This is a genomic window from Paenirhizobium cremeum (assembly GCF_047553425.1).
Taxonomy (GTDB): domain Bacteria; phylum Pseudomonadota; class Alphaproteobacteria; order Rhizobiales; family Rhizobiaceae; genus Allorhizobium; species Allorhizobium cremeum.
On the sequence record NZ_CP180217.1, the window covers coordinates 3,385,001 to 3,441,592 of the forward strand.

53 protein-coding genes and 1 tRNA gene (1 of these 54 running past the window's edge) are annotated in these 56,592 nt (G+C 61.2%); 24 read left to right on the top strand and 30 right to left on the bottom strand.

The genetic code is table 11. From position 1 onward, the window contains the following. The first annotated feature begins 49 nt into the window (after positions 1–49). Positions 50–1,993 carry a M23 family metallopeptidase gene (locus ACLBKR_RS16420; protein ID WP_113338265.1) on the top strand — a complete coding sequence of 648 codons (1,944 nt, stop codon included), beginning with the start codon at positions 50–52 and terminating at the stop codon, positions 1,991–1,993. 131 nt (positions 1,994–2,124) lie between these two features. Here ACLBKR_RS16420 and clpB read toward each other — a convergent pair whose 3' ends face one another. The 6 genes from clpB to ACLBKR_RS16450 all read right to left on the bottom strand — a co-directional run bounded on the left by clpB (position 2,125) and on the right by ACLBKR_RS16450 (position 11,548). Continuing rightward, the gene (gene clpB, locus ACLBKR_RS16425) at positions 2,125–4,725 is read right to left on the bottom strand and encodes an ATP-dependent chaperone ClpB (RefSeq protein ID WP_113338264.1); all 2,601 of its coding nucleotides are present in this window, start codon (positions 4,723–4,725) and stop codon (positions 2,125–2,127) included. A 214-nt stretch (positions 4,726–4,939) separates the two neighbouring features. Next, positions 4,940–5,593, bottom strand: a complete 654-nt coding sequence (locus ACLBKR_RS16430) for a DUF4167 domain-containing protein (RefSeq protein WP_113338263.1) — start codon at positions 5,591–5,593, stop codon at positions 4,940–4,942. A 333-nt stretch (positions 5,594–5,926) separates the two neighbouring features. Continuing rightward, a complete protein-coding gene (prmC, locus tag ACLBKR_RS16435; protein WP_113447372.1) occupies positions 5,927–6,814 on the bottom strand; it encodes a peptide chain release factor N(5)-glutamine methyltransferase in 888 nt (295 codons plus the stop codon). Then, positions 6,811–7,890, bottom strand: coding sequence for a peptide chain release factor 1 (gene prfA / locus ACLBKR_RS16440; protein ID WP_113338261.1), 1,080 nt, complete (start codon positions 7,888–7,890; stop codon positions 6,811–6,813). Before prfA ends, prmC begins: the two co-directional genes overlap by 4 nt. 24 nt (positions 7,891–7,914) lie before the next feature. Then, positions 7,915–10,182 carry a phosphoenolpyruvate--protein phosphotransferase gene (gene ptsP, locus ACLBKR_RS16445; RefSeq protein WP_112830311.1) on the bottom strand — a complete coding sequence of 756 codons (2,268 nt, stop codon included), beginning with the start codon at positions 10,180–10,182 and terminating at the stop codon, positions 7,915–7,917. A 91-nt stretch (positions 10,183–10,273) separates the two neighbouring features. Beyond that, on the bottom strand, positions 10,274–11,548 hold the full coding sequence (locus tag ACLBKR_RS16450) for an aspartate kinase (RefSeq protein WP_113443059.1): 1,275 nt from the start codon (positions 11,546–11,548) through the stop codon (positions 10,274–10,276). Between the two features lie 290 nt (positions 11,549–11,838). Here ACLBKR_RS16450 and mprF point away from each other — a divergent pair, with 290 nt between their 5' ends. Then, positions 11,839–14,460 (top strand): bifunctional lysylphosphatidylglycerol flippase/synthetase MprF, encoded by a 2,622-nt coding sequence (mprF, locus tag ACLBKR_RS16455; protein WP_113447373.1) that lies wholly within the window; start codon positions 11,839–11,841, stop codon positions 14,458–14,460. Further along, positions 14,457–15,821 (top strand): virulence factor family protein, encoded by a 1,365-nt coding sequence (locus ACLBKR_RS16460; protein ID WP_113447374.1) that lies wholly within the window; start codon positions 14,457–14,459, stop codon positions 15,819–15,821. Before mprF ends, ACLBKR_RS16460 begins: the two co-directional genes overlap by 4 nt. A 235-nt stretch (positions 15,822–16,056) precedes the next feature. Here ACLBKR_RS16460 and ACLBKR_RS16465 read toward each other — a convergent pair whose 3' ends face one another. Next, the gene (locus ACLBKR_RS16465; protein WP_113447375.1) at positions 16,057–16,776 is read right to left on the bottom strand and encodes an SH3 domain-containing protein; all 720 of its coding nucleotides are present in this window, start codon (positions 16,774–16,776) and stop codon (positions 16,057–16,059) included. Between the two features lie 313 nt (positions 16,777–17,089). On the opposite strand from ACLBKR_RS16465, the gene ubiG reads away from it, so the two are divergent. Then, the gene (ubiG, locus tag ACLBKR_RS16470) at positions 17,090–17,860 is read left to right on the top strand and encodes a bifunctional 2-polyprenyl-6-hydroxyphenol methylase/3-demethylubiquinol 3-O-methyltransferase UbiG (protein ID WP_113447376.1); all 771 of its coding nucleotides are present in this window, start codon (positions 17,090–17,092) and stop codon (positions 17,858–17,860) included. Continuing rightward, positions 17,857–18,408: a DUF924 family protein gene (locus ACLBKR_RS16475; RefSeq protein ID WP_113447377.1), complete on the top strand. Its 552-nt coding sequence runs from the start codon at positions 17,857–17,859 to the stop codon at positions 18,406–18,408. Before ubiG ends, ACLBKR_RS16475 begins: the two co-directional genes overlap by 4 nt. 31 nt (positions 18,409–18,439) lie before the next feature. Here ACLBKR_RS16475 and ACLBKR_RS16480 read toward each other — a convergent pair whose 3' ends face one another. From ACLBKR_RS16480 to ACLBKR_RS16495, 4 genes are read right to left on the bottom strand one after another with little or no spacing between them, the layout of a single operon-like run. Next, a complete protein-coding gene (locus tag ACLBKR_RS16480; protein ID WP_112830318.1) occupies positions 18,440–18,868 on the bottom strand; it encodes a DUF1178 family protein in 429 nt (142 codons plus the stop codon). Further along, positions 18,865–19,725, bottom strand: coding sequence for a carbon-nitrogen hydrolase family protein (locus ACLBKR_RS16485; RefSeq protein WP_113447378.1), 861 nt, complete (start codon positions 19,723–19,725; stop codon positions 18,865–18,867). The genes ACLBKR_RS16480 and ACLBKR_RS16485 overlap by 4 nt, the downstream gene beginning before the upstream one ends. A 12-nt stretch (positions 19,726–19,737) precedes the next feature. After that, positions 19,738–19,995, bottom strand: coding sequence for a glutaredoxin 3 (gene grxC / locus ACLBKR_RS16490; protein ID WP_112830319.1), 258 nt, complete (start codon positions 19,993–19,995; stop codon positions 19,738–19,740). Between the two features lie 52 nt (positions 19,996–20,047). Continuing rightward, positions 20,048–20,797, bottom strand: coding sequence for a ComF family protein (locus tag ACLBKR_RS16495; RefSeq protein WP_414899700.1), 750 nt, complete (start codon positions 20,795–20,797; stop codon positions 20,048–20,050). A gap of 92 nt (positions 20,798–20,889) precedes the next feature. Between ACLBKR_RS16495 and ACLBKR_RS16500 the strand changes: the two genes are divergently transcribed. Then, on the top strand, positions 20,890–21,771 hold the full coding sequence (locus ACLBKR_RS16500) for a class I SAM-dependent methyltransferase (protein ID WP_113447380.1): 882 nt from the start codon (positions 20,890–20,892) through the stop codon (positions 21,769–21,771). 9 nt (positions 21,772–21,780) lie between these two features. Here ACLBKR_RS16500 and ACLBKR_RS16505 read toward each other — a convergent pair whose 3' ends face one another. From ACLBKR_RS16505 to ACLBKR_RS16530, 6 genes are all read right to left on the bottom strand, one after another. Then, a complete protein-coding gene (locus tag ACLBKR_RS16505) occupies positions 21,781–21,954 on the bottom strand; it encodes a Flp family type IVb pilin (protein WP_112830322.1) in 174 nt (57 codons plus the stop codon). A gap of 60 nt (positions 21,955–22,014) precedes the next feature. After that, a complete protein-coding gene (locus ACLBKR_RS16510; RefSeq protein ID WP_112830323.1) occupies positions 22,015–22,332 on the bottom strand; it encodes a hypothetical protein in 318 nt (105 codons plus the stop codon). A 108-nt stretch (positions 22,333–22,440) separates the two neighbouring features. Next, the gene (gene mutT / locus ACLBKR_RS16515; RefSeq protein ID WP_113447381.1) at positions 22,441–22,854 is read right to left on the bottom strand and encodes an 8-oxo-dGTP diphosphatase MutT; all 414 of its coding nucleotides are present in this window, start codon (positions 22,852–22,854) and stop codon (positions 22,441–22,443) included. Beyond that, positions 22,851–23,630: a GNAT family N-acetyltransferase gene (locus tag ACLBKR_RS16520; protein WP_112830325.1), complete on the bottom strand. Its 780-nt coding sequence runs from the start codon at positions 23,628–23,630 to the stop codon at positions 22,851–22,853. The genes mutT and ACLBKR_RS16520 overlap by 4 nt, the downstream gene beginning before the upstream one ends. Before the next feature lie 8 nt (positions 23,631–23,638). Next, positions 23,639–24,880, bottom strand: coding sequence for a bifunctional glutamate N-acetyltransferase/amino-acid acetyltransferase ArgJ (argJ, locus tag ACLBKR_RS16525; protein WP_112830326.1), 1,242 nt, complete (start codon positions 24,878–24,880; stop codon positions 23,639–23,641). Positions 24,881–24,943: 63 nt separating this feature from the next. Then, complete coding sequence (locus ACLBKR_RS16530; protein WP_113338296.1) at positions 24,944–25,804, bottom strand: peptidylprolyl isomerase; 861 nt, start codon at positions 25,802–25,804, stop codon at positions 24,944–24,946. A 244-nt stretch (positions 25,805–26,048) separates the two neighbouring features. Here ACLBKR_RS16530 and secA point away from each other — a divergent pair, with 244 nt between their 5' ends. The 3 genes from secA (at position 26,049) to ACLBKR_RS16545 (ending at position 31,673) form a co-directional block, all read left to right on the top strand. Further along, positions 26,049–28,754 carry a preprotein translocase subunit SecA gene (gene secA, locus ACLBKR_RS16535; protein ID WP_113447527.1) on the top strand — a complete coding sequence of 902 codons (2,706 nt, stop codon included), beginning with the start codon at positions 26,049–26,051 and terminating at the stop codon, positions 28,752–28,754. A gap of 235 nt (positions 28,755–28,989) precedes the next feature. Next, entirely contained in the window at positions 28,990–30,393 is a 1,404-nt protein-coding gene (locus ACLBKR_RS16540) for a lipopolysaccharide biosynthesis protein (RefSeq protein ID WP_112830327.1), read from the top strand. A gap of 2 nt (positions 30,394–30,395) precedes the next feature. Then, positions 30,396–31,673 carry a GNAT family N-acetyltransferase gene (locus ACLBKR_RS16545; protein ID WP_113425551.1) on the top strand — a complete coding sequence of 426 codons (1,278 nt, stop codon included), beginning with the start codon at positions 30,396–30,398 and terminating at the stop codon, positions 31,671–31,673. Positions 31,674–31,722: 49 nt separating this feature from the next. On the opposite strand, the gene ACLBKR_RS16550 is transcribed toward ACLBKR_RS16545, so the two are convergent. Both ACLBKR_RS16550 and ACLBKR_RS16555 read right to left on the bottom strand, forming a co-directional pair. After that, positions 31,723–33,360 (bottom strand): AMP-binding protein, encoded by a 1,638-nt coding sequence (locus ACLBKR_RS16550; RefSeq protein ID WP_113425550.1) that lies wholly within the window; start codon positions 33,358–33,360, stop codon positions 31,723–31,725. Between the two features lie 169 nt (positions 33,361–33,529). Beyond that, positions 33,530–33,614 (bottom strand) — tRNA-Leu (locus ACLBKR_RS16555). A gap of 217 nt (positions 33,615–33,831) precedes the next feature. Between ACLBKR_RS16555 and ACLBKR_RS16560 the strand changes: the two genes are divergently transcribed. Both ACLBKR_RS16560 and ACLBKR_RS16565 read left to right on the top strand, forming a co-directional pair. Beyond that, on the top strand, positions 33,832–34,422 hold the full coding sequence (locus ACLBKR_RS16560; RefSeq protein ID WP_113338246.1) for a YqaA family protein: 591 nt from the start codon (positions 33,832–33,834) through the stop codon (positions 34,420–34,422). A gap of 15 nt (positions 34,423–34,437) precedes the next feature. After that, on the top strand, positions 34,438–34,950 hold the full coding sequence (locus ACLBKR_RS16565; RefSeq protein ID WP_113447382.1) for a disulfide bond formation protein B: 513 nt from the start codon (positions 34,438–34,440) through the stop codon (positions 34,948–34,950). 13 nt (positions 34,951–34,963) lie between these two features. On the opposite strand, the gene ACLBKR_RS16570 is transcribed toward ACLBKR_RS16565, so the two are convergent. Continuing rightward, positions 34,964–35,521: an HNH endonuclease gene (locus ACLBKR_RS16570; RefSeq protein WP_414899707.1), complete on the bottom strand. Its 558-nt coding sequence runs from the start codon at positions 35,519–35,521 to the stop codon at positions 34,964–34,966. A gap of 80 nt (positions 35,522–35,601) precedes the next feature. Then, positions 35,602–36,261 carry a DNA-3-methyladenine glycosylase family protein gene (locus ACLBKR_RS16575; protein WP_112830335.1) on the bottom strand — a complete coding sequence of 220 codons (660 nt, stop codon included), beginning with the start codon at positions 36,259–36,261 and terminating at the stop codon, positions 35,602–35,604. A 77-nt stretch (positions 36,262–36,338) separates the two neighbouring features. Between ACLBKR_RS16575 and gluQRS the strand changes: the two genes are divergently transcribed. Then, a complete protein-coding gene (gene gluQRS, locus ACLBKR_RS16580) occupies positions 36,339–37,220 on the top strand; it encodes a tRNA glutamyl-Q(34) synthetase GluQRS (RefSeq protein WP_113447383.1) in 882 nt (293 codons plus the stop codon). Here the strand turns inward: gluQRS and ACLBKR_RS16585 are convergent. Then, positions 37,188–38,072: a YihY/virulence factor BrkB family protein gene (locus tag ACLBKR_RS16585; RefSeq protein ID WP_113338242.1), complete on the bottom strand. Its 885-nt coding sequence runs from the start codon at positions 38,070–38,072 to the stop codon at positions 37,188–37,190. The genes gluQRS and ACLBKR_RS16585 overlap by 33 nt on opposite strands. A gap of 83 nt (positions 38,073–38,155) precedes the next feature. Here ACLBKR_RS16585 and ACLBKR_RS16590 point away from each other — a divergent pair, with 83 nt between their 5' ends. The 8 genes from ACLBKR_RS16590 (at position 38,156) to ACLBKR_RS16625 (ending at position 44,874) form a co-directional block, all read left to right on the top strand. Then, positions 38,156–38,989 (top strand): SDR family oxidoreductase, encoded by an 834-nt coding sequence (locus tag ACLBKR_RS16590; protein ID WP_113425547.1) that lies wholly within the window; start codon positions 38,156–38,158, stop codon positions 38,987–38,989. A gap of 28 nt (positions 38,990–39,017) precedes the next feature. Further along, entirely contained in the window at positions 39,018–39,215 is a 198-nt protein-coding gene (locus tag ACLBKR_RS16595; protein WP_113338240.1) for a twin transmembrane helix small protein, read from the top strand. 11 nt (positions 39,216–39,226) lie between these two features. Next, entirely contained in the window at positions 39,227–39,805 is a 579-nt protein-coding gene (locus ACLBKR_RS16600) for a cob(I)yrinic acid a,c-diamide adenosyltransferase (RefSeq protein ID WP_113425546.1), read from the top strand. Positions 39,806–39,824: 19 nt separating this feature from the next. After that, positions 39,825–40,610, top strand: a complete 786-nt coding sequence (locus ACLBKR_RS16605) for a rhomboid family intramembrane serine protease (RefSeq protein WP_113447384.1) — start codon at positions 39,825–39,827, stop codon at positions 40,608–40,610. A gap of 177 nt (positions 40,611–40,787) precedes the next feature. Beyond that, positions 40,788–41,537: an electron transfer flavoprotein subunit beta/FixA family protein gene (locus ACLBKR_RS16610; protein ID WP_112830342.1), complete on the top strand. Its 750-nt coding sequence runs from the start codon at positions 40,788–40,790 to the stop codon at positions 41,535–41,537. 27 nt (positions 41,538–41,564) lie between these two features. After that, positions 41,565–42,494, top strand: coding sequence for an electron transfer flavoprotein subunit alpha/FixB family protein (locus ACLBKR_RS16615; RefSeq protein WP_112830343.1), 930 nt, complete (start codon positions 41,565–41,567; stop codon positions 42,492–42,494). Positions 42,495–42,624: 130 nt separating this feature from the next. Next, positions 42,625–43,506 (top strand): 3-hydroxybutyryl-CoA dehydrogenase, encoded by an 882-nt coding sequence (locus ACLBKR_RS16620; RefSeq protein ID WP_112830344.1) that lies wholly within the window; start codon positions 42,625–42,627, stop codon positions 43,504–43,506. Between the two features lie 84 nt (positions 43,507–43,590). Further along, a complete protein-coding gene (locus ACLBKR_RS16625) occupies positions 43,591–44,874 on the top strand; it encodes an EAL domain-containing protein (protein WP_414899713.1) in 1,284 nt (427 codons plus the stop codon). A gap of 88 nt (positions 44,875–44,962) precedes the next feature. On the opposite strand, the gene ACLBKR_RS16630 is transcribed toward ACLBKR_RS16625, so the two are convergent. The 4 genes from ACLBKR_RS16630 to argH form a co-directional block, all read right to left on the bottom strand. Continuing rightward, positions 44,963–47,620 carry a TIGR02302 family protein gene (locus ACLBKR_RS16630; RefSeq protein WP_414899715.1) on the bottom strand — a complete coding sequence of 886 codons (2,658 nt, stop codon included), beginning with the start codon at positions 47,618–47,620 and terminating at the stop codon, positions 44,963–44,965. A 154-nt stretch (positions 47,621–47,774) separates the two neighbouring features. Beyond that, the gene (lysA, locus tag ACLBKR_RS16635; RefSeq protein WP_414899717.1) at positions 47,775–49,043 is read right to left on the bottom strand and encodes a diaminopimelate decarboxylase; all 1,269 of its coding nucleotides are present in this window, start codon (positions 49,041–49,043) and stop codon (positions 47,775–47,777) included. A gap of 13 nt (positions 49,044–49,056) precedes the next feature. Next, positions 49,057–49,263: an LPS translocon maturation chaperone LptM gene (gene lptM / locus ACLBKR_RS16640; protein WP_244710691.1), complete on the bottom strand. Its 207-nt coding sequence runs from the start codon at positions 49,261–49,263 to the stop codon at positions 49,057–49,059. A 92-nt stretch (positions 49,264–49,355) separates the two neighbouring features. Then, complete coding sequence (argH, locus tag ACLBKR_RS16645; protein WP_113486153.1) at positions 49,356–50,759, bottom strand: argininosuccinate lyase; 1,404 nt, start codon at positions 50,757–50,759, stop codon at positions 49,356–49,358. 24 nt (positions 50,760–50,783) lie between these two features. Between argH and tlpA the strand changes: the two genes are divergently transcribed. Next, positions 50,784–51,446 (top strand): thiol:disulfide interchange protein TlpA, encoded by a 663-nt coding sequence (gene tlpA, locus ACLBKR_RS16650; RefSeq protein WP_113486307.1) that lies wholly within the window; start codon positions 50,784–50,786, stop codon positions 51,444–51,446. 33 nt (positions 51,447–51,479) lie between these two features. On the opposite strand, the gene ACLBKR_RS16655 is transcribed toward tlpA, so the two are convergent. The 4 genes from ACLBKR_RS16655 to ftsE all read right to left on the bottom strand — a co-directional run bounded on the left by ACLBKR_RS16655 (position 51,480) and on the right by ftsE (position 54,818). Then, complete coding sequence (locus ACLBKR_RS16655; protein WP_113486155.1) at positions 51,480–52,268, bottom strand: lysophospholipid acyltransferase family protein; 789 nt, start codon at positions 52,266–52,268, stop codon at positions 51,480–51,482. Between the two features lie 84 nt (positions 52,269–52,352). Next, on the bottom strand, positions 52,353–53,060 hold the full coding sequence (locus ACLBKR_RS16660; protein WP_414899720.1) for a YdcF family protein: 708 nt from the start codon (positions 53,058–53,060) through the stop codon (positions 52,353–52,355). 92 nt (positions 53,061–53,152) lie between these two features. Next, entirely contained in the window at positions 53,153–54,103 is a 951-nt protein-coding gene (locus ACLBKR_RS16665; RefSeq protein WP_414901809.1) for a cell division protein FtsX, read from the bottom strand. A 55-nt stretch (positions 54,104–54,158) separates the two neighbouring features. After that, positions 54,159–54,818, bottom strand: a complete 660-nt coding sequence (ftsE, locus tag ACLBKR_RS16670) for a cell division ATP-binding protein FtsE (protein ID WP_162708311.1) — start codon at positions 54,816–54,818, stop codon at positions 54,159–54,161. Between the two features lie 228 nt (positions 54,819–55,046). Between ftsE and ACLBKR_RS16675 the strand changes: the two genes are divergently transcribed. From ACLBKR_RS16675 to ACLBKR_RS16685, 3 genes are all read left to right on the top strand, one after another. After that, positions 55,047–55,730, top strand: a complete 684-nt coding sequence (locus ACLBKR_RS16675; protein ID WP_113447390.1) for a hypothetical protein — start codon at positions 55,047–55,049, stop codon at positions 55,728–55,730. A gap of 68 nt (positions 55,731–55,798) precedes the next feature. Further along, entirely contained in the window at positions 55,799–56,341 is a 543-nt protein-coding gene (gene hpt / locus ACLBKR_RS16680; RefSeq protein ID WP_112830352.1) for a hypoxanthine phosphoribosyltransferase, read from the top strand. A gap of 169 nt (positions 56,342–56,510) precedes the next feature. After that, on the top strand, positions 56,511–56,592 hold the start of the coding sequence (locus tag ACLBKR_RS16685; RefSeq protein ID WP_112830353.1) for a response regulator. It continues 278 nt past the right edge of the window; only the first 82 of its 360 coding nucleotides appear in the window; its start codon is at positions 56,511–56,513; the stop codon falls past the right edge of the window.

The following is a 56,592-nucleotide window of genomic DNA, read 5'->3' on the forward strand; positions in this document are numbered from 1 at the left end:
CAAATGGACAAACGGGACCTCGCCCCTTGAACGGACGGATGCCGACCGCATGACGACGGACCGCAACATGCTGCGATCGCTGGGCAGCGAACCGCCCATCCTGGCCGACGGACATCGTGCCCCGGATCGGCGCGAAATCTCCCTGCGCTGGCTCTCCGGCACATTCCTGACCGGCATTACCTCCTGTATCCTGATGGGGGTCGCCCTCTTTGCCGCGCTCGACGGGCGTCAGCAACTTGCAATCCCGGCGGAAGCCTTCGCGGTAACCGGTGGCAGCGACGCCCAGGCGGAAGCGGTGACGCGCGGCGCCCGCCTTTTCGGACCGAAGATTGCCGCCCGCCCGGTCGACAAGGCGATCATCGAGGTATCGACGGTCATCAATGACGGCGAACGCGAGGTCGTTCGCCGGCAACCCTTCGCCCATGTGAAGATGGGGCTCGCGGCCGACTATCAGGTGCAGGAGAACTACCCCCCTTTCGATCCGCTGGCGATTTTCGCGACAAACGAAAAGTCGGCGGCCCCTGCCAGCCGGACCGGCACTCTCTATGGCTCGGATGTGGATTCGGAGGTGAGCCTCAAGACGGTCCCGTTCCCCGCCGGATCGAGCACCCATCCCTTCGCGGGTGAAATGTCCTTCGATGAGGTCGAGGAAAATGTGCGCTCGAACGGTTCGGTGCTGACGGACGGATCGAGCCAGGTGGCGGCACTCTACTATATCGACCCGAGACGCTTCGACGCTGACGAAGATGACGCGATGGACATTGCTTCAGGCCTGACGGCGCGCGTCGTGGAACAGAACATGTCGGTTGCCGCGCCCGAAATGCTGACACCGGAGACGCCGGAATATGCCGATGACGTCCTGCCGGTGCGCCGCAGCCAGGGTATCGACGCCGTGATGACCTCTGCCGGCTATCCGAAGTCGAAGGCAGAGGATGTCGCCCGGGTGCTCGCACCTTTTGCGGGCTCGACGGATCTTCTCGAGGGAGATGTGCTGCGCATCGGCATCATTCAGCGCGGCGAGGAAGCCCGCGTCGTACGCATCAGCCTGTATCGCCAGGGCGGGCACATCGTGACGCTTGCCGTCAACGATGCCGGCCGCCTGGTCCGAGGCGAGGAGCCACCCAAACTCGACGCGGTCGCGACTGCCTTCGATGAACAGGCGCCGGTCGCGCTGACCGGCCGCGATCTGCCGCGGGTCTATGACGGTATCTACCGTGCCGCGCTCTCCTACGGCATGAGCCGTGACATGACCGCGCTGATTATTCGCCTGCTCGCCGCGAACGTCGATTTCCAGGCACAGCTGAAACCGACCGACACCATGGAAGCCTGTTTCTCGGTGGAGGACGACAGCGGCCGTGCGACCGACGAGAGCGAACTTCTCTACGTCCGCGCGCGCTTCGGGGATACGGTCACCTCGTTTTACCGCTTCCAGAACCCGGACGACAATTCCGTCGACTACTACGACGAGAGCGGCAAGAGCATCCGGCAGTTCCTGTTGCGCAACCCGGTCCCGAACGGGCGCCTGACATCGGGTTTCGGCATGCGCCGGCATCCTATCCTCGGCTATTCGCGCATGCACACCGGTACCGACTGGGCCGCTCCCCGCGGCACACCGATCATCGCGTCCGGCAATGGCGTGGTTGAAAAGGCCGGATGGGCATCCGGTTACGGCAACCAGACGATCATCCGCCACGCCAACGGATATGAATCCTCCTACAACCACCAGAGCGCCATCGCCAAGGGCATAACTCCCGGCGCCAAGGTCACACAGGGGCAGGTCATCGGCTGGGTGGGTTCGACCGGATCGTCCACCGGTTCGCACCTGCATTACGAACTGATCGTCAATGGCACCAAGGTCGATGCGATGAAGGTCCGTCTGCCCGGCGGCAAGTCGCTGGAGGGCGAGGCGCTTGCCCGCTTCCAGGACGAACGCAAACGCATCGACACCATGCTCGTCCAGGGCGGCAAGCCGGCCGAAGTCGCAAGCAACTGATCTCCTCTCCCTCCGAAACGCCCCTCCAAAACGCCTGCGGCGAACCACTCGACCGGCAGGATTGCATGCGAGCATAAACGAAAATGGCGGCCGACAGGCCGCCATCGTCAGGTCATGCATCGCTCAGGAATTCAGGCCGCTTCGCTGACCTTTCCCGTCGTAGAGAACAGCAGGCGGTCGGACCCGGCGGCGACCTTGACGGTGGAACCGTCGGCAATCGTGCCCGAAAGGATCTGTTCGGCCATCGGATCCTGGACGAACTTCTGGATCACGCGCTTTAACGGGCGTGCGCCATAGACCGGGTCATAGCCCTTTTCCGCCAGCCACTCGCGCGCATCCGGCTGCAGGTCGATTGTGATCTTCCGCTCAGCCAGAAGCGAGGTCAGGCGCTTCAGCTGGATATCGACGATCGCACCCATTTCGCTCCGGCGCAGCCGGTGGAACAGGATGATTTCATCAACGCGATTGAGGAATTCCGGCCGGAAGGACGCCTTCACCACATTCATGACCTGATCGCGAACCGCTTCGCTGTCCTGGTCGTCTCGCAGACCGGTCAGATATTCCGCGCCGAGGTTCGAGGTCATGATGATGATCGTGTTCTTGAAGTCCACGGTGCGACCCTGGCCATCGGTCAGTCGGCCGTCATCAAGCACCTGCAGGAGCACATTGAAGACGTCCGGATGGGCCTTCTCGATCTCGTCGAACAGGACAACCTGATAGGGCTTGCGACGAACCGATTCCGTCAGCGCGCCGCCCTCTTCGTATCCGACATAGCCCGGAGGCGCCCCGATCAGACGGGCCACGGAGTGTTTCTCCATGTATTCCGACATATCGATCCGAACCATCGCGGTCTCATCGTCGAACAGGAAGCGTGCAAGCGACTTGGTCAGTTCGGTCTTGCCGACGCCCGTGGGGCCGAGGAAGATGAACGAGCCGATCGGCCGGTTAGGATCCTGCAGTCCGGCGCGCGAGCGGCGGACTGCCCTTGAAACCGCCTGTACCGCGTCCCCCTGCCCGACGACCGACTTGGCCAGTTCGTCCTCCATCCTGAGCAGCTTTTCGCGCTCGCCTTCCAGCATCTTGTCGACCGGAATGCCGGTCCAGCGGGAAACGACATGCGCGATACCGTCGGGCGTCACGACTTCCTGAACCATGGAGGACGCGTTGCTATCGCTTGCTTCCGCCTCGGCCAATTCCTTTTCGAGCTTCGGGATCTCGCCATAGGCAAGCTCGCCGGCGCGCTGGAACTCACCCTTGCGCTGTGCAATCGCCAGTTCGTTTCGCGCTTCGTCGAGCCGCTTCTTCAGATCGGCCGCCAGCCCGAGCTTCTGCTTTTCAGACTGCCAGCGGGCCGTCAGCGCATCTGCCTGCTCTTCCAGCGAGGCCAGTTCCGTTTCCAGCCGCTTCAGCCGATCAGCGGAGGCCGGATCGGTTTCCTTTTTCAACGCCTCCCGCTCGATCTTGAGCTGGATGATACGGCGATCGAGTTCATCCAGTTCCTCCGGCTTCGAGTCGACCTGCATCCTGAGCCGCGATGCGGCCTCGTCCATCAGGTCGATGGCCTTATCCGGCAGGAAACGGTCGGTGATATAGCGGTTCGACAGGGTTGCAGCAGCAACGATCGCCGAGTCGGAAATCCGCACCTTGTGGTGCTGCTCGTATTTCTCCTTCAGCCCGCGCAGGATCGAGATCGTGTCCTCGACCGTCGGTTCGTCGACCATGACGGGCTGGAAGCGCCGAGCCAAGGCCGGGTCCTTCTCGACGTGCTTGCGATATTCGTCGAGCGTGGTCGCACCGACGCAATGCAGTTCGCCACGCGCCAGCGCGGGCTTCAACAGGTTGGAGGCATCCATCGCCCCATCGGCCTTACCGGCACCGACCAGCGTATGCATCTCGTCGATGAACAGGATGACATTGCCGTTCTCCGCCTGAATTTCGTTGAGAACGGCTTTCAGTCGTTCTTCGAACTCACCGCGATACTTGGCGCCGGCGATCAGTGCGCCCATGTCGAGCGCCATCAGTTGCTTGTCCTTCAGGCTTTCCGGCACGTCGCCATTGACGATACGCAATGCCAGCCCCTCGGCGATCGCCGTCTTGCCGACGCCCGGTTCACCAATCAGGACGGGATTGTTCTTGGTGCGACGCGACAAAACCTGGATCGTCCGACGAATTTCGTCGTCGCGACCGATGACCGGGTCGAGTTTGCCTTCCCGGGCTTCTGCCGTCAGGTCGCGCGCATATTTCTTCAATGCGTCGAAGCCCTGCTCGGCATTCGCCGTATCAGCAGTGCGGCCCTTGCGCACTTCGTTGATGACCTGATTGAGCCCCTGCGCGGTCACGCCGGCCTTTTTCAGGGTAGCGGAGGTCGAGGCCGAGGATTCGATTGCCAGGGCCAGAAGCAGCCGCTCGACAGTGACGAAACTGTCGCCGGCCTTCTTTGCGGCGTCCTCGGCCGTCGAGAAAACCTTCGCCAGAGGCTGAGATAGGTAAACTTGGCCATTGCCGCCCGAAACCTTCGGCAGTTTGGCGAGTGCGGCGTCATTGGCAATGCGTGCCTCCTTGGGATCGCCGCCGGCGCGTGCGATCAGCGAGGACGCCATGCCCTGATCGTCATCGAGCAGGACCTTCAGGACATGCTCCGGCGCAAATTGCTGATGCCCCTCGGAAAGCGCATGGGTTTGCGCCGACTGCAAGAACCCGCGAACGCGCTCGGAATATTTTTCGATGTTCATAACCGGTCTCCGTTTTCCGCCCTGCCCGGAAAGGCACAGAACGGCGATTGAGGATAGCCCCCTTGAAGGCGGGCTGTGGGGACGATGAATGATCCCTTCGAGCGAGATATGGTAAGCGGTTTTTGCCGTTTAAAGAGGCATTTAAACGAAAAAACTCCGGTCGATGACCGGAGTTTCACAATCGTCAAAACTACAGAACCGAACCTTCCGGTCGTTACTCCGAAGCCGCTTCCGCAAGCACCGGCGCTGCTTCTGTCGACGCAGCGCCGTCTGCGCCTTCGGAAGCTTCCCCTGCGGCGTTGCCGCGGCGCGGCTGGCGGCGCGGACGATTCGAAGCGTTACGTCGGCGCGGCTGGCGCTCACCTGCTCCCTCTGCACCGCTTTCCTCGACGACAGCGGCAACTTCGGCCGGCATCTCCTCGATGACCGGCTGCGGACCGCTTCCGGCGATTTCAACAGGCCGCTGCTGTTGCGGCTGAACCTGAGGCTGATGCTGCGGCTGGGAAACAGCCATGGGCTCGTCCATGCCGTCCATGTCGTCAGCGAAATCGCTGCGATCGTCCCGATCGTCGCGCTGGAACCGTTCCTGCATTTGGGCCTGGGCCGCAGCGATGATCCGATTGTAGTGTTCTGCATGCTGCAGGTAGTTTTCGGCCATGACCCGATCGCCGGCGCCTTGGGCATCGCGTGCGAGAGCGGCATATTTCTCGGCGATGTGCTGGGCCGTACCGCGGATCTTCACGTCCGGACCCGAGCTGTCATAGGTCCTTGTCAGGGGATTGGCGCCCTTGCGGTTGAAATTGTTTCCACCGCCTCCGCCGCCGTTGTTACGCCCCCGACCACGCTTGTTCTGCTGTCCTGGCCTCATCGATGATTCACCTGAATTCTTCTGTTGTGCTGATAAAAGGCAACGCTTCTGGTTCTGGTTGGACCGGACCAAGGCTGCGCCTGCCGCGGGCATACTGCGCCATCGCTTCTTGCCGCTGGTGAAAGTCAAGTTTACTGAGTTACGCACCGGGATTGCTCGCCCCGCGAAGCTCTGTGACGAGCGAAAATCGAAGCAGACCCAGACCCGAACGAATCTTCGTTCATTCCCCGCTGCCCGTTGCGTGCCCGCAAACTATTACGCTTCATTCCGAAAACCAAGCCTTTTCTTTCAAAAGGCAAAATATCCTTAGCACACGCAGCAAAATCGTCACGTCTACCTTGGATAGAACAACAGAACACGGTCGTTGCCACCATAGTCCTGTCGTGCGTCGAGAAGGAAAAAACCTTTTGCCTCAAATATTTGGATGACCGATTGCTTCTGATCGTAACCGATTTCCAGCCCCACTACGCCTCCTTCCGCAAGATGCGACGCCGCGTTTTCCGCGATCGCGCGATAGGCGAAAAGGCCATCCTGGCCGCCGTCGAGCGCCCGTACAGGATCGAATTTCCTGACTTCGGGCTCAAGCGCTTCGACCACTTTTGTGGGTATATAAGGCGGATTTGACACGATGATGTCGAAGGATTGTCCCTCGATCTTCTCGAACCAAGCGCTTTCCCGCGCCTCAAATCTCTCGCCGACATGGTTGAGATAGGCATTGTTTGCGGCGATTGTAAGGGCGCCAGCGGAAATATCTGTCCCGATTGCGCGAGCGGTCTCGCATTCCTTCAAAAGCGCAAGCGCGATTGCGCCGCTGCCGGTGCCCAGATCGAGTATGCTTGCTGCGCCCTTGGCTGCGGCAATTCGCCTCAGGTGCGGCAGCACGGCATCGACCAGTATTTCGGTATCCGGACGCGGCTCCAGCGTCTCGGGTGAAAGCTTGAGGGTGAGTCCGTAAAAATCCCGTTCGCCAAGAATGCGATGCACCGGTTCACGCGCTTCACGCCGGCCGATCGCAGAACGGATGATAGCCGCATGCGCGGCATCCACCGACTGATTGGCTGCGAGCACGAGAGCGGTCGCCGAAAGCCTCAGCAACCCGCTCACCAGTACACGTGCGTCGGTCGCCGGATCAGGAAGATCTGCCTGCGAAAAACGTTTTCTCGCCTCGGCAATCAAACCGCCGACAGTATCCGCAGCCGCGCTTTCGGTCTTTCCGTTCACGGGGCGTCGCCGAGTTGGGCAAGCTGGCCTGCCTGATAGTCTGCGATCAGGGCATCGACCATTTCATCGATCTCGCCCTCCATCATGCGGTCGAGCTTGTAGAGCGTCAGGTTGATGCGGTGATCCGTCACCCGGCCCTGGGGGAAGTTATAGGTGCGGATGCGTTCGGAACGATCGCCGGAACCGACCTGGCTCTTTCGATCGGCCGAACGTTCGCTATCCGCCTTTTGCCGCTCCATATCGTAAAGCCGCGAGCGCAGAACCTGCAGCGCCTTGGCCCGGTTCTGGTGCTGTGACTTCTCCGAGGATGTCACGACGAGGCCCGTCGGCAGATGCGTGATCCGGACCGCGGAATCCGTCGTGTTGACGTGCTGGCCGCCGGCCCCGGAAGACCGCATCGTGTCGATACGGATGTCCTCCGGACGGATTTCGATGTCGATTTCCTCCGCCTCGGGCAGCACGGCAACCGTCGCGGCGGACGTATGAATTCGCCCGCTTGCCTCGGTCTCGGGCACACGCTGCACCCTGTGCACACCAGATTCGAACTTGAGCTTCGAAAAGACGCCACGCCCGGTAATCGTGGCAATAATTTCCTTGTAGCCGCCGGCTTCCCCTTCGCTCGCGGAGAGAACCTCGACCTTCCATCCTTTGGAACCCGCAAAACGCTCGTACATACGGAAGAGATCACCGGCAAAAAGAGCCGCCTCCGAACCGCCCGTGCCGGCGCGGATTTCCAGAATGGCGCTCTTCTCGTCTGCCGCATCCCTCGGCAGGAGCAGGATTTGAATGTCCTTCTCCAACGCTTCGATACGTTCTTCGACCTCCGGCAGTTCCATTTCGGCCAGATCGCGCATGTCGCGTTCGGTGCCCTTGTCCGACAGCATCGCCTTCAGCCCCGCCACTTCGGCAAGGGCGCTCTCATAGTCGCGGATCTTTCGGACCACCGGCTGCAATTCCGCATATTCCGAGGCAAGCTTCACATAGACGTCCGCGGCCGGCCCTGCGGACATGCGTGCCTCTATCTCGCCGAAACGGCGTTCGAGTTCGCGCATTTTCTCGACAGGAAGCTTCGCCACCCTTCGTCACTCCACATTTATCGTTCAAAGAGGAATATTGTTATCCGCTGCAAATTTTGCGAGCAGATCGCGCATCGGCTGATTCGAATGATGGTCGTCGAGAGCGGTTTCGAGCAGTTCCGCCAGCTTGGACACATCAAGCCCGAGCAACATCGCCTTGATCGGGCCGATCGCTGTCGGCGACATCGAAATCGACCGGAAGCCGATCCCGAGCAGCGCCATCGCCGAGAGTGGCTTGCCCGCCATCTCGCCACACAGCGTCACCGGCGTCTGGTAGCGTTCGCCCGCCCGCACGATATCCCGGAGAATCCTGAGGAAGGGCCGGCCGAGCACATCGAAACGATCGGATACCCGGGCATTGCCGCGATCGACAGCCATCGAGAACTGGAACAGGTCGTTCGACCCGACGGAAACGAAATCGACCTCCTCCATCAACTCGTCGAGCTGCCACATCAGTGCTGGAACCTCCAGCATCGCTCCGAACTGCAGCTTCTTGGGCAACGTATGGCCGAATTTGGAGAGGTGCTGCACCTCTTTCTGCATCAGTTCGCGCACCGCCCGGATTTCCGCTACCTCTGTCACCATCGGCAGCATCATCTTGAGTTCGGCGCCTGCCGCAGCCTTGAGCAGCGCCCGCAACTGGGTGCGCAGGAGGCCGGGCCGGTCGAGCGACAGGCGGATCGCCCGCCAACCCAGCGCCGGGTTTTCCTCCTCGTGGCCACGGAAATAGGAAACCACCTTGTCGCCGCCGATATCGAGCGTACGAAAGGTGACCGGCCGGCCGGCAGCCTGTTTCAGGACGCTGCGGTAGAAGCTCTCCTGCTCCTCCCCCTTCGGCATGGTGGAAGCGATCATGAACTGAAGTTCGGTTCGGAAAAGACCGATGCCCTCGGCGCCGGAATCGACAAGCTGCGGCAGATCGACCAGAAGTCCCGCGTTCATCTGCAGCTTGATCCGCTTGCCGTCCTTGGTGACGGGTTCGACATCCCGCAACGCGCGGAACTGCTCCTGCCGCTTGGCACGCAGCCTGACCTTCTCCTCATAGGCCTTCTGCAGGTCGGCCATGGGGCGCACATGCACCTTGCCGTCATCACCGTCGATGATGACCGGATCGCCGTTTTCGGCAAGCGCCACGGCGCCTGCCGCCTGGCCCACCACCGCGATGCCCATGGCGCGAGCCACGATGACCACATGGCTCGTGACCGCGCCCTCTTCCAAGACCAGCCCCCGCAGATTGGCGCGCGGGTAATCCAGCAGTTCCGCAGCCCCCATGGCGCGCGCGAAGATGATCGCGTCCGCCGGGAATCCGTCAGCCACAGTGCGGGGAGAAAAGCCGGTCAACTGACGCAGCAGCCGGTTCGCCAGATCGTCGAAATCGTGCATGCGCTCGCGCAGATAAGGGTCCGTCAGGCGGATCATCCGCGCCTTGGTATCGCTCTGCACCTTCTCGACGGCCGCCTCTGCCGTCAGGCCGTTGTGGATCGCCTCCTCCATGCGGCGCACCCAGCCCTGGTCATGCGCGAACATGCGATAGGTTTCGAGCACCTCGCGATGCTCGCCCTCCATGGAAACCTCGCGGCGAGACAGCATGTCGTCGATGGAAATCCGAAGCGAACCGATCGCATCGGCAAGACGGCGGATTTCCTTCTCGCTGTCTTCGTTGAGGAGATTGGTGACGACGATGCGCGGCTCGTGCAGCACGACATAACCGAGACCGATGCCTTCCGAATAGCTGTCGCCATCGATCGTGACGGCGCGCGTCAGATCGAGTTCGAGACCCGGACGGGTGATCTTTTTCAGTTCGCCGGTCGCAATCATCTCGGCCAGCACCATTGCGGTGGTTTCGAGCGCTTCAAGCTCGTCCTCCCGATAGTTGCGTTGCGCCTTGTTCTGAACGACGAGAACGCCCAAACTGCGGCCGGCGCGAAGAATCGGCACACCGAGGAAGGAGTGATAGATTTCCTCGCCCGTCTCCGGCAGGTATCGGAAAGCGGGATGCGCCTGGGCGTCGGAGAGGTTGAGCGGCTGCGCCGAAGCGGCAATCGTGCCGACAAGACCCTGGCCCATCTTGAGCTGGGCCAAGTGAACGGCCTGCTTGTTGAGGCCTTCGGTTGCGTAGAGCTCCAGAACACCGTCCGCTCTGAGCACGTAGACCGAACAAACTTCCGCAACCATATTGCTCGCGATCTGGCGAACGATCTGGTCAAGCCGCTCCTGCGGCTCAAGCGGTTCCGCCATCAGTTCGCGCAACCGCTTGAGGAGGACGCGTGGACCCGCGGAAAGGTCTCTCATCGCCGGCATGCTCCCGAATACATCGTTGGTCGGGCGGTCTCGCCGCCCGCGGGATCAGACCGGCGAGGATGGCGAATTCCGCTTTATGGAATCAATTCTTATCGAGGCCGTAGCAGGAATGCAAAGTCCGAACTGCGAGTTCGGCATAAGGACCATCGATCAGGATCGAAATCTTGATTTCGGAGGTAGTGATGGCCTTGATGTTGATGCCCTTTTCGGCGAGTGCGCGGAAGGCCGTTGCAGCAACGCCGGCATGGCTGCGCATACCGATGCCGATCACCGAAACCTTGACCAGACCCTTTTCGCTCTGGGCAACGTCGAAGCCGATCTTCTCCTTGTTTTCGGAGAGAACGGCCAGCGCCTTGTCCACATCGCCGGAGGGTACAGTAAAGGTCATGTCGGTCTTCGAACCGTCCTCGGAGATATTCTGGACGATCATGTCGACGTTGATATGCGCCTCGGCCAGCGGTCCGAAGATGGCTGCGGAAACACCCGGTCGATCGGAGAGCCGACGCAGCGAGATCTGCGCTTCATCCTTGGCGTAGGCAATACCGGTGACGACTTCCTGTTCCACGATCTCATCCTCATCGCAAATCAATGTGCCGGGCGGATTCAAAAGATCGCCCATGCCCGGCGCATCGGGATCTTCGAAGCTCGAGCGCACAAAGGTGCGCACCTTGTGGACCATCGCAAGCTCGACCGAGCGCACCTGCAGGACCTTTGCACCAAGCGAGGCCATTTCGAGCATTTCCTCGAACGCCACCTTCTTCAGGCGGCGCGCCTTCGGCTCGATGCGGGGGTCTGTCGTGTAGACGCCATCCACATCGGTGTAGATGTCGCAACGGTCCGCCTTGACGGCCGCCGCAATCGCCACGGCCGAGGTATCGGAACCGCCACGGCCGAGCGTCGCGATGCGATTGTCCGGACCGATGCCCTGGAAGCCGGCGATCACGGCAACCTGACCTTCGCCCATTCGCCGGATGATCTCGGACCCGTCTATCTCCTGGATGCGTGCGGCGCCATGGGCATTGTCGGTCTTGATGGCGATCTGCCAACCCTGCCAGGAGCGTGCATTGATATCCATGGACTGCAGCGCGATCGCCAGCAGACCTGCCGTGACCTGCTCGCCCGAGGCGACAACGGCATCGTATTCACGCGCGTCATAGAAGGGGGAGTTCGCACCGGTGACTTTCGGCATGTTCTGCACCCAGTCGACGAGCTCATTGGTCTTGCCGGACATGGCCGAGACGACGACCGCCACCTCGTGGCCGGCATCGACCTCGCGTTTGACATGTCGGGCAACGTTATAGATGCGTTCGAGATTGGCGACGGATGTTCCGCCGAATTTCATCACGATGCGTGCCATTGCCTTGACCGTATGCCCTTGCCATGCGCCGGAAGTCCGGCAAAAGATGTTGCGCCCCGAAAGGCTCTTGGTTGCGGGGCTTTTAGCGAATAAGCGAAGCTGGCGCAACGCCCCTTTCGAACTGGACGGTACGCCCGCGGCGAACCTCTGGCGAACTTAGGAAGCCTTGCGGCCGCCGCCATAATTTGGCGCAAATTGCAGTGACAAGCATGCGACCCGCAGCCTGTGAACCGGATGAAGAGGGTGGCAGCCGGTTCCAGGGACAACGCCACCGGCCGGAACGAGGACCCATGAGTTCGAGCGCAAGAGACGATAATACAGCCTTCGGACCGGACGAAACCGAGGATGCACTCGACCGGCGCCACGGCCGGCTGGCCCGATATGCGAAGCCTCTGACGGCGGTCCTGACGGTTTTCGTCTTCGCACTGGTCGGCTTCGCCATATACCGGTTGACCGAAGAGGTGAGTTACGACGACGTCGTCCGCGGGCTGGCCGCGACCAGCCCGTCCTCGATCCTTCTTGCCGTGTTCTTCACGGTTCTGAGCTTTGCCACGCTCTGTCTCTACGACTGGAATGCCCTGTCCTTCATTGGCAGGAAGCGTCCTCTCGGCGAAGTGGCCCTTACAGCTTTCAGCGCCTATGCCGTCGGCAACGTCGCAGGCTTTGGCGCGCTCTCGGGCGGCGCGATCCGTTATCGCGCCTATGCACGCGCAGGCCTTGCCCCGGACGAGATCGCCCGCATCATCGCTTTCGTGACGCTGTCGTTTTCGCTCGGTCTGACGATCATCACCGCGGTCGCCCTGATCCCCATGTCACCGGAAATAGCGCCGCTCGTCGGGCTCGATCCGGTCTGGCTCCAGACATTGGCCATTATCATCCTTGCAGGATTGGGACTGGCCTTTGTGATCGCACGCATCGCCCGCAATTCGGCCTTCGGCTCCGTCTTCCGCTTCGTCGATTCCCGTACCCTGTCGCGTCAATTCCTTGTCACCGTCGTCGACATCGCCTTCTCGGCCTCGGTGGTCTATGCATTGCTGCCGGCCGGCGCAGCCATTTCCTGGCCCGCCTTCTTCGCCATCTACGCCGTCGCCATCGGTCTCGGCATTGTCAGCCATGTGCCGGCCGGCATCGGCGTCTTCGAAACCGTGATGGTTGCGGCGCTCGGCGGCCAGGTCGGCACCGACCAGATCCTCGCGGCTCTCATTGCCTACCGGCTGATCTACTATGTCCTGCCGCTGCTGATCGCCATCGTTCTCGTCACCATCACGGAACTGCGTCATGTCGCCGACAAGCAACTTCCCGCCGGCATGGTGCGCACCGCCTCCAGGATCGCTCCTCTGCTTTTGGCTACGCTGACCTTCATTCTGGGGGCCATGCTGATCGTGTCGAGCGTCACGCCGACACCAAGCGACAACCTCGAATTCCTCGCCGGCTTCCTGCCGCTCCCGATCGTGGAAGGAGCGCATTTCCTTGCAAGCCTCACCGGCCTCCTGCTGGTCATCGCAGCCCGCGGTCTATCCCAACGCCTCGATGGAGCCTGGTGGACGACCCTCATTGCAGCCGGCGCGGCACTGGTGCTTTCTCTCCTGAAGGCCGTGGCGATCGTCGAGGCATCCATGCTGGCCGTTCTGATCCTTGGCCTTTTGGCCAGTCGCCGGCTGTTTGTAAGGCCGGCGTCGCTCTTCCGTCAGGCGCTGACCTCTTCATGGCTGCTGGCCATTGCAGTGCTCTGCATCGGCGCCGTGGTGGTCATGCTGTTCGTCTATCGCGATGTAGAATACAGCCATAATCTCTGGTGGCAGTTCGAATTCGAGGCGGATGCACCTCGCTCGTTGCGCGCCATGCTGGGTCTTGCGATCCTGTCTTCCACCCTTGCCCTTTTCGGCCTTCTGCGCCCCGCCTCCCTGCCGGTTGCGCCATCGGACCCGGACGCCATTGCGAAGGCCATCGCCATCGTCGCCACTCAGGATATCGCAGACGCAAATCTTGTGCGCACCGGCGACAAGTCGGTCATGTTCTCCCCGGACGGCGATGCCTTCATCATGTATGGAAAGCAGGGACGCTCTTTCATCGCCTTTCTCGATCCGGTCGGACCGCGCAAGTCCCGCGCGGAGCTCGTCTGGCAGTTCGTGGAAACGGCACGCGCCGCCGGCTGCCGCGCCGTTTTCTATCAGGCTTCTCCTGCCCTTCTGCCCGCCATCGCCGATGCCGGCATGCAGGCTTACAAGCTGGGCGAAAGCGCCCTGGTCGATCTAGAGCGTTTCGACCTGAAAGGCGGACGCTGGGCCACCCTGCGCCAGACAGCGGCGCGCGCTGAACGCGACGGACTGACCTTCGAGATTGTTCCGGTTGAACAGGTATCTGCGATTTTACAGGATCTGCGGACAGTTTCCGACGCCTGGCTGGACGAGCACAACGCGAAGGAGAAGGGATTTTCGCTCGGCACTTTCACCGACGACTACATGCTGATGCAGCCGGTTGCCCTGCTGCGTTTCGAAGGCCGCATCGTCGCCTTCGCCAATATGTTGCTCACCGATACGAAGGAAGAGGCTTCCATCGATCTCATGCGCTTCGCCCCCGATGCACCGAAGGGTGCGATGGACCTGCTTTTCGTAAAACTGCTTACCGAGCTTAGAAACGAGGGGTATCGGCACTTCAACCTCGGCATGGCACCGCTGGCCGGCCTCTCCCGACGCGAGGTGGCGCCCGCATGGGATCGCATTGCCAACACCTTCTTCGAACACGGCGAGCGCTACTACAACTTCAAGGGACTGCGTGCCTTCAAGTCGAAGTTCCATCCCGAATGGCAACCGCGCTATCTTGCAGTGTCTGGCGGACTGAGCCCGATCATCGCGCTGCTTGATGCGACTCTCCTGATCGGCGGCGGATTTAAAGGCGTGGTGAAGAGATGAAGACGAAGCTGATAAAAACCGTTGTCGCGCTTTCGCTCGCGCTCACCCTCTCCGCTCCGGTGTTCGCCGAGGGCTCCCGGTTCGATACCGGCATGATCCCTTCGCCTTTGATCCTGATGCCGGACGACAAGCCCCAGGCTATTGTCTTCCTCCTTTCCGACGCTTCCGGCTGGCAGGACCAGGACCGGCAGGAGGCCGAACGACTGAAAGGTAACGGTGCGATCGTCATCGGCATAGACACGCCGAGATATCTCGCGTCGCTCGCCAAGGACACCGACGACTGTATATACACGGTTTCGGACATTGAATCGCTCAGCCATCAGGTTCAGCGCGAGGCAGGCAACGCTTCCGTCCTGCAGCCGATTGTCGCCGGCCGCGGACTCGGCGGCACCGTGGCGCTGGCCATCCTCGCGCAGACGCCGCAGGCCACGATCGGGCAGACCCTCGCCGTCGATCCCGAGGCCGGCATCCCCCTCACCAAGGAACTCTGCACACCGGCCGAGAAGACGGTGCAGGGCGATCATATGATCTATGGCCTGACGGACGGCGAACTGCCAGACCCGGCGACCGTGATATTCACCCCGGCAGGCCCCTCCGATGGACGCGACCATGTGAGCGCGTTGGTGAGCAAACACCCCGACATCGATGTGAGAGATGGCAAGGACGATGCCATCACGGCCTTGAGCGCGACGCTGGACGAACTCATCGCCGCCGAGAGCCAAACCGAATCGCCGCTCGGCCTGCCGCTCTCGATCCTTGATGCCACGCCGGCACGCGATACCATGGCCATCATCTATTCCGGCGACGGCGGCTGGCGCGACATCGATAGCGAGATCGCGGGCTTTCTGCAGAAAGGCGGCGTTCCGGTCGTTGGCGTCGATTCACTACGCTATTTCTGGTCGGCGCGCACCGCTGTCGAAACATCCGCCGACCTCGAGCGCATCATTCACGCCTACAAGAAGCGCTGGAACGTCCGTCATGTTCTCCTGATCGGCTATTCCTTCGGAGCGGACATCCTGCCCGCAAGCTACAACGGCCTCAGCGACAAGGCGAAGAGCAGCATCATCCAGCTAAGCCTGCTCGGACTTTCCCACGAGATCGACTGGGAAATCTCCGTATCCGGCTGGCTTGGCGCCAGCGGCGGCTCGGGAGCCGGCGATCCGGTGGATGACATCCGTAAGATCGATCCGAAGATCGTTCAGTGCCTTTACGGCGCAGACGACGATGAAGATGCCTGCCCGGCTCTCCAGGGAACCCCTGTCGAGGTTATCCGGCTGGAAGGCGGTCATCATTTCGATGGGGATTACGAGGCTTTGACGAAACTGATCGTCGATGGGCTCGCGCGGCGCCTCGGAGGTTGAAGGCCTTCCCCATTCGCTCTCAAAGGTCCGGCCTCTGAGATTGTAGCCGGACGGCCATCCTCAGGTTCCTGGGGCCGTTATTAAGGAACTCGAAGAGCATGCGATCCCCGTTCTCCCGCAACTGCCGGCCGATGCCGCGTATAAACCTTCCGCACCACGCGCGCTGCGCTGACAGCACATGTACAAAAATGGCGGCCTTGCGGCCGCCATCTGTATAGTTTTTCGAAGACTGATGTCAATCGCTGCCTTCGCGTCCACAGTCCGGTGAACCCGGGATGAGGCATTTGTTCCGGCTCACGCCACGCTGCTCACGGGGCGGACGGGGCTCCTCGGCGCGAGGCGGCTGATTGTCGCGCGCGCCGTCATGCCGCGCCGGTGGCGGGCGATTCCGGTTCTCTTCCTCCCGCCGCGGCGGCCGATTCCAGTTGTTGTCATCATTCCTGTCATAACGCGGTGGCGGACGATCCCAGCGATCAGCGTTGTAATCGGGGTCGTAGCGCGGCGGACGAGGGCGGTTCCAGTCGCCGTCGTCATAACGCGGCGGACGAGGACGATAATCGTCGCGCCACCGGTCCCGATCGCGATAAAAGTCGCGACTGCGATAGTAGCGGTCCCAATAGTTGTCTATCGAGAAGGTGATGATCGGAATACCGAGCGGACGATAGTATTCCGGACCGACATAAACCCGTCGCTGCGAGTAGAGCGCCTGCAGATAGGTACCTGATACCCAGCCCCGGTATCCCGCATAGGAAACGTCGCACCAATTGGCGGTCTGCATGCAGCCCTTGATATCCACGCGGGCGCCGTAGGGGATAACGATGACGGCCGGATAGCGCGTGCTCGGCCCGGACCGCATGTTCACATTGGCGGTCGAATAGGCCGGCGCAGCCTCGGCAACCGCCGGAGCAACGAGTGCCGCCAGCAATCCCGCCGCCAGAATTGACAGTTTTTTCATTCAGGTGACTCCTCGGGTCCCCTTTTCGGGGCTTTTATTTCCTGACGCATCAACGCTCGGACAGTTCACCATGTTCCGCCTTTTCGGCGGCATTGCGGCAAATTGCTCGTGCTTTCAGCCAGCTGCAACTTATGCGGCACCTGTGCCTTTCGGCCCAACAAAGCGTCGCAACCTTGATCTAGGAAATCCCGCATGAATGAATCTTGAACGACTGCCTATAGCGTTGGCGTTTCCCTCGGATGAGTTCGCGGCCCTTGACTTTGCCATCCGATCGTCCGACTTGAAACGCCAGAAATCTGAGGGAGATCCGGTTATGAGCGCTGAGGCCCGCACCACCATCGACCAGTCTGAAGTCGACCGCTTTTCCGCCATGGCGGCGGAATGGTGGGACCCGACGGGCAAGTTCAAGCCGCTGCACAAGATCAATCCGGTGCGCCTCGCCTATATTCGTGACCAGGTATCGGCCCATTTCGGCCGCGACCCAAAGACGCATCGGCCGCTGGAAGGTCTGCGCATTCTCGATATCGGCTGCGGCGGCGGCCTGCTTTCAGAGCCGGTTGCCCGCATGGGCGCTGACGTGCTCGGCGCAGACGCTTCGGAAAAGAACATCAAGATCGCCATGACCCATGCGGGTCAGACCGGCGTCAACGTTGACTATCGCGCGGTAACCGCCGAAGCGCTGGCCGAGGCCGGCGAAACCTTCGATGTCGTGCTCAACATGGAAGTCGTCGAACACGTCGCCGATGTCGACTTCTTCCTGACGACCTGCGCTTCCATGGTCCGTCCCGGCGGTCTCATGCTCGTCTCCACCATAAACCGCACCTTAAAGGCCGCAGCGCTCGCCATCGTGGGAGCCGAATACGTGTTGCAATGGCTGCCGCGCGGCACCCACCAGTATGAGAAACTGGTGCGGCCGGAAGAGATCGAAGCGCCGCTAACGAAAGACGGCATGCAGATCGTGGAAATGAAAGGTGTGTTCTTCAATCCGTTGCAGAACCGATGGAACCTCTCCGCCGACACCGACGTCAACTACATGGTGCTGGCAAGGCGTCCGCCCCCGAACGGCCAGACAGGAGCGCCATGACGAAACCGGACGACATTCTAGCTTTCTGGACCGCGGCCGGACCGGACAAATGGTTCGCCAAGGATGACGCTTTCGATGCTTTCATCAGGAGTGACTATCTGGCCGCGCATTTCGCCGCCTCGCGGGGAGAATACGCCTCCTGGGAGGAAACCGCGGAAGGAGCACTCGCTCTCCTGGTCCTGCTCGATCAGTTTCCGCGCAACCTCTTTCGCGGTAGCGCCCATGCCTTCGCAACAGATGGTTTGGCCCGCGCCGTCGCCCGCCGCGCTCTAGACAAAGGATTCGACGAGATCGTCGATCAATCGCTGGCTATCTTTTTCTATCTGCCATTTGAACATTCCGAAAACCCGTCTGACCAGGAAATCAGCGTTTCGCTGTTCACCCAGCATTTCGAACGGACCGCAGATCGGGTTTCTCTCGACTATGCGATAGAACATCGCGATATCATTGCCCGCTTCCGCCGCTTCCCGCACCGGAACGCAGCCTTGGGCCGAGAGACCACGCCCGAGGAAAAGGTCTATCTCGAAAGCGGCGGCTTCAGCGGCTGACAAGGGCTAGCCAACGGCATGGCGAAACCGCTCAATTGGCGTCCTCCGGAAGCATTGGCAACGGTGCGATTTCGATACCCTCATCCATCAGCGACTTAACCTCGGTTAGTGAAGCCTGCCCGATAATGCCTCTGGCTTCCGCCTCGCCGTAGTGGATCTTGCGGGCCTCCTCGGGAAACCGTTCGCCGACATCCTCACTGTTTGCCCGAATGGAGGCTATGACCTCTTTCAGTTTCGCAACGGCTTCCTTCTGCGCCTCGTGGACCGCCAGTGCGCTGATCTTGTCCTTCTGCCGCGCGGTCGAGACCGAAGGCGCCATCAGCACTTTCGATACATCGAGCGAACCGCAGACGGGACAAGTGAGGAAACCGCTCGCCTTCTGACGATCGAAATCGGCACTCTCCGAAAACCAGCCCTCGAAGTCGTGCGCATTTTCACAGATAAGGGAGTAGCGGATCAAACTGTGACACCCCCTTTCGCAAGCATGGGGGAGAGAACATCGAGTTCGAACTCCCTGGCGTTCTTGAGATTCGGAATCTTTGCCCGCGCTGCTTTCACCGCGGCGGTGTCAATGTCGGCGATGACGACGGCTTCACCCGCGCCGCCGGCCAAGGCAAGCACTTTGCCCCAGGGATCGACGATCATCGAATGGCCGAAGGTCTCGCGTCCATCCTCGTGTAGCCCGGCCTGGGCCGCCGAAATCACGAATGCGCCGTTCTCGATGGCTCGCGCCCGAAGCAGCACTTCCCAATGCGCCTCACCCGTCTGCCGGGTGAATGCGGCTGGCGTCGTCAGAATTTCCGCGCCGGCAAGAGCTTCCGCTCGGAAGAGTTGTGGAAACCGCACATCGTAGCAGACGCCGAAACCGAGCCGCGCAAACGGCAGATCTGCCACCACGGCGCGCGTACCCGGCCGATAGACGGCACTCTCGCGCCAACTCTCGCCATTGTCGAGATCGACGTCGAACATGTGGATCTTGTCATAGCTTGTAATCTTGCGGCCATCCGGCCCGAACAGGAATGCACGATTGGCAATCTTCCCGTCGGCAAGCAGGATCGCGGTCGAACCGACGTGCAGGTGAATTGACAGTTCCCGGGCAAGCTCCGAAGCGGTCCTGACGATGAGGTCGCTATCCTCGTCCCGCAGGATAGTCTGCAGTTCCTTGCGATCCTTCTGCACCGCCCCGGTCATTTCCGGCGTCTGTATGTAGATGGCGCCCAGCCCCGCGGCGTCGCGGACGAGGCGAACCATTGCGGCGGCATTCTTTTCCGGATTGACACCGGAGCACATCTGAATGGCGGCAGCCTTAAAACTCATATCCTTCATTCCTCAACTGGCGAGCAAAGGGTCGAGCTTGCCGGCTCGGTCCAATGCGTAAAGATCGTCGCAACCGCCGACATGGACGTCGCCGATGAAAATCTGCGGAAAAGTCATCCGGCCGTTGGCGCGGGAGATCATTTCCTGCCGCAGTTCCGGCTTGTCTGTCGCGTCATGCTCGACATAGCCAACGCCCTTGGATTCCAACAGGCTTTTTGCGCGGGCGCAATAGCCGCAAAACTGTCGAGTGTAGATGGTCACCGATGCCATGAAATACTCCGGCCGGAAGATACGGGAAGATGCGAGGCTGTCATGATTACGCTCATATAGGACCGGAAAATGCCCTTGCAAAGGTTAAAACTGTGACATCCGTGGCCCCTGCTTTCTTGAGTGCCCGTGTCGCCGAACTGACGGTTGCACCGGTGGTATAGACATCGTCGATGAGCACGATGCGTCGCCCGAAGACGGCTGACGCCCTGCTCTCCGGCACGACGAAAGCCCCCCTGACATTGAGCTCGCGGGCATTGGCGGTCAGCCCGACCTGCTGGCTGGTCCGCTTTCTCCGGACGAGCGCCAACGGTTCGAACGCCTTGCCGGAAAGCCGCGCCGCGTGACGGGCCAGTTCCGCCGACTGGTTGAACATTCGTCCAAACAACCGGCTGCGGTGAAGAGGAACGGGAACGATACAGTCGCAGGCGGAAAGCGCCTCCCCACCTGCACGCACCATCCATTCGGCCATCATCGGTGCAAGATCGGTCCGGTCGCGATATTTGAGATTGTGCACAAGATCGCGGGCAATCCCTTCATGCACAGCGACGGATCGCAAACGGTCGAATACCGGCGGATTGGCGATTGCCTCTGCAGACAGCATGCCGGCACCGGGATCGTATCCGAACGGCGTGCCCAGTATCTCGCAGAAGGGTCGCTCAATGAACCGCAGCTTCGACCAGCAGGCTGGGCATAACGCACCATGCAACTCCGTCCGCACATGGCAATGGGCACAGCCAGGCGGAAAGACGATGTCACGCAGGCCGGTCGCCATCCGCAGCGACAGGCCGGCGATGACCCTCATGGATTTTTGCTCCGTCCGACCCGACATAAGGTTGACATTAGGCGCTCGCGGGCGCCTTTGCCAGACCGTGAATCTCAAGAGGATGTCTTCTGATGGAAAGGCTTTTCGACGACCGGCTGATCGCCGCCAACCGCAGGCGGGCTCTTGCCGCCGGAAATCCCGGCGCCGATTTTCTGCTGGACATCGCAGCCCGCGAGATCGCAGAACGTCTTGCGCTCGTCGAGCGCCATTTCGATGACGCGGTTGAGCTGCATGGCGGGACCGGTATTGCCGCCCGTACCGCCCTCGCGACCGGCAAGATCGGCACGATGGAGCGCGTCGAGGTCGTAAGGGGATTTGCCGGCAGCGACGGGACCGTTCGGGAGGCGGCATGGGAAACGGTGCCGCTGGAGCCCCAATCCGTCAACCTCGTGCTCTCCCCCTTGGCGCTTCATCTCACCAATGATACGCCCGGCATGTTGGTGCAGATCCGCCGTGCCCTCAAGCCCGACGGGCTGTTCCTCGCGGCGATCCCCGGTGCGGGCACACTTGCCGAACTGCGCGACGTGCTCCTCACGGCAGAAGTGGAGCTCTACGGCGGCGCAAGCCCTCGTGTCGTGCCTTTTGCCGATATTCGCGACATCGGTAGCCTGATGCAGCGAGCCGGCTTCACCCTGCCGGTGATCGACGAGGAAAATTACCCAGTCCGCTATGATTCGATCTTTCCGCTGATGCGGGACCTGAAGGCCATGGGTATGGCCAATCCATTGCTTGGTCGCAGCCGCAGGCCGGTGGGAAGATCATTCTTCCTGCGGGCAGCCGAACTCTATGCCGAACGCCATGCCGACCCGGACGGGAGAATTCGCGCTACCTTCTCGTTCATCTATGTGTCCGGATGGGCGGCGCATGAAAGCCAGCAGAAGCCGCTGAAGCCGGGCTCGGCGAAGATGCGCCTTGCGGATGCGCTCGATCCAAACCGCGCAGCAAAAGATTGAGCAAGGAGCTCAGTCGCCGGCTGCGGTGATTTCCTTCTCAATCGTGGATAACACGTCGCCGAGTGCGCCGGTGAACGCGCCATAGCCGCCGATCAGAGCCGCCGCCATGATCGCGACGATCAGCCCATATTCGACAGCGGTCGCCGCTTGCCGATCAGCAAAGAGTTTCCGGACGAGATGCATCTTGTCTCCCATGAACGTCGGCTGGATTGGCGGCGAACCAAGCTTTGAACTGTAGTCTTTTCAGCAGCCGTCGGCGCCGTAGCCGTCGACGATGCACACTGATCCCGGTGTTTCCTGAAGCACGCTGCGGCGGATGGTGTAGCGCTTGCCACTGTCCGACCTGTTGATCGATCCCGTGCTGAGCATGTCGTATTCGTCGGGCTGGAAAGCGAGGCTCTTCTTTTCCGATTTTCCGGCGAGCATCGGGGTCAGCACAAGCGAAAGGGCAATCGCCGCCGTGCCGAACAGCAAGGCGATGTTCAAAACCCCTGTCTTTCCCGACTTTTGCGAAGACCGTTCTCTCGACCGCACGGTCTTCCAGAAATCCTCGTTTGCCATGACACGCTCCACGCACGCTCTAACGCATGAACAGAAGCGAGCTTTGCCTGACGGTGATAAACTTTGCGTTAAGAACGTCCTTAAAGCGTTCGTAAACTGTAGAATATCCTAAAGCAGATCCTGCAAAAAGGGAATGAGGGGCTCATCCGCCGGCGGCATGGGATAGTCCCGCAAGGCTTGCGGGCGTACCCACTTCACCGCCTGGCCCTCGCGGCCCCGGGCGATACCCTCATAGCGGCGGCAGACGTAAAGCGGCATCAAGAGGTGAAATGTCTCGTAAGTATGGCTGGCGAATGTTAGCGGAGCAAGGCACGGGGCCTTGGTCGTGACGCCGATTTCCTCTTCCAGTTCGCGGATAAGGGTTTCCTCGGGTGTCTCGCCCGCTTCAACCTTGCCACCTGGAAATTCCCACAGACCTGCCAGCGACTTGCCCTCCGGCCGCTGGGCCAGCAGGATGCGACCGTCGGCATCGATCAGCGCACAGGCGGCGACGAGCAGGATCGGTTTGCCCTGTGCATTCATGCTCCGGCTTCCTTGCGCCAGTAATGATAATGATAGGCCTCGGTAAAACCGAGCTTCCGGTAGAGAGAAAGCGCCGGCTCGTTGTCCGCGACAACCTGCAGCCATGCGCGCTTGGCGCCGCGCATGCGCGCCCAGCGCAGCGCCGCCGTCAGCACCTCAAGCCCCAGCCCCTTGCGCCGCTGGTCCCCGGCGACGGCCAGCGACATGATGCCGGCGAGATCGTTGTCCTGAACGCAGAGTGTCGCCGCCACCGGCCCGCGCTCCGGGGTCTCTATAAGGAAGAGGCCCGTCGGCGGCTTGATCGCTCCGATGATTTCGGCAAGCGCCGGCTTCAGTGCCGCATCCTCACCCTGCAATTCGAGGCTTGCATCGACGTATCGGCCGACATCATGGGTCGGCAGATGATCGAGCGTATCAGGCAATGTGATTTCCGCCAGGTCACAGGTCATGGTGACCACGTCCTCGAAACATTCCCAGCCTTCTGCGCGCAGATGTCCGATGAGCGGCTTCGGTGCGAGCGGCGTCTGTCGAACGATCAGCGGCCGGCCATAGGCGGCGAACTTTCGGCCGGCCTTCTCCAGTCGGATCGCAATGTCGCGACTATCGGACGGATCGAGCGCGACAACGCAATTCAGCCGCTTGGACGGATGACCGCCGGTCAGCCGGATTTGCCAGCTGCCGTCATACTGCACATTTGCCGCCGGCCAGGCGCGGAAACCCACGGCTTCCAGCCGACGCACCAGCGGCAGATTGTCTTCGGAGGGCACTGCGAGCATTCTGGTCGTCAACTCCGGTAGTCGCCGTTGATCGCGACATATTCCTTCGTGAGGTCGCATGTCCACACGGTCGCCCGGCCATTGCCGAGGCCGATATCGACTTTCACGGCGATATCCTGCTCCTTCATCACCGCTGTCGTCGCGGCTTCCGAATAGGCTGGGTCCCGCTCGCCGTTGACGGCAACGCGGATATCGCCGAACCAGATCGCCAGACGATCCCTGTCGGCCATCTCGCCGGACTTGCCAACCGCCATGACGATGCGGCCCCAATTCGCATCCTCACCTGCAACGGCCGTCTTGACCAGCGGCGAATTGGCGATGGAAAGCGCGATCTTCTTGGCTGCCTGATCCGTCTCAGCGCCGACAACGGTCACCTCGACCATCTTGCGGGCGCCCTCGCCGTCGCGCACCACCTGAAGAGCGAGATCCTTCAGGAGATCGTTCAAGGCTGCCTTGAACCCGAACAGCGCCGGATCATCCGCATTTTCAATCTTCGTCTGACCATCTGCAGCGGCGGCACCGGTGGCAAACAGTAGAAGCGTGTCCGATGTAGAAGTATCGCTATCGACCGTAATCGAATTGAAACTCGGCTCGACGCCGGCGGAAAGAAGAGACTGTAGCGCTGGCGCGGCAATATCGGCATCCGTCACAACGAAGGACAGCATGGTCGCCATGTCAGGCGCGATCATGCCGGCCCCCTTGGCGATGCCGTTGATCGTCACCCTGACGCCGCCGATCTCCGCCGAACGGGTCGCAACCTTCGGATAGGTATCGGTCGTCATGATTGCGCGTGCCGCTTCCAGCCAGAAGTCGCCGGTCGCGCTCTTTGCCATGTCACCCAGTACGCCGGAAAACTTCGTCGCATCGAGCGGCTCGCCGATCACGCCGGTGGAGGCGAGATAGACTTCGTTTTCGGCGCAACCGAGTGCGGCCGCCGCTGACCTCGCGGTAAGCTCCGTTGCCGCCTTGCCCTTGAGGCCGGTGAAGGCGTTCGCATTCCCGGAATTGACGACGACACCTCGCGCCACGCCATGACCGAGGTTGGAACGGCAGAAATCGACCGGTGCCGAGGGGCATTTCGACTTCGTGAAAACGCCGGCGACAGCGGCCGGACGTTCAAAGGCCATCAGCAGCACGTCGGTACGGTTCTTGTACTTGATGCCGGCTGCGGCGGTCGCCATGGAGACGCCACGGATCACCGGCATTTCGACAAAGGATTTCGGAGCAAGGGGAGAAACGTTTGCGGACATCGGCACGACCTGTCACAGGAAGGCCCGCAAAATGCGGGCCTGAGGGTTGAACGGAGGCAGCGATTACTGCTGCGGCTGCTGTTCCTGCTGCTTGTTCACATCCTCGTAGCCCTTGCGCAAGGCCTCGTCGACGATCTCGACCTTCTTTTCGGCCTTCGCCTTTTCGATGATCTCGAGATACTTGTCGCGCATGACAAGCTGACGGACCTGCGGGCCGACCTCTTCCAGGCTCGGCGGAGCAGCGTCGCGCTTGTCCTCGACTTTGATCACATGGAAACCGAACTGCGTCTTGACCGGGGTCTTGGAGTAGGTGCCCTTCTCCATGGCAAAGGCGGCTTCCTCGAATTCCGGAACCATGCGACCCTTGGTGAAATAGCCGAGATCGCCACCTTCCGACTTGTTCGGGTCGGTCGATTTTTCCTTGGCAAGCTCGATGAAATCCTTGCCAGCGTCGAGTTCCTTGATGATCTCCTTGGCCTCTTCCTCGGTCTTGACCAGGATGTGACGGGCGCGAACTTCCTCCTGCTTCGGAAGAGCGGCGATTTCCTTGTCGTAGCGGGCCTTCACGTCGGCGTCGGTGACGGCATCGACGACATGTTTCTTGAAATAGAGATTATGCAGTTCGCGGTCGGCGATGAAGGCCATGCGGCGCTGGTATTCGGGATCGTCCTTCAGGCCTTCGCCCATGGCGTTACCGGCAAGCAGCTTGACATCGATGGCACCGGAAAGCGCGGCCACCTTCTTCTGTTCGTCGGGAAGCTGCGAAAGCTGCGGATCGAGGTTGGCAACGGCCAGATCGAGTTCCGACTGGGTGATCGTCAGGTCGCCGACCTTGGCCACGACGGCATCTTCGGCCAGAACCTGGTTCTGAAAACCGATCAGTGCGACGCAGGCGGCAAGGGCGAGTTTATGAAAGCGAAGCATGTGAAACCTTTCGGATGGGGGAACCGTTTCTTGACCGTTCGAATCGGGCGAAAAATTGTCCAAAGCACGGTAGGCCAAGCGTTTGCGGTCCGTCTGCGCCGTTGACATCATTCGACCCCCCTCTTATCTGTCACGCAACCGCGCGTCCAGAGCCGTTTCCGGGCCCAACCGTGCCTGCGTGCCGATTTTCGGCCGGCGACAAGGATACGCAACGAATATGACGCAGGTCAGAAAGGACCATCGAATGGTCAGTCTCGGTGGGCTCGCCCGCAAACTCTTCGGATCGGCCAATGAGCGCCGTGTTCGCTCCTATCAGCCGAAGGTGGCGGCCATTGCCGCTCTCGAAGACCAGATGAAAGCCCTCTCCGACGAGGCGCTTGCCGGCAAGACGCAGGAATTCCGCAGGCAGCTCGCCGAAGGAAAAAAGCTCGATGATATTCTCGTGCCCGCTTTTGCCGTTGCCCGCGAGGCGTCCCGCCGCGCCCTCGGCATGCGTCCTTTCGACGTGCAGCTGATCGGCGGCATGATCCTCAACGACAATTCCATCGCCGAAATGAAGACCGGTGAAGGCAAGACGCTCGTTGCGACCTTGGCCGTCTACCTGAACGCCCTCGCCGGCAAGGGTGTCCATGTCGTCACGGTCAACGACTATCTCGCCAAGCGCGACGCCACCACCATGGGCAGGCTTTACGGTTTCCTCGGCCTCACCACCGGCGTCATCGTCCATGGCCTGACCGACGAGGAACGCCGCGCGGCCTACGCCTGCGACATCACCTATGCGACCAACAACGAGCTCGGCTTCGACTATCTGCGCGACAACATGAAGTACGAGCGCAGCCAGATGGTTCAGCGCGGCCATGCCTTCGCAATCGTCGACGAAGTGGACTCGATCCTCGTCGATGAAGCCCGCACGCCGCTTATCATCTCCGGCCCGCTAGACGACCGCTCCGATCTCTATAACACCATCGACGCCTTCATTCCGATGCTGTCGGAAGAAGACTACGAGATCGACGAGAAGCAGCGCTCGGCCAACTTCTCCGAAGTCGGTACCGAAAAGCTCGAAAACCTGCTGCGTCAGGCGGGTCTCCTGAAAGGTGAATCGCTCTATGACGTGGAAAACGTCTCGATCGTCCACCACATCAACAACGCGCTGAAGGCTCACAAGCTTTTCCAGCGCGACAAGGACTACATCGTCCGCAACGGCGAAATCGTCATCATCGACGAGTTCACCGGCCGCATGATGCCGGGCCGCCGCTATTCGGAAGGTCAGCACCAAGCGCTGGAAGCCAAGGAAAAGGTGCAGATCCAGCCCGAGAACCAGACGCTCGCCTCGATCACCTTTCAGAATTACTTCCGCATGTACGACAAGCTGGCCGGCATGACCGGCACGGCAGCGACCGAAGCGGAAGAATTCGCCAACATCTACGGCCTCGACGTCATCGAGGTTCCGACCAACCTGCCGATCCAGCGTATCGACGAGGATGACGAGGTCTACCGGACCTTCGACGAAAAGTTCAAGGCGATCATCGCCGAGATCAAGGCCGCGCACGAGCGTAAGCAGCCGGTTCTCGTTGGCACGACGTCCATCGAGAAATCCGAACTGCTGGCCAACCTCTTGAAGAAGTCCGGCTTCGACAAGTTCCAGGTTCTGAACGCCCGCTATCATGAGCAGGAAGCCTATATCGTTTCACAGGCCGGTGTGCCCGGCGCTGTAACCATCGCCACCAACATGGCCGGTCGCGGTACCGATATTCAGCTTGGCGGCAACATCGACATGCGCCTGGAACGTGAACTCGAGGGCATGGAACCGGGTCCCGAACGAGACGCCAGGGAGCAGGCTATCCGCGAGGAAGTGAAAAAGCTCAAGGAAGAGGCGCTCGCTGCCGGCGGTCTCTACGTCATCGCCACCGAGCGTCATGAAAGCCGGCGCATCGACAACCAGTTGCGTGGCCGTTCCGGCCGTCAGGGCGACCCCGGCCGTTCGAAGTTCTACCTGTCGCTCCAGGACGACCTGATGCGCATCTTCGGCTCCGACCGCATGGACGGCATGCTGCAGAAGCTCGGCCTCAAGGAGGGCGAGGCCATCGTCCATCCCTGGATCAACAAGGCACTGGAACGCGCCCAGAAGAAGGTCGAGGCCCGCAACTTCGACATCCGCAAGAACCTGCTGAGATATGACGACGTGCTAAACGACCAGCGCAAGGTCATCTTCGAACAGCGCATCGAGCTGATGGACGCAACCGACGTCTCCGGCACGATCGCCGACATGCGCCACGAAGTCATCGAGACCATGGTCCGTGTCCATATCCCCGAACGGGCCTATGCCGAGCAGTGGGATGTCGAAGGGCTCAAGCAGAAGGTCGCGGCAACCCTCAACCTCGACCTGCCGATCGAGCAGTGGGCAACCGAAGAAGGCATTGCGGAAGACGACATCGTCACCCGCATCACCGAGGCCGCGGATAAGGCTGCTGCGGAAAAGGCGGAGCGTTTCGGCCCGGAGATCACTGCCTATGTCGAGCGTTCGATCGTGCTGCAGACCATCGACAATCTCTGGCGCGAGCACATCGTCAACCTCGACCACCTGCGTTCCGTGGTCGGCTTCCGCGGTTATGCCCAGCGTGACCCCTTGCAGGAATACAAGGCGGAGGCCTTCGAACTTTTCCAGGCCCTGCTCGCAAACCTGCGGGATGCCGTGACCATGCAGATGTCGCGCGTCGAGATCGTTCGCGAAGCGCCGCCGGCGCCGACCCTGCCCGTCATGGAAGGTCATCACCTCGATGCCACCACCGGCGAAGACGATTTCGACGAAAGTGCCGCAAATTACGTCGCTCCGGAAGAGCGTAATCCGCAAGACCCCTCCACCTGGGGACGCATCGGCCGCAACGAACCTTGCCCTTGCGGGTCCGGCAAGAAGTACAAGCATTGCCACGGCGCCTTTGAAAGCGCCTGAAGACCGGAAAAGCGGAATGACGATCAGGGCGGCCTTCGGGCCGCCCTTTTTGTTTCGACCGAAAGGGTAAAGCCGGCGGCACAACCAAGAACTCGCCGAAATCTGGTCTTTTGCGAAGAACACGGCCTGTCAATACAGGTAAACTGACGGCCCGAGGCAAACCGTTTCTTAACCCTGATCTGACAACAGTGCGGCATTGTTGTTTTGCGTTTCCAATAGGCCGTGCGTGTCGATAATGGCGGTTGTCCAGACAGCGGAGAAGATACTGCCGACCGGCCTGCATCCGGTGATGCACAAACTCGTCGCCACCTTCACGAGAACCGACGAAACCGCCCGCGCCCAAAGGATGGCGTTGATCGCCTTCGCCATAAGGGTCGTTTCAGCCGCCATCGCCTTCATCTCACAGATCATCCAGGCCCGGATCATGGGCGAATTCGAATATGGCATCTTCGTCTTCGTCTGGGTGCTGGTCGTTCTTTTCGGCAATCTCTCCTGCCTGGGGTTCCACACGACGGTCATCCGCTTCCTGCCGCAATATGACGCCCGTGACGAACACGACGAAATCCGCGGATTGACCATGACCGCGCGGGTCTTTGCCATGAGTTCGGCAAGCCTGCTTGCCGTCATCGGCTTCGCCGCATTGGCGCTCCTCGGCGACAGGATCGAGAGCTACTACATTCTGCCGCTGTTTCTCGGCCTTTTCGCCCTGCCGATGATCGCGCTCGGCGATGTGCTCGACGGCACTGCGCGCGCCAATAGCTGGCCTGTGGCGGCGCTTAGCCCCACTTATATTATCCGGCCTGTGCTGATCCTCGGTTTCATGGTTGCGGCAGTCCGGGCTGGCGCTCCCCATACCGCGACGACAGCCATGCAGGCGGCATTGGCAGCGACCTATGTCACCACGCTCACACAGTTCCTGACGATCGACCGACGCCTGCAGAAGCGCTTTGTCGCGGGTCCACGCAGGATCGATTTCCTCGCCTGGTTCAAGGTGGCCCTGCCGATCTTCCTGATCGAGGGCTTCGGCTTCCTTCTGACCAATTCGGATGTCGTCGTCGTCGGCCTCTACCTCGATCCCGATCAGGTGGCGATCTATTTCGCTGCGGCAAAGACCATGGCGCTGGTGCAATTCGTCTATTTTGCCGTGAAGGCCGCCGCGGCCCCACGCTTTTCCGCCATGGTCGCCGCCAGCGACCTCCGCCAGCTTGCAGCCTTCGCGGGCCAGACGACCCGCTGGAGCTTCTGGCCGTCGCTTCTCGTCGGGCTTGCGGTGCTGGCCGTCGGTGAATTCCTGCTGGCGCTGTTCGGTCCTGCCTTCACTGCCGGCTACATGCTGATGGCAATCCTGTTTGCCGGCAGCCTCTCCAAGGCGCTCGTCGGTCCGGGCGAGGTGCTGCTGACCATGACGGGCCATCAGAAGCTCTGCGTTTTCCTCTATATCGGCGCGCTCGCCGTCAACATCGGCCTCAACATCACCCTGATACCCCTCTTCGGTTTGACCGGAGCGGCAGCGGCGACGGCCGCCGCCATGATGGCCGAGGCCCTGCTCCTGCATGTGGCGGTCCGCCGCGCGCTGGGCATCGTCCTCTTCGCTTTTGCCGACCCGTTGTCGATTCTGAACAAGACGAAGGCATCCTGACCATGGCGGAACCTCCGGTCCATCGTGAGAGCAACAGCAACGGCGCCCATCGCGCCGCAGGCAGCCTGGCAGGCCTGCAGAACAGCCGTCCCGCCGCCGACCAGACGATAGAGGTTGGCCGCCCCGGGCGCCATCTCACCTTTTATCCGGGCAGGGCCGGTTATGATCTGCAGGAGGAACTCGATTACCTCACCTATCGGGTGATGGAGGCGAACGTCTTCTTCGCGCCCCGTTTCCTTGCACCCGCCATGCCTCGGCTGGAAGATAGGCATATCCATCTTGCCGTTATTCGCGACGAGGACGGGCGTCGCAGCCGTGTTCGCCTGCTGATGCCCTATTCCATCGAAAAGCCGGGCTTCTCCGTCGGTCCGTCGATTCTGCGGGTCTGGTCGAACCCCTTTGGTCCGCTTGGAACGCTGCTGGTGGATGCAGAGGAAGCGGCCGAGACACTGGATAATCTGCTGGAGGCGCTGGCCCGTCCCGACGCGCGCCTGCCGGGCGTCTTCGTATTGCCCGATCTCAGGCTGAACGGCCGTTTCGCTCAGCTCATGAAGGCCATCGCCATCAGCCGCGACCTGCCGCTGACAGTCACCAACACCTTCACGCGGCCGATGCTGGAAAGCCCGGAGGACGGCGAAACCTATCTGCGGCAGGCGGTCTCGAAATCCCACCTGCGCGAGATGCGCCGACAGTTTCGCATGCTCAGCGAACAGGGGGAGGTGACCTACAACGTCGCCCGCCAGCCGCAGGAGATCCGTCTCAGAATGGAGGAGTTCCTGGCGCTCGAAGCCAGCGGCTGGAAAGGCCAGAAACGGTCCGCCATGGTCATGGACCGCCTGCGCTCAGCCTTTGCCCGCGAGGCCATCACCAATCTCGCCGAGGTGGATGCCGTGCGCATCCACACGCTCGACCTCGACGGCAGGGCCATCGCTTCGATGGTGGTCTTCATCATGGCCGGCGAGGCCTATACGTGGAAGACGGCCTATGACGAACGCTACGCCCGCTTTTCACCGGGCAAGCTCTTGATGGCCGACCTCACCGAATGGCATCTCGACGACGCCAATATCCAGCGCACCGACAGTTGCGCCGTACCGGATCACCCGATCATGAGCCGGTTCTGGAGGGAACGCGAGGAGATGGGCACGCTGGTCATCGGTCTTCGGCCCAATGCCGACCGCGACGTACGCCAAGCCGCCGCCCAGCTTCACATGTACCGCAACACGCGCAATATCGCCCGCATCCTGCGCGACAAGATCATATCCCGCCGCCTTAACGACTGACGGAGGGTTTATTCCGGCTAAAGGAAGGCCGAGACCCACGATTGGGTGCCTATTCCGCCGCATGGGCCAGTTCACGGTCACGCAAGAGACGGCGGATAACCTTGCCGCTGGTGGTGAGCGGCAGTTCGTCGATGAATGCCACCTCCCTCGGATATTCGTGCATCGAGAGGCGATGCTTCACCCAGTCGCGGATATCGATGGCAAGCGCGTCACTTGGAGAGAAGCCGTCGGCAAGCACGACGAAAGCCTTGACGATTTCCGTGCGCAAAGGATCGGGCTTGCCGATTACGGCGGCAAGACGCACCGCGGGATGACCGCCAAGGCAGTCCTCTATTTCCGCGGGCCCGATACGATAACCGGAGGATGTGATGACGTCGTCGTCCCGTCCGAAAAACTCCACGTAGCCTTCCCGATCCTGCCGACCGAGATCGCCCGTTTTCATCCAGTCACCGACGAATTTTGCAGCAGTCGGCCGCTCGTCCTGCCAGTAGCCAAGGAACATCACCGGATCGGGTCGGGCAATTGCGATCTGCCCGGTACTGCCTGGAGGAAGCTCCCTGCCTTCGTCATCGATGATCGCGACGCGATGACCCGGCACCGGCCGGCCAATGGCGCCTGCCCGGCTGACGCCTATATGAGCCGCCGACGACAGCACGAAATTGCACTCCGTCTGTCCGTAGAACTCGTTGGGAACAATGCCGAGCGCGGATTTCACCCACTCATAGGTCTCCCGACCCAGAGCCTCCCCCGCCGAACCGATCGATCGCAGCACGAGATCGTATTTCTCCCGCGGACGCTCCACCGACTTCAGCAGTCTCAATGCCGTCGGCGGAATGAAGGCGTTGCGCACCCTCATTTCCGCCATGATCCGGAAGGCCGTATCCGCATCGAATTTCTGCGCCGGCGAGGAAACGACGGGAACACCGAGCAGGAGCGACGGCAGGAGCGCGTTGAGCAGGCCTCCCGCCCAGGCCCAGTCCGACGGCGTCCACATCCTGTCGCCGTCGCGCGGAATGAAATCATGCGCCATCTGGAAGCCGGGCAGATGGCCGGGCAGAACCCGGTGTCCATGCAGCGCACCCTTCGGCGGACCGGTGGTGCCCGAGGTAAAGATCATCAGTGCCGGCGTGTCGGGTCCGGTTTCCGCCACCTCGAAGACGGGGGGGTGCCCCGCCTCAACATCCGAAAAGGCACGCACGCCGGGTGTCGCGGCTCCGATCGTCACGACATCCTGCAGATCGGGCAGGCGCGAGCGGATCTCGTTGAGCCGGGATAGACCGAAATCATTGGTAATGACAATCTTTGCACCGGCGGCGGCAAGGCGGTATTCCAGCGCTTCCGCACCGAACAGCAGCGCCAGCGGCAAAGCGATCGCGCCCATTTTGTAGATCGCCACATGGGCGACGACCGTCTCGAAACACTGCGGCAGGAGAAGCGCGACACGGTCGCCCGGCTCGACCCCGAGCGCCCGCAGCCCATGGGCGAAGGCCGCCGAACGCCGCGAAAGCTCGCCATAGGTCATCGACAGATGATCGCCATCCGGACTGAAATGCTGCAGGCAGATGCGCTCGGGCGAATGAGACGCCCAGTCGTCGCTGACCGCACGGCCGATGTTGAAATCGTCAGGAATAGACCACGAGAAATCGCGGCAAAGCATCTCGTAAGTGCCCCGTTCAGGCAGAAACATGGCGAAAAACCCATATCACATTGGGCTTTTTGCTATCATTCCTCTCGCAGGTGCACAATAGCGGCAAGGGAGCCCCGCTGGACGCATCTCCATTCGCAGATCCCGACCAACAGGATATAGGCATCCTACGATCAGGGTGGAAACGCTGCGGGGACGTGAAAAGAAGAAGTGGTGCCCCATGCCGGAATCGAACCAGCACTCCTTTCGGAACTCGATTTTGAGTCGAGCGCGTCTACCAGTTCCGCCAATGGGGCACGCGGGGTAGTGGAAGGGGCTCTACCATGGGCCTGAGCACCCATGCAAGGGTGAACTTGGGGTGCATGAGGCCTGCAAGCCGACAGCCGGGAAGGCTTTTTGGTGTTCGACTTCACGCAAATGTTTGTTTCGTGCATGCTGCGCCGCAAAAGGGCCCATTTACAGTGAAGGTTGGCTTGCATAAAACCGAGCAACCGAAAGACCGGGAAAGACTGGATGCTGCGTCGCCTCTACGATTGGACCATGTCGCTCGCCGCGCGCAAGTCGGCCGAACGCTGGCTCGCCGTCATTGCCTTCATTGAAAGTTCGATATTTCTGGTGCCGGCCGATGTGCTCTACCTGCCGATGGCGCTCGCCAAGCCGCAGAAGGCCTGGCGCTATGCCATCATAGCGACGGTCGCTTCGGTGCTTGGCGGCATCGCTGGCTGGCTCCTCGGCTACTACGCCTTCGAGGCGGTTGCCCGGCCGATTCTCGAATTCTACGGCAAATACGAAGCCTTCGAACAACTGCGCACTTCGGTTGATTACCAGACTGTTCTGTTGCTGCTGGTCACATCTGGCCTCGCCCACCTGCCGCCGATCAAGGTGGTGACCATCCTTTCGGGCGTCGCCCAAATCAACATCTGGCTCTTCATCGTTTCGGCCATCGTTGCCCGCGGCGCGCGCTTCCTGCTTCTCGCCTGGCTTTTGCAGCGCTATGGCGAGCCGATCCGCGACTTCATCGAAAAGCGGTTGGGTCAGATTGCCTCGGTCGGGGCGGCCGCACTCATCGTGCTATATGTCGCCTATCGCTACTTCATGCACTGAGAACTGGAAGACGTTATGGGCGCATCTGCCTCGTATCTTAAGAACGACACGGCGATAGCCGCGGTCCTGACCCTTGCAATGGCCGTAGTGGTCGGCTCGGCGCTCGGGTTTGAACATATCGGCGGGTATGTTCCCTGCGCACTCTGCCTCATGCAGCGCAATCCCTATTACATCGGCATCGGCGTCGGCATACTCGCGACACTCTCCTCGGTCTTCCGTCTGCCTGTCGCCATCACCCGCGGGCTGATCGCGATCATCGCCATCCTGATGATCGTCAGCATCGGACTTGGCGCCTATCACGCCGGGGTCGAATGGAAGTTCTGGGAAGGACCGACGACCTGTGCCGTGGGAGCAACCGGCGGCGAGGCTCCGGTCAATGTTCTGGAAGCCTTGAACGAGACCAAGGGACCGTCCTGCACGGAAGCGGCGCTCCGCGTGCTCGGTCTCTCCTTTGCGGGCTGGAACGTCATTACCAGCACGGTCCTTGCCGCGGTCGCCGTCTGGGCCGTGTTCCGCAGGCGGAGCTGAGCGAAAACCTGGCTTACGGCTGCAGTTCGGAATCCCAGTAGAGATAGTCGACCCAGCTTTCATGCAGGTAATTTGGCGGGAAAAGCCGGCCGTTGTTGTGCAGGTCCTGCACTGTCGGACAATAGGGCTTCTGGGCAGGAAACATCGATGCCTGCTTCGGAAGCTTGCTGCCCTTCCTGAGATTGCAGGGCGAACAGGCCGCAACGACATTCTCCCACGTGGTTTCGCCGCCATGAGCGCGCGGGATCACGTGATCGAAGGTTAGATCGTCCGCCGAGCCGCAATACTGGCATTCGAACTTGTCACGCAGAAACACGTTGAAGCGGGTAAAAGCCGGGTTGCGGGTGGGCTGAACATAGGTCTTGAGGCTGACGACGCTCGGCAGCCTCATCGAGAAACTCGGCGAGCAGACCGAGTGATCGTATTCGGCGATGATGTTCACACGGTCGAGAAAGACCGCCTTGATCGCGTCCTGCCAGGACCAGAGCGACAAGGGGTAGTAACTTAGAGGCCTGTAGTCGGCATTCAGGACGAGTGCCGGCAAGGACTGGGGTGAGACTGCAATCGTCAAGGCATTCTCCTGAGCGATTCGGCATCTGCCCATGTATATTAGGTCCGTTGTTACAGCATTGTGAAGCCCCTTCTTGCAGTTCAGGGAAGAGCTTGAACATCCACCGGAATCGCCTGCCGGCCGGTGCGCCTTGCATAGTGCGCCCAGAGCAGCCGGGCAGCCACGGAACGCCACGGTTTCCAGGCTTCCGCTATCCGCCTCACCTCCCGGAAATCAGGCCTTTCCCGATAGCCGAACACATCTCCGACGGCGACCCTCAGCGCCACGTCGCCGGCCGGAAAGATATCGGGATGGCCACCGCAGAACATCAGGTACACCTCGGCCGTCCAAAGGCCGATTCCCTTGTAAAAGGTAAGTTCGTCGATGGCCCGTGAGGCCTCGAACCGCGCGGTTCCCGCAAGGTCGAGATGTCCGGAGGCGACGGCTTGGGCGATGGCGAGCAGGGTATCCGCCTTGGCGCGCGAAAGGCCAAATGTGGCGACGACCGTCGGATGAAGCGCTAGATAGGCCTTCGCCGTCGGCGGCTCTCCGGTAGCCGCGACGATCCTCCGCCAGATGGCGTCGGCGCTCGCTTTCGACACCATCTGCGACACGACGATATGGCCGAGGCCGGCGAAGCCCGGCTCCGACAGCCTCAGCGGCAATGGGCCGCAGGCTTCCGCCACGACGACAAGGCGAGGATCGGCAGCCAGAAGCCGGTCGAGGCCGGCATCCAGATCAGCCCGTGTTGCGATCGTCATCCGATGTTCGGCTCCATTGCCGGCTCTTTGTCCAAGACCCCGTTCCCCGCGGCCATTTTCCATGCGAGATAGAGAGCATGATCCCGCCTGCCCGTCAAAAGCCCGTCTTCCGTTTCGCTCCGAGCCCCAACGGACGCCTGCATCTCGGCCACGCCTTGTCGGCCCTGCTCAATGCCGACATGGCGAAGGCGACGGGCGGGCGGCTTCTGTTGCGGATGGAAGACATCGACATTGGCCGCTGCACGCCCGAATTCGAGAGGGCGATCTACGACGATCTTGCCTGGCTCGGCCTGACATGGGAGGAACCGGTGCGCCGGCAGTCGGAACATCTCGATGACTATCGTAGAGCGCTCGACAGGCTGATTGCCGATGGCCTGGCCTACCCGGCCTTCATGACCCGCGGCGAGGTCAAGGCGCGCGCGGCGCAATCGGAAGCCGCTGGCAAAGCATGGCCGCGGGATCCGGATGGAGCCCCGCATTATCCAAACGACGAGCGATACCTTGCCGCTTCGATCCGTCAACAACGCATCGCCGCGGGCGAGCGGCATGTCTGGCGATTGGACATGGAGAGGGCTGTCGCCTCCGTCAATACGGCACTGACCTGGGTCGAGACGGGTGATGGACAAACCGGCGAAATCGTCGCTGATCCCCGAGCGTGGGGCGATGTCGTGCTGTGGCGTTCGGATGCGCCGTCGAGCTACCATCTTTCGGTGACCGTCGACGACGCCGTTCAGGGCATTACCCATGTCGTGCGCGGCCTTGACCTCTTTCATGCAACCTCGGTCCACCGCCTGCTGCAAACGCTTCTCGATCTTCCCGCCCCCAGCTATCGCCACCACCGGCTGATCCTTGGCGCGGACGGGCGCAAGCTTTCCAAGAGCCAGGGCGACACGGCGCTCTTGGAACTCAGGAAAGCAGGCCGGACTTCAGATGCGATCCGCCGGCTCGTCGGTCTTTGACGCGACGGCCCGTGACGGCAATACATTGAATTTCATCAGCGCTGCGTTGAACTCCGCACCGATGATGAAGATGACTCCGACCATATAGAGAAAAACGATCACCACCATGATCGAGGCGAGACCGGCATACATGGCCGCATAGTTGGCAAAACTCGCAAGATAGTAAGCGAAGACCAGCGCACCGATCAGCCAGAGCACAAGCGTCAGCAGAACGCCGGGGATCACGTCGAGCAGGCGCCGGCGACCGGCAGGCAGGCCAAGGTGAAAGATCAGAAGGGCGAGAGCCAGGAGGCCGATGGTCCCGTAGACACGCCAGTTCGATATCGTCGCGAGCCATTCCTTCAGCCAGGGAAACCATTTCTCGGCAAAGGCGAGCGCCACCGGAACGGCAACGAGCAAGGCACTGATGACCATCAGCACGACGACCGCCCCGAGAACGAAGCCAAGGCTGACGAGGCGGGTGACATACCACGGTCGCGTCTCTCCCACGCGATAGGCGCGGTTGAGCGAGACGCGAAGCGCCTCTACCCCATTGGAGGCAAAATAGGCCGCCGCCAGCACCGAGATCGTCAGAAGCCCGCCGCGGGGGATCGTGAGCACCCGGACGATCTGGTCGGATACCGGTTTGGAAATCGATTCGGGCCAGGTATCGAAAATGATGTGGATGGCGGTCTCGGCGAAGCGATCGGCTCCGAGGAAGGTCGCGAGCGCCGTGCCGAAGATCAGAAACGGGAAGACTGCCAGAAGCGCGGACAAGGCCACATGGCTCGCCATGGCCCAGCCATCGTCCTCGGTAAAGTGATAGAAGGCGTCGAACCCGACCCGGTAGATCGTGCGCAGGAAAGCCCGCATCCATTCTCCTCGATCGCGGCGTGCCGATTGTAACCCCACGGCGAATATGGGAAACCGGTGCGGATTTGTACAGGGAACATTCCATGACGAATGCTCGAACCATCATCGTGACCGGCTGTTCCTCCGGCATCGGCGCCTATTGCGCAAGGGCTCTCAAGGCGGACGGCTGGCGCGTCTTCGCAACGGTTCGCCGCAGCGCGGATCTGGCGCCTCTGGAGGATGCGGGGGTCGAGGCCCTGCAGATGGACTACACCGACCATGCGAGCATCGCGGCCCTGGTCGACGAGGTTGCGATGCGCACGAATGGCCGGATCGATGCGCTTTTCAACAACGGCGCCTACGGGCAGCCCGGTGCGGTTGAAGACCTGTCGACCGACGTGCTTCGTCGGCAGTTCGAAACCAATGTCTTCGGCTGGCACGAACTGACACGCCGCGTGATTCCGCTGATGCGGACCCATGCCTCCGGCCGGATCGTCCAGTGCTCGTCGATCCTCGGCCTGTTGCCCTATCGCTACCGGGGCGCCTATACCGCCTCGAAATACGCGCTGGAAGGGCTTTCGGTCACGCTGCGCATGGAACTTGAAGGAAGCGGCATTCAGGTGAGCCTGATCGAGCCCGGGCCCATCGAAAGCCGGTTTACCGCCAACGCACTGAAACAGATTGAGGAAAATATCGATCTGGTCGGCTCCGCTCATGCCAGGGAATATGAACGGCAACTGGCCCGGCTGAACGGCACCGGCCCGGTCAACAAGCACAAGCTCGGCCCTGATGCCGTCTACAAAGTCCTGAAGCACGCCTTGACCGCCGACCGGGCTCGCCCACATTATCTCGTGACGACGCCGGCCCGACAGGGCGCATTCCTGAAACGTCTGCTGCCGGCGGATCTCTTCTATCGATTGATGCGATCGCTAGACTGAGGCAAAGACAAAAGGCCAGAAAGACACCATGTCCGGTTTCACCACAGTTCTCGCCCTGATCGTCATGGGCCTCGTCGTGCTCGTCCTCGTGCGTGGCCTTTTCAACATGCTGAAGGGCGGTAGCGGCAACACCTCCAACAAGCTGATGCAGATGCGCCTCGTCCTGCAGGCGATAGCCGTTGCCCTGATTATGCTGACGCTCTGGCTGACCGGCGGCGGACGATAGGAGAAACGACTATGGTTCGCCTCAACAAGATCTACACGCGCACGGGAGACGACGGCACCACGGCCCTCGTCAGTGGCCCCCGCCGTCTGAAACACGACCTGCGGGTCGACGCCTATGGCACCATCGATGAAGTGAACTCCTCGATCGGGGTTGCCCGGCTGCATACCGAAGGACTGCCGGAACTGCACGCCATGCTGCTGCGCATCCAGAACGACCTCTTCGATCTCGGCGCCGATCTCGCCGCCCCGGACACCGGCGAAGTGCTGAGCTACGAACCTCTTCGCGTGATCGAGGCGCAGGTGACGCGGCTCGAACATGAGATCGACCAGCTCAATGCGGGCCTCAACCCTCTGAAATCCTTCATCCTGCCCGGCGGCACACCGGCCGCCGCACACCTTCATCTGGCCCGGACGATGGCCCGGCGGGCGGAACGCATCATGGTCGAACTCTCGCGTTTCGAGGGGGAAACCATCGATCCGCCGGCGCTCAAATACATCAACCGGCTGTCGGATTTCCTCTTCGTGGCGGCGCGCTTCGCCAATGACGGCGGCAGGGCCGATATTCTCTGGGTTCCCGGCAAGAACCGCTGAACGGCTCCGGGAGGGCGCGATGTTCATTCCCCTGCATGACCGCAACGCCCTACGGCATATCCGCATGCAATATGTCACGATCGGCCTCATCCTGACGAATGCATTGGTTTTTGCATTCACCACCCTTCTGGTCCCCGATTCCGTCATTGAGGCAAGTGTCTACGGGCTGGGCTTCATTCCCGCGGTGGTGTTCGACTATGCGGCTCTCGATCCCGCGCTCACCCTCGTGCCGCCGGATGCCACGTTCATCACCTATGCCTTCCTGCACAGCAATCTGATGCATCTCGGCTCCAACATGCTCTTCCTCTGGGTGTTCGGCGACAATGTCGAGGATGCACTCGGCCATTTTCGTTTCCTGCTGTTCTATCTCGCCTGCGCCGCCGCCGGCGCCCTTTTCCATGGTCTCGTCGGCCCGACGTCGCAAAGTCCGCTGATCGGCGCATCCGGCGCCGTGTCCGGGGTGGTAGCCGCCTATCTGATGCTGCACCCGAAGGTGCGTGTCTGGGTTCTCGTGCTTTTCCGTTTCCCCCTGCCGCTTCCGGCCTTCCTGCCACTTCTCTTCTGGATCGGGCAGCAGTTCGTTATGCTGGCTATCGACGGCGAAGGCGAAGTCTCCTGGGGCGCCCATGTCGGCGGCATCATTGCAGGCGCCCTGCTCGTGATCGTCGTGCGCAGGCGCGGCGTCCCGCTCTTCGACCGGACGATCGTGACCCCGAAAGCGGTGGAGCACATACGGGTACCCCCTGTCGGAACCGCCGTGACGCCGCCTTCCGCACCGCGGCGAAACATTCACTGGGGCCGCTAGATTCCGCAATTCCAGTATATTGACGTAAACGTAAACGTCAATTAATCGTTTTTAAGAGGAATGCCGGGTGTATCGGGCGTTGTAATTGGAAAAAAAATGCGTATCCATGTCGCCCATTGACCATCGGAGGGCCGTCTGAAGGGGCATTTTCAGACAGGGCAATGAAGGAAGGAAGTCATGAAAGTATTGGTGACTGTTAAGCGAGTTGTTGATTACAACGTCAAGATCCGTGTGAAGGCGGACGGGACGGGTGTCGAGCTTGCGAACGTCAAGATGTCGATGAACCCCTTCGATGAAATCTCGGTCGAGGAAGCGCTTCGCCTGAAGGAAGCCGGCAAGGCTGAGGAAGTCGTTGTGGTATCGGTTGGCCCGGCAAAGGCCGAGGAAACCCTGCGTACGGCGCTCGCCATGGGGGCCGACCGCGCCATCCTGGTCGAGACCGAAGAAGCGGTCGAGCCGCTCGCCGTCGCGAAGATCCTGAAAGGCGTGGTGGAAGCGGAACAGCCGGGGCTGGTGATCACCGGTAAGCAGGCGATCGATGACGATTCCAACCAGGTCGGCCAGATGCTTTCGGCCCTTCTCGGCTGGGCGCAGGCAACGTTTGCCTCCAAGCTCGAGATCAAGGACGGCTCCGCCGACGTCACCCGCGAAGTCGATGGCGGCCTGCAGACGATCAACGTCAAGCTGCCGGCCATCGTCACGACGGACCTTCGCCTCAACGAACCGCGCTATGCTTCGCTGCCGAACATCATGAAGGCCAAGAAGAAGCCGCTCGACAAGAAGTCGCCGGCCGACTTCGGCGTCGATATAGCAGCGCGCCTCAAGGTGCTGAAGACTGAAGAACCGGGCGGCCGCAAGGCGGGCATCAAGGTCAAGAGCGTCGCCGAACTGGTCGAGAAGCTCAAGACCGAAGCCGGCGTATTGTAATCGGGACGGGACAAGGAGAACACAAAGATGGCCATTCTTCTTCTGGCAGAACACGACAACGCAACCGTCTCCGACCAGACCGCCAAGACGCTGACGGCTGCTGCCAAGATCGGCAGCGACGTTCATGTGCTGGTCGCAGGTTCGGGCGCCAAGGCAGCAGCAGACGCGGCAGCCAAGCTCTCCGGCGTCTCCAAGGTGCTCGTCGCCGACGACGCAAGCCTCGCCAACAACCTGGCTGAGCCGCTTGCCGCACTGATCGTTTCGCTCGCTCCGTCTTATGACGTCATTATCGCGCCCGCCACCTCGGTCGGCAAGAACGTCATGCCGCGTGTTGCCGCCCTTCTCGACGTGATGCAGGTCTCGGAAATCATTGAAGTGGTTTCCGCCGACACCTTCAAGCGTCCGATCTATGCCGGTAACGCCATCCAGACCGTCCAGTCGACCGATGCGAAGAAGGTAATCACGGTCCGCACGGCATCGTTCGCCGCTGCGGGCGAAGGCGGCTCGGCGTCCGTCGAGACGGTGGCGGCTGCCGCCAACCCGGGTCTTTCCACCTTCGTCTCGGATGCGCTGTCGTCGTCCGAGCGTCCGGAACTGACCTCGGCGAAGATCATCATCTCAGGCGGTCGCGCGCTGGGGTCCTCGGAAAAGTTCAGGGAAGTGATCCTTCCGGTTGCCGACAAGCTGGGCGCCGCCGTCGGCGCATCGCGCGCGGCAGTCGATGCCGGCTACGCCCCGAACGACTGGCAGGTCGGCCAGACCGGCAAGGTGGTCGCGCCACAGCTCTACATCGCCTGCGGCATCTCCGGGGCCATCCAGCATCTCGCCGGCATGAAGGACTCGAAAGTCATCGTCGCCATCAACAAGGACGAGGAAGCCCCGATCTTCCAGGTCGCGGACTACGGCCTCGTCGCAGACCTCTTCGAAGCTCTCCCCGAGCTCGAAAAGGCGCTTTGAGGCATCGCTCTTCGCAACTGCGAAAAGACTGGAAAATCGCCCCGTCCAGGGCTATCAAATTTGCCGGACCAACCGTAACGTTGGCCCGGCATTTTTGTCAGGCGTTGCGGGTTCAGGTGAGGAGAACGGCATGACCACGGTTTTGGACAATGTAGGCGTCGTCGGAGCGGGCCAGATGGGATGTGGCATCGCCCATGTCGCGTCGCTCGCCGGCTACAAGGTCACCATCTACGACCTCGCCAAGGAGCGGATCGAGGCGGGACTGGCCACCATCAATGGAAACCTGGCCCGGCAGGTTTCGAACGGCAAGCTCTCTGACGAGGATCGCAAGGCCGCACTTGGCCGCATCAGCGGCACCACCGACATCAACGACATGGCACCCATGGATCTGGTGATCGAGGCGGCGACCGAAGACGAGACCGTCAAGCGCAAGATCTTCGCGCAGCTCTGCCCCGTGCTCAAGCCCGAGGCGCTACTGGCCACCAACACCTCCTCGCTCTCGATTACGCGCCTCGCCTCGGCCACAGACCGGCCGGAACGCTTCATGGGTATTCATTTCATGAATCCCGTACCCGTGATGAAGCTCGTCGAGTTGGTCCGCGGCATCGCCACCGAGGAAAGCACTTTCGAGACCGCCAAGAACTTCGCCCGCTCGCTTGAAAAGACGATCACGGTCGCAGAGGATTTCCCGGCCTTTATCGTCAACCGCATTCTCCTGCCGATGATCAATGAAGCGATCTATACGCTCTACGAGGGTGTCGGCTCGGTCGAGGCCATCGATACGGCCATGAAGCTCGGCGCAAACCACCCCATGGGACCGTTGCAGTTGGCAGATTTCATCGGCCTGGACACCTGCCTTTCGATCATGCAGGTTCTGCATGACGGGCTGGCCGACAGCAAATATCGCCCATGCCCGTTGCTGGTGAAATACGTGGAAGCAGGCTGGCTGGGGCGTAAATCCGGCCGAGGTTTCTACGACTACCGTGGCGAGCACCCCGTTCCCACCAGATAATGCCGGATACTGCTAAAATTAGCACTTGAATCCGTTCGAGGCAGCTTATTCACTTTAAACGTGAAGAGTCGCACGGATTCCCTCATGACGTTTTTTGACAGCGCAAGGCAACACGGCCTGCACGATCTGCTTTTCAGCCTGGAACAGCAGATCGAGGCAGAAGAGCGTATCGGCAATATTCTGGCGACCGCGCGCAACTGCCTCGGCATGGATATCGGCTTCATCTCCGAATTCGCCGGCAGTCGGCGCTTCCTCCGTTATGTGGATATCGGCTTGCCGGACGAACTGTTGCGCGCCGGCGACTGGCTACCCATGGACGAAGGCTATTGCCAGAGGATCGTCGATGGCGAACTGCCGGAACTTATTCCCGATACGTCTTTGCTACCCGCCGCCCTGGAAATCGAGGCGACCCATTCCTTCCCGATCGGCTCCCATATGAGTGTGCCGATCAGGTTGGGAGACGGGCGCCTTTACGGTACCTTCTGCTGCTTTTCCACCCGACCCGATCCAACGCTCAACGAGCGCGATCTGCAGATTCTACGCTCCTTTGCCCGCTTCGCCGCCTTCGAACTCGACCGCGTGATCGACAAGCGCGTCAGCCAACGGCATGCGGAGGCCCGCATTCTCGATGCGCTGAAGAATGACCGCATAACGATGGTCTATCAGCCTATCCTCAACCTCAACAGCCGCGAAATCGTTGGCTTCGAAGCATTGGCCCGTTTCTCTGCCATGCCTGCGCGAGGCCCGGACACCTGGTTTGCCGAAGCGTTCGAGGTCGGCCACGGCGTCGAACTCGAGCTGAAGGCCCTGCGACTGGTGATCGAGAATCCGCCCTTCCCCCCGGAGAATGGCTATCTGGCGGTGAATGTGTCACCGGCGACCCTGCTCGATCCCCGTTTTGCGGAGTTGGTCGAAGGTCTCCCGCTCGAGCATCTCGTCATAGAGGTGACCGAACACGCGGATATTCACGACTACGACCGACTGGCAGACGCTTTGGCGCCCCTGCGGACGCGGGGACTGCGGCTTGCCGTGGATGACGCCGGAGCCGATTACGCAAGCCTGCGCCACATCCTCAATCTGAGACCGGACATTATCAAGCTCGACGCAGAGCTTTGTCATGAAATCGAGGAAGATGCCGTGCGGCGGGCGCTCGCTGCAGCGCTGGTAAGTTTCACCCGTGACATCGGCTGCACCCTGGTCGCCGAAGGAGTGGAAACCGCCGAAGCGGCCGAGACCTTCCGCATCCTCGGCGTCGACGCCGCCCAGGGGTTTCATCTTGGGCGGCCCATATCCGCCGATGCAATCGCCTTATGGAAAAAGGGAGCCGGGAAAAGCAATCTCGGCACTGCGGCAATACCTGCAGGCTGAAATGACAGGAAGTCACGCACAGCCGCGACGTCCACAGTGACGAATTTTCGATCCACCTTTCGCTACCAGCACGATGCCGTGCGCACCGCTATTGTATGTCGAGCAGTCGCTCGAGATAGCGGCGCTCAAGCTCGGGTCGAGCGACATCGTCCACCGACATCGTATCGAGCTTCTTGCGAATGGCATTGAGAATTTCACGGGCCCGCTGCACCTCGATCTCGTCGGGAACCCTCAGCCGCCCGTCGTCCATCTCTTCACTCGTTCTGGCAGGTTCCCGGCCCAGCGGGTCCCGTCCGCGCTGACCGCCTTGACCGTTGTCGCCATCTCCCGGCTGTCGGCCGGCGCGCATCGCCTGCTGGATCTGCCCCATCATCTCCTGCGCACCTTGCCGCAGCGCTTCCATGGCCTTGCCCTGCCCCTCGACGGCGCGCTCGCCCTGGCTTTCGCCAAGGGCCTCGCCCGCGCCCTTCATCTCGCGTTGCGCCTTGCCCATGCCTTCGCCGGGCTGAAATCCGAGACCCTTCAGCCCCTGTTGAAGTTCTTCGAGCTTCTTGCCGAGCGCCTCTTGCTGGCCGCGCAGGTTCTTCAAGGCTTCGCGGAGCTGTTCGGCAGTCATGCGATCCATTGGCGAACCGCCCTGTTCACCTTGCTCGCCTTGCTGACCCTGCCGCCCGTCTTCCGTCACCGGCGGCTGGTCCTGCAGGAACTCGCCATCCTCACCGTCGCCCGGATCGCCGCGTTGCATGCGGTCCTTCAGCGCCTGGTCGAGACGGAAGGTCTCGTCCATCAGCTTCTGCTGCTCCTGCATGATCTCGCCCAGCTTGTCGATCTGCTGGCGCAGCTCGCTGGTCTGCTGCTGTTGCTGCCCGCCGCGTTGAGGCCGGCCGGCCTGAAGACTGTTCATCATGCGCTGCAGTTCGGATAGCATCTGGCGCGCAGCGTCCCGGTTGCCGGAGCGGGCCAGATTCTCGATCTGGTTCAGCATGTTTTCCAGATCTCTCTGGCGAATCATATTCTGCGCCGATTGCTGGCCGTCGCCCTGCGCATTTTGCTGGCGTTCGGCAACAGCCTTCATGAACTCCTGCATGGCAGCACGGAGTTCGTCCATCAGGCGCTTGATCTCCTGGTCGGAAGCGTTGCGCTCCAGCGCATCGGCAAGCGCCTGCTGCGCATCCCGCAGCTTACGTTCCGCCAGCGAAAGATCCCCGTCATCGATGCCAAGGGCGATCTCCCAGAGATAATCGGCGGTATCTTTGAGGTCATCATTGGATCGGGCAAGCTTCATCCGCGCCTGCGCGGACTGAATAAGCAGGAAATGCGTGGGGTTCGGAATGGTCTCGTCCGCGCGCAGCGAAATGGCTTCGTTGAGAGCGATCGCCTGGTCGATATCGCGGGTATCGAGCGCAAACACCTGCCGCTCCTCGGCAACGGCGGCGGCAAGCGGTTCGACGAAATGACGGGTCGGCAGAACCATCTCATGGGACGGACTGCGGCCGGTCTGGCCGGAACCATCGGTTGCCGTCAGCGTGATCCGAACTTTGCGGCCGGCGAGCGGATGATCCGTGATGTTGCGGCTCGAAACCCCCTTGGCGTCACGCGAGTTATGGCGCGGCAGATCCAGCCTGTAGTCCGGCGGCGGATAAAGCGGGGTGGCGCCAGGCTTCTCGTCCACCGGCACGATCTCCGCCCGAGCGGACTGCAGGCCGTAATCGTCACGCGCTGTAAAGCCGATCTCCAACGCGCCGTTGACCGTCGGTTTCGGCATTCCGTCGAAAGCGATCTCCGGCGGCTTGTCGGCGATGACTTCGATCGCCCAACGCTTCTGGCCGACCAGAAGTTCGCCGTTCTGCTCCAGCTTGAATTCATGGGTGCGACTGGTAACGACCGGAGCAGAGTCGCCCGCGTTGGGTTCGGTTGGCGACGCGCCGGCACTCGCTGCGATATCGACGACCTCACCCCCATCGGCGACCCGGTAGAGCACCTTCTCGTCGTCGCTGCCGCCGCTGATGCGCACAGTCGCCTGCGAATTCTGCGGCACGCGTACGCCACCGGCCTCCTCAGCCTGCGCACCGGCGCCTGAAAGGAAGATCGGAGCGCGACCCGTAAAAGATGGCGGGGTGATCCAGGCATCGACCCGGATCTCCTGGCCCGTACCCCCGCCCGCATTCCAGCGGAAGGCCTCCGCGATGACCCCTGCCCCGTTCGAACTCGAATAGGCAAACGCGGTCACAAGGAGCAGCGCCGGTATGGCGCGCAGGGCATGCCGGTCGAAACGGGCGATATCCGGCTGTGGCAGGCCGGCGTCCAGCGCTGCAATGGTCTCCGCCATGCGTCGCTGATGCTCCTGCCAGAGGGCGCGGGCAAAAGGCGTCTCGAAAGCCGGTTCGTCATCCTGGACCGCCACTGGCTGGTGGGGCAACCCGTTGCGCTCTTCCAACAACCGGTCGGCCTCTTCTGCTTCGGGCCAGCGCAGGCGTGTGAACGGAAGGAGAGACCAGACGAAAGCAAAGGTGAGGGCAAAGACGACAATCAGCCGCAGGACATCCGGCAATTGCCGGAAAACGCCGAACCAGGCCAATGAGACGAAAATCGCGGCAATACCTGCCACCGGCAGAAACAGCGGCAGAAGACGCTCAGCGAAAAGGACAAAGCGCGCCAGCAGGCGTTTGACGGCGACACGACGCGCCAGCACCGGGTCGGTGCGGAATGCGCCCTTTCGCGTACTGCCCGGCTGGGGAGGGGCCATCCGTCGGGTCTCCGTTTCGTCCACTGATCGAAGCGCGCGGCTCATCCATGAGCGCAATCATTCGCTAAAAGATAACATCGTTTGTGGCGAAGACGAGGGCAACAGCGCCATTCGAACCGCTTTTTTGCCCTGGTCGCTGAAAAGTGAACGGCAATCAGTCAAGCCAGGAAGGCACGGAATCGAGTCCGATCAGGTCTTCGTAGCTCGGTCGCGGCCGAATGACATGGAATTCGCCACCCTTCACCAGCACCTCGGGAACCAGCCGCCGGCTGTTATACGTGCCCGACTGCACGGCGCCGTAGGCTCCTGCGGAACCGACGGCGAGCAGATCGCCGGTCTTAGGCATGGCCATTTCCCGGTCGAGAGCCAGATAATCCCCCGTCTCGCAGACGGGACCGACGACATCCGCCCGGATACGCGGGGCGCTGGCCGCCGAAATCACGACCGGACGGATCTCGTGATAGGCCTCGTAAAGCGTCGGCCGGATGAGATCGTTCATGGCCGCATCGACGATCACGAACGTCTTGTCGCCTCCGTCCTTCACAAAGACGACCTCGGTGACAAGAATGCCGGCATTTCCGACGATCAGCCGGCCCGGCTCCGTAACGATCCGGCAATTGAGCCCGGCAAGCTGTTCCTTGACGATATGGGCATAGGCATCGGGTTCCGGTGGCGGGTTGTTGTCGTCCCGATAGGGAATGCCGAGACCTCCGCCGATATCGACATGGTCAATGGCATGGCCGTCGTCGCGCAAGGTCTCCACCAGTTCCCGCAGCAGTCGGAAGGCATCCTCAAACGGCTGCAGTTCGGTAATCTGGCTGCCGATATGCATATCGATGCCGGTCACCTTGATCGACGGCAGGCTCGCCGCCCGCTGATAGACCGCGCGGGCGCGCTCATAGGAAATGCCGAACTTGTTTTCCTTCTTGCCGGTCGAAATCTTCGCGTGGGTGCGCGCATCGACATCGGGATTGATGCGGAAGGAGACGTGCGCCTGCTTGCCGGACTGTGCGGCACGGGCAGCGAGAACCTCGAGTTCCGGCTCGGATTCGACGTTGAAACAGTAGATACCGGCCTCAAGGGCGAGATCCATCTCGGAGACGGTCTTGCCGACACCGGAGAACATGATGCGCTTCGCCGGAATGCCGGCTGCAAGCGCACGGCGAAGCTCGCCCTCGGAAACGACGTCAACGCCAGCGCCGAGCCGGGCCAGCGTTCTCAGCACGGCCTGGTTGGAATTGGCCTTCATCGCATAGCAGACCATCGCGTCGACACCGTCGAATGCCTGGGAAAATACCTTGTAATGCCGCTCCAGCGTCGCCGTGGAATAGCAGTAGAAGGGTGTGCCGACGGCCCGGGCAATTTCGGGCACAGGCACATCCTCGGCATAGAGGACGCCATCGCGATAGTCGAAGTGGTTCACGGGGTGTGGCCTGTCAGAGAAGAGGATCGAGGATGAACGGATCGTCCGGCTTTGCCGGAGCAGCCTGCGGCTTGCCACCGGTCGTGCGTACGTTCTGCTGGTCAGCCGGCATGCTCGGCGGATCGAGATCGGCCTTGCGGCCACAGCCGGAAAGCACGAGAGCAGCCGTTACAAGCAGGCCAGCGGCGACTATTGAGCGTCGTAGCGTTTTCACCATCATCTTATCCACCGGAACATCTTCCTATAGCCTGTAGCGAAAATCTCTGGGCTTGTGCACCCTCAATCTCGTGATACGCCTGCAAACGAATGTGATCAGTTGCGGGCGCGCCACCAGGCGATCTGCTTCTTCACTTCGGATGGAGCCGTGCCGCCATAGCTCTTCCGGCTAGCAACGGAGGCCTCGACCGTCAGGACGTCGAAGATGCCGGCGGTGATGGCCGGGTTGATCGACTGCAGGTCCTCAAGCGAAAGCTCCGCGAGATCGCAACCCTTCTGTTCGGCGAGCGCCACCGCACGACCAGTGACATGATGGGCCTCACGGAAGGGGAGGCCCGCTTCCCGCACCAGCCAGTCGGCAAGATCGGTCGCGGTCGAATAACCGGAGCCGGCGGCGGCCTTCATCCGGTCGGCGCGCACCGTCAGGTCACGGATCATGCCAGTCATCGCGGCGATCGCCAGTTCGAGGCTTTCTGCGGCGTCGAAGACCTGTTCCTTGTCTTCCTGCATGTCCTTGGAATAGGCGAGCGGCAGGCCCTTCATCACCGTCAGGAGCGCGATCAGCGATCCGTTGATGCGGCCGGTCTTGGCACGCACCAGTTCGGCTGCATCCGGATTCTTCTTCTGCGGCATGATCGACGAGCCCGTGGAGAAAGCGTCGGACAGACGTACGAAGCCGAATTGCGGCGTAGACCAGATGACGATCTCCTCGGCAAGCCGGGACAGATGAGTAGCGCAGATCGAGGCGATCGACAGGAATTCGAGCGCGAAGTCCCGATCCGACACGGTGTCGATCGAGTTGCGGGTCGGCTCGCGGAAGCCGAGCGCCTTCGCCGTCATGTGGCGGTCGATGGCAAAGCCGGTGCCGGCAAGAGCCGCGGCCCCGATCGGGCTTTCGTCCATGTGTTCGATGGCATGGCGCACGCGCTGCCGATCCCGTCCAAACATCTCGACATAGGCCATGCAGTGATGGCCGAAGGTCACCGGTTGCGCGGTCTGAAGGTGAGTGAAGCCGGGCATGACCGTGTCGGCATGCTCCTCGGCGCGATCGAGGAAGGCTGCAATGAGCGAGGTCAGGGCGACTTCGACCTTCTGCAGTTCCTCCTTGACCCACATGCGAAAATCGAGCGCCACCTGGTCGTTGCGCGAGCGGGCCGTATGAAGGCGGCCCGCTGCGGGGCCGATCATTTCCGCAAGACGCGCCTCGACATTCATGTGAATGTCCTCGAGCTTACGCGAAAATACGAACTGGCCGGCTTCGATCTCTAACAGGATCGTGTTCAGGCCGTGAACGATCTTGTCTTTGTCGTCCGCCGATATGATGCCTTGATGCGCCAGCATGGTCGCATGCGCGATTGAGCCGCGGATATCCTGGGCATAAAGCTTCTTGTCGAAACCGATGGAGGCATTTATCTCCTCCATGATGGCCGCAGGTCCGGAAGCGAAGCGTCCGCCCCACATCTGGTTGGAGGATTTCGTGTTGTTGGTGTCCTCGGCCATGCGATGCCCATCCTGGAGACTGCAATGACAGAAAAAAGACCGCTCGGACTTCCTTCCGCCAAGCTGGTTGCGATTGCGGCGGTCGCCGGTATTCTCGCCGGCGCGGCAGCGGTATACGTGAAGCAGACCATGTCTGGCAATGGCGAGGTCGCAGCCGAAACCGCGCAGTGCCAGGGCACCGTCCAGAAGGCCGAGGCATTGAAGTCCTTTACGACTGGACAGGTCGCCGCAATGGTGGCGGCAAGCCCCCCCCGCGAGATCGACGGTCTCTCCTTCAAGGATGCATCGGACAAGGACGTGACGCTTGCCGACTTCTCGGGCAAGACGGTGCTGCTCAATCTCTGGGCCACCTGGTGCGTGCCCTGCCGCGAGGAAATGCCGGCACTCGACGCTCTGCAGAAGGCGGAGGGCAACGACAAGTTTCAGGTGCTTGCGATCAACATCGACACAGGAAGTGCTGAAAAACCGAAGAAATTTCTCAGCGAGATCGGCGTGAATGCGCTCGGCCTCTACCGCGACTCCAGCATGGGTGTCTTCAACGAGATGAAGAAGGAAGGCCTGGCATTCGGTCTTCCTGTGACGCTGCTCATTGATGCGAAAGGCTGCCTGCTTGGCTCGATGAACGGCCCCGCGGCCTGGGACAGCGAGGATGCGGCAAAGCTGGTCCGTGCCGCGACGGGCGCATGACCATCGCAGATCGGGCCGGCACAGGAATACCCGTCAGGAAGAAGCGTTCTTCAACTCCGCGAGCCGCTTGAGCGCCGTCGGCGGCAACGGCACATGCGGATTGTCGCGAACTGTTTCCAGCAACAGTTCATCGCTTGCCTTTTCGAGTTGAGCGATCAGCGTTGCAAAGAACGCGTCCGGATCGAGGCCCGGTTCGATCGGCGGCAGGATCCGGACCTTGAAATGACCGGGATAGCGCATGAACTTGCGCCGCGGCCAGAAGATGCCGGGATGCATCGCGACCGGGACTACCGGAACCTGCAGGTCGCGATAGATGCGGGCAATGCCGTATTTGTATAGCGGCTCGGCTCCCGGCGGGCGACGCGTACCCTCCGGATAGATGATGAGCTGGCGGCCGTTGCGCATTTCCTGCTTGGCGCGTTCCATGACCGCAGCCATCACCTTGCCGCGCGCGCCGCGATCAACCGGGATCATCCGCTGTTTCTTCGCGTACCAGCCGAACAGCGGTATCCACATCAGTTCCCGCTTCAAAATGTAGACGGGGTCGTCGAGCCAGGGCAGCAGCGCGAAAGTATCCCAGAAAGACTGGTGCTTCGGTGCGAGGATATAGCCGCCCTTCGGAATGTTCTCCAGCCCCTTGATCTCGAAGGTCGTGCCGACGATCCTCTCCATCAGCCAATGGCAGGAAAGCGCCCAGTTCTTCGGAATGGAGAAGGCTTTCTTGCGCGGCATCAGGAAATAGACCGGCGACAGCACGATCATGCGCAGAATGAGGTTGGCATAGAAAACCGTGTTGAAGAAGATCGAACGCAGGGTGGTCATGGGGCGTTATCCGTGGGCGGGCTCGCACGTCCCTATCTCAAAATCCCGGAAAGCAAAAGCCGAACGCTGACCTTTCACGGAAGATCATTCCACCTTGGCAAGATGCCCCTTCGACCGCAGCCCCTCACCCACACCCCAGCCGATGACGCCGCGGGCATAGGCGACAAGCGTCTTGCCGTATTCGGAAAGCAGCGTTCTCAGCAGATTGGGTTCCGCATACCAGGCCGTCGTCTTCAGGTCCGAAATCACGACGGGATAGGGAATGAAGGTGGTCGACGGATCGATGCGGCGCAGTTCCATCAAGCTGCGCGGCATATGATAATTGCTAGTGACGACAAGCACGGACGAATAACCGCGATCGTGGATCCACCGCGATGTCTCGTTGGCGTTGCCGATGGTGTCCATCGCCTCATAGCCGACATCGATGCAGCATTCGAAAAGGTCGGGCGAACTCTGGGTCACCTTGCGGATCTGTGCGGGTGTGGTCGTCGGATGCACACCGGAAATCAGAAGCCGCCTTCCCATGCCCTTGCGAAGCAATTCGATCGCCTGGTCTATCCGCTGGTAGCCTCCCGTCAGCACGACGATCGCGTCCGCCTTCGCATCGAGCGGCGGCGTGAACGTGGTTACGGCATCGGCAAAACGCAGAAAACCCGCCAGCACGAGCGCGCAGGCAAAGATCAGCACCAGTCCGGCATAGTGGAGAAAACGGCGCAAACGCCCATGACGCGAGAGAATGCCGCCCGCCGGACGCAGCGACAACTCTTCTCTGGACGCTTTCTTCCGTATCATTCGGTCCATCGACATGGGTTTGTGAATAGCGCGCTTTTCACACACGGAACAGGCGGCTTTGTGGCAATTCAACAGGCTTTCGGCTCAAGCGCTCAAGCCTTGAGCAGGCCGTCCGTGCGCGCAGGATCCGACCTGACAAGATCGATTTCGTAAATGGTTCTCATAACGGTTATGCGCGCTGTCACGGTCGTCAGAAGCGCGATCACGATCATCGTGGCAAAAATACCGAGATAGCCGAGATAGCCGATCGAAAACGTGCCGAACAATGCGGTCGCCTGATCGCTTTCGGGCGTGGCAAGCGAGCGGCTCTGCCAGAAGCCGGCAGCCGCAAACAGCGCGGCGGCGAGAATGCCGCCGGCAGCTGCCCCCTTGAGGCTGATCTTGAGGAAATGCTTCTGGAACTCCTGGGCAACGAACGAGCCTTCCGCGCCGACGAAATGCAGCACCTCGATGATATGCCTGTTTCCGGAAAGCGCTCCACGGGTGGCAAAGACCACGGTCAGGACCATGGCGGTAAACACAAGGACGAGAATGCCCGAACCGATCAGCACAGTGGTGCGCGCCATCTGCACGAGCCTGTCGACCCAGGTACGATGATCGTCGAGGAAGGCCTGCGGCACCTCGGCCTTCAGGAGATCCCGCATGGCCGCGAAATCGGGCGGATGAGTCTCGTCGATGGTAATGATGATGAGGCGCGGCACCGGCAGTTCGTTGATGTCCAGACCCGTGCCGAGCCAGGGCTCCAGGAGCCGCGCAGTCGCTGCATCGTCCATGATCCGGCCATCCTTGGTGCCGACGAAGGTGAGCGCCAGGTCACGCGCCCTTGCCAGCGTCTTCTCCATGTCGAGATTGTCGTCCGGCTTGATCTGGATGGTGATTTCCCGTGAGATCTGGCTCTGCCAGCCTGCGGCGGTCGCGCGCACCATGCTGACCGCGCCGAGCGTCAGGCAGGCGAGGAAGGCCATGATCGCGATCACCACCATCAAGGCATTGCCCTGGATATTGGAGGGCGGCAGGATGGGCGCGGTCGGGCGCACGCTCATCTCGATGCGGCGCGGAGTCTGGCCCCCATTCTTCCGGCGGGAAGGCTGATCGATATCACTCATAGATGTCGAGCCGCCCGTCGGTAAGGATCATCCGCCGCGCATCCACCTGATCCATCAGCGCCAAGTCATGGGTGGCGATGACAACGGCGGTTCCGAGACGGTTGAGTTCGAGGAAAAGGCTGAGCAATCGACGCGCCATCGGCGGATCGACATTGCCGGTCGGTTCGTCGGCAAGCAGGATTTCCGGCCGGTCGATCAGCGCCCTGGCGATCGCCACACGCTGCTTCTCGCCACCGGACAGAACCGGCGGCAAGACGTTGATGCGCTCGCCGAGTCCTACCCATTTCAGGAGTTCCAGTACGTCCTTGCGGTAACTGTTCTCATCCTTGCCTCGCACGCGAAGCGGCAGCGCCACGTTCTCATAGGTCGTCAGGTGGTCGAGAAGCTGGAAATCCTGGAACACGATTCCCACCCGCCGGCGCAACATCGGCAACTCACTGCGTGGAATCCGGGTGATGTCCCGGCCAAAGCTGCGGATCAGTCCGCGCGTCGGCTGAAGCGACATGAAAAGCAGGCGCAACAGGGTCGTCTTGCCCGCCCCGGAAGGGCCGGTGAGGAACTGAAACGAGCGCTTCGGAATGTCGAAGGTCAGGTCGCGGAGGATCTCCGGTCCCATTCCGTAGCGCAAACCGACATTTTCGAAATGGATCAACCGACGGGCCCAGTCTGACGGATCTAACGACCGGCCACATGTTAACGCCACACGTTAACGGCCGGTAAACACGGGTCAAAGAACGGCTCTCTCCGCCGGATCTTTTCGAAGCATTAACCATTTAAATTTACGACTGGGGATAAATTGTTTCAATGCCCCAGTTTTGTCCACCCCCAGACGCTTTGAGGAGAGGCTCCTGGAAGGGCGGTTCAAGGAAGGCTCCGGTCCATGAGCGCAGCGAGATCCCGACGAGTTCCCGACGAGCCGGTCATCGACCTTTTGCCGCCCGAACGCCGCCGCCACCAGCACGCTTGGCCGATCCGCGTCGATGAGGACATTGTCGATGCCCATTTCGTGGTCGTCCGCGAGGCCGTCTCCCGGTCGCCAGGCACGAACGGGGGCAACAACAGCCACCGTTCAATCCATCGCTTCACCTCCGCGCCCCCTCTCAACCACTGGACAAACGTCCTTGCCGCCCCTCTGCACTGGAGCGAACAGGCGCTGCAGCGGCTCTCCGAGAAAACCTTCGCGGTTGTCGTTTCCGCGTCCTTCGCCCTGATGTTTGCCGCTGCCAGCGTCTTTGCCGGCGGCACTGCGAAGAATGCGGCGCCGCCTTCCGGCCCACTGGACATCACCCATATCAGCCTGACGCCGCAGGACGCCAACGGCATGCGTGTTCTGCTCGTCAATGCGATCGTCGAGAATCGGAGTGGAGACCGCACGCTCGTCCCGAAGCTGCGTGCGGATCTCATCTCCGGCGGCCAGGTGATTGCCAGCACCTATATCGACAGTCCGGTGAATGAACTTGACGCCGGACATAGCCGCGGAATCTCGGCACGGCTGCAGCATCCCGGTGGAAAATTGCCGGAATTGCGGCTTTCCTTCGAAGAAGCGGATGCCTCACGCTCCTGACTGTGCTATCCGCCAACCTTCCCGCGGCCGCCAGCAGCATGAGGCCGCTGTGCTGAAGGAGTGCATCCATGCCCGTCGTCCGCGGAAAGAATATCGAACCGCTCTATACTGCAGAGCAGATCGCCGAGCGCAACCATGCGCTGGCCGCCGAGATTGCCAGCGGCCCCTGCGATGATCTCCTCGTCATTTCGGTCCTCAAGGGCTCCTTCATTTTCGCCGCCGACCTGATCCGCGCCCTGCACGACGTCGGCCTCGCTCCAGAAGTCGAATTCATCACCTTGTCGAGCTACGGCACCGGCACGGTGTCCCAGGGCGTGAAGATCATCAAGGACATCGACAGCGATGTCAGCGGTCGCAACGTCCTCCTGATCGACGACATCCTGGAATCCGGACGCACGCTGCTCTTCGCCAAGAACCTGATGTATGAACGCGGCGCGAAAAGCGTGACCATAGCCGTACTGCTCGACAAGAAAGTCAAGCGCAAGGAAGTCTTCGAGGCCGACTATGTGGGCTTCGAATGCCCAGACTATTTCGTCGTGGGTTATGGCATGGACGTAGCCTACGCCTTCCGCGAGTTGCCCTTCGTGGGTGTCGTCACCGGTGACGCTTAGGGCCTTTCAGGGTTCGGAGCATCGGCGGGAGGCCAACTCTTGCCGGATGACAAAGAGCACTTGTTAACCATGGGCACGGCCGCTGCCTGCGGTGTTTACCGATCGAAAAGGAAAGCATGATGATTTGCCTCCCGGGGCGCACAGACAAGACGGGAGCGCAAGTTCGATCATGGCGAGAATCCTGATTACCGAAGATGAAGATTCGCTGCGGTCCTTCGTGGCCCGGGCGTTGCGCCTCGACGGCCACGAAA

Coding starts and splice junctions, on each gene's coding strand:
- ACLBKR_RS16420 (WP_113338265.1), top strand. CDS start 50: ATGACGACGGACCGCAACATGCTGCGATCGCTGGGCAGCGAACCGCCC.
- clpB (WP_113338264.1), bottom strand. CDS start 4,725: ATGAACATCGAAAAATATTCCGAGCGCGTTCGCGGGTTCTTGCAGTCG.
- ACLBKR_RS16430 (WP_113338263.1), bottom strand. CDS start 5,593: ATGAGGCCAGGACAGCAGAACAAGCGTGGTCGGGGGCGTAACAACGGC.
- ptsP (WP_112830311.1), bottom strand. CDS start 10,182: ATGAGAGACCTTTCCGCGGGTCCACGCGTCCTCCTCAAGCGGTTGCGC.
- ACLBKR_RS16450 (WP_113443059.1), bottom strand. CDS start 11,548: ATGGCACGCATCGTGATGAAATTCGGCGGAACATCCGTCGCCAATCTC.
- mprF (WP_113447373.1), top strand. CDS start 11,839: ATGAGTTCGAGCGCAAGAGACGATAATACAGCCTTCGGACCGGACGAA.
- ACLBKR_RS16460 (WP_113447374.1), top strand. CDS start 14,457: ATGAAGACGAAGCTGATAAAAACCGTTGTCGCGCTTTCGCTCGCGCTC.
- ACLBKR_RS16465 (WP_113447375.1), bottom strand. CDS start 16,776: ATGAAAAAACTGTCAATTCTGGCGGCGGGATTGCTGGCGGCACTCGTT.
- ubiG (WP_113447376.1), top strand. CDS start 17,090: ATGAGCGCTGAGGCCCGCACCACCATCGACCAGTCTGAAGTCGACCGC.
- ACLBKR_RS16475 (WP_113447377.1), top strand. CDS start 17,857: ATGACGAAACCGGACGACATTCTAGCTTTCTGGACCGCGGCCGGACCG.
- ACLBKR_RS16485 (WP_113447378.1), bottom strand. CDS start 19,725: ATGAGTTTTAAGGCTGCCGCCATTCAGATGTGCTCCGGTGTCAATCCG.
- grxC (WP_112830319.1), bottom strand. CDS start 19,995: ATGGCATCGGTGACCATCTACACTCGACAGTTTTGCGGCTATTGCGCC.
- ACLBKR_RS16495 (WP_414899700.1), bottom strand. CDS start 20,797: ATGAGGGTCATCGCCGGCCTGTCGCTGCGGATGGCGACCGGCCTGCGT.
- ACLBKR_RS16500 (WP_113447380.1), top strand. CDS start 20,890: ATGGAAAGGCTTTTCGACGACCGGCTGATCGCCGCCAACCGCAGGCGG.
- ACLBKR_RS16505 (WP_112830322.1), bottom strand. CDS start 21,954: ATGCATCTCGTCCGGAAACTCTTTGCTGATCGGCAAGCGGCGACCGCT.
- ACLBKR_RS16510 (WP_112830323.1), bottom strand. CDS start 22,332: ATGGCAAACGAGGATTTCTGGAAGACCGTGCGGTCGAGAGAACGGTCT.
- mutT (WP_113447381.1), bottom strand. CDS start 22,854: ATGAATGCACAGGGCAAACCGATCCTGCTCGTCGCCGCCTGTGCGCTG.
- ACLBKR_RS16520 (WP_112830325.1), bottom strand. CDS start 23,630: ATGCTCGCAGTGCCCTCCGAAGACAATCTGCCGCTGGTGCGTCGGCTG.
- argJ (WP_112830326.1), bottom strand. CDS start 24,880: ATGTCCGCAAACGTTTCTCCCCTTGCTCCGAAATCCTTTGTCGAAATG.
- ACLBKR_RS16530 (WP_113338296.1), bottom strand. CDS start 25,804: ATGCTTCGCTTTCATAAACTCGCCCTTGCCGCCTGCGTCGCACTGATC.
- secA (WP_113447527.1), top strand. CDS start 26,049: ATGGTCAGTCTCGGTGGGCTCGCCCGCAAACTCTTCGGATCGGCCAAT.
- ACLBKR_RS16540 (WP_112830327.1), top strand. CDS start 28,990: ATGGCGGTTGTCCAGACAGCGGAGAAGATACTGCCGACCGGCCTGCAT.
- ACLBKR_RS16545 (WP_113425551.1), top strand. CDS start 30,396: ATGGCGGAACCTCCGGTCCATCGTGAGAGCAACAGCAACGGCGCCCAT.
- ACLBKR_RS16550 (WP_113425550.1), bottom strand. CDS start 33,360: ATGTTTCTGCCTGAACGGGGCACTTACGAGATGCTTTGCCGCGATTTC.
- ACLBKR_RS16560 (WP_113338246.1), top strand. CDS start 33,832: ATGCTGCGTCGCCTCTACGATTGGACCATGTCGCTCGCCGCGCGCAAG.
- ACLBKR_RS16565 (WP_113447382.1), top strand. CDS start 34,438: ATGGGCGCATCTGCCTCGTATCTTAAGAACGACACGGCGATAGCCGCG.
- ACLBKR_RS16575 (WP_112830335.1), bottom strand. CDS start 36,261: ATGACGATCGCAACACGGGCTGATCTGGATGCCGGCCTCGACCGGCTT.
- gluQRS (WP_113447383.1), top strand. CDS start 36,339: ATGATCCCGCCTGCCCGTCAAAAGCCCGTCTTCCGTTTCGCTCCGAGC.
- ACLBKR_RS16585 (WP_113338242.1), bottom strand. CDS start 38,072: ATGCGGGCTTTCCTGCGCACGATCTACCGGGTCGGGTTCGACGCCTTC.
- ACLBKR_RS16590 (WP_113425547.1), top strand. CDS start 38,156: ATGACGAATGCTCGAACCATCATCGTGACCGGCTGTTCCTCCGGCATC.
- ACLBKR_RS16595 (WP_113338240.1), top strand. CDS start 39,018: ATGTCCGGTTTCACCACAGTTCTCGCCCTGATCGTCATGGGCCTCGTC.
- ACLBKR_RS16600 (WP_113425546.1), top strand. CDS start 39,227: ATGGTTCGCCTCAACAAGATCTACACGCGCACGGGAGACGACGGCACC.
- ACLBKR_RS16605 (WP_113447384.1), top strand. CDS start 39,825: ATGTTCATTCCCCTGCATGACCGCAACGCCCTACGGCATATCCGCATG.
- ACLBKR_RS16610 (WP_112830342.1), top strand. CDS start 40,788: ATGAAAGTATTGGTGACTGTTAAGCGAGTTGTTGATTACAACGTCAAG.
- ACLBKR_RS16615 (WP_112830343.1), top strand. CDS start 41,565: ATGGCCATTCTTCTTCTGGCAGAACACGACAACGCAACCGTCTCCGAC.
- ACLBKR_RS16620 (WP_112830344.1), top strand. CDS start 42,625: ATGACCACGGTTTTGGACAATGTAGGCGTCGTCGGAGCGGGCCAGATG.
- ACLBKR_RS16625 (WP_414899713.1), top strand. CDS start 43,591: ATGACGTTTTTTGACAGCGCAAGGCAACACGGCCTGCACGATCTGCTT.
- ACLBKR_RS16630 (WP_414899715.1), bottom strand. CDS start 47,620: ATGGCCCCTCCCCAGCCGGGCAGTACGCGAAAGGGCGCATTCCGCACC.
- lptM (WP_244710691.1), bottom strand. CDS start 49,263: ATGATGGTGAAAACGCTACGACGCTCAATAGTCGCCGCTGGCCTGCTT.
- argH (WP_113486153.1), bottom strand. CDS start 50,759: ATGGCCGAGGACACCAACAACACGAAATCCTCCAACCAGATGTGGGGC.
- tlpA (WP_113486307.1), top strand. CDS start 50,784: ATGACAGAAAAAAGACCGCTCGGACTTCCTTCCGCCAAGCTGGTTGCG.
- ACLBKR_RS16655 (WP_113486155.1), bottom strand. CDS start 52,268: ATGACCACCCTGCGTTCGATCTTCTTCAACACGGTTTTCTATGCCAAC.
- ACLBKR_RS16660 (WP_414899720.1), bottom strand. CDS start 53,060: ATGATACGGAAGAAAGCGTCCAGAGAAGAGTTGTCGCTGCGTCCGGCG.
- ACLBKR_RS16665 (WP_414901809.1), bottom strand. CDS start 54,103: ATGAGCGTGCGCCCGACCGCGCCCATCCTGCCGCCCTCCAATATCCAG.
- ACLBKR_RS16675 (WP_113447390.1), top strand. CDS start 55,047: ATGAGCGCAGCGAGATCCCGACGAGTTCCCGACGAGCCGGTCATCGAC.
- hpt (WP_112830352.1), top strand. CDS start 55,799: ATGCCCGTCGTCCGCGGAAAGAATATCGAACCGCTCTATACTGCAGAG.